Raw genomic sequence first — 57,671 nt, 5'->3', positions numbered from 1 at the left:
GTTGCATCTTCTTCATCTTGAGGCTCGGTTTCGCCAGCTTTATCTTCAACTTTAACGATATCTTTTAAAACTTGGTCTGCTTGCCCCATAAACTGAGCTAATTGCTCTCCTTTATATACATCCCAAAACTCTAATTGCGCTGTACTTTGTAACAACCCCGTAGCACGCTCAATATCCTTTACTCCTGGTAATTCTACCAATATACGACCAGAATTCCCTAAACGCTGAATGTTTGGTTGTGTTACACCAAATTGGTCGATACGTTTACGTAACACTTCAAAGGCAGAAACGATGGACTCATCTATTTTTGTTTCAATAATGTCCTTTACCTCATCATCCGTCATACTTCCATCTATCTCTCCATCTAGAGCCTTAGTGTAAAAAATATCTGGGGATGCTAATTTTTTATCGCCTTTAATAGCATCAAAAGCGATAAAGAAATCTTCCAAGTAGGTATTCTGACTATCCTTTTGAAGTTCTGTAGCATTTTCTAAGGCTGTATTAAAAACTGGATCTTTTGTATTGTTTGCCAATCCTTTTAAAATGTCTTTTACAGATACCTGAAGTATTACGTTTAAACCACCTTTAAGGTCTAAACCAAGATTCATGGCTTTTTGTTTTACTTCGCTATAGGTGTATTCTGCAACCAAAATATCATAAACTGTATCGTTTGCCTTGGCATCTAAATAGTTTACTTCTTCTATACTTCGTTTTGCACGATAATCGTCATCTGTTTCTGGTATCTTGTTTATGGCTAGCTCTTCTGCCTCTTTTTCTATTTGATTTGCCTTAAATGTGAATGATAACTGGTAAATACTTACCAAACCAAACAAAATGGCAAATAATTTTACTATTCCTTTGTTTTGCATTTTTAAATTTTTGTGAGTCTAATGTATAGGAATGCATAAAAACGTATTCCTATATTTTTTTGACAATTTTATATGATTTAATGTGATTTAGTATACTTTACTAAAGTTTACTGTTTTAGGCTTATATTTAAGTAAATTGCCTGTAGAGATTTTTGGGAATATTAATTTTTTTCCCTTTTAGCATCTAGGTCCTGCCCTAACTTCGGGTATTTGCTTTAAAGCATTGTTTAATGCATGAAGCGTGTTTTTATGAAGATTGAACGCCACTTTAAATATGGCATTCTCTTTTTCTGAATATTCGCCTAATGTTGAGGGTAAGGTTTTGGGTTTAAAAAACCTATCAGATTTAGGTTTTAACTCTAAAACTTCAACACCATTAAGCCCTGTGTCAGTTTCATTTCCATTCTGGATTTCATAAACCTCTAGGTTATAAGCAATATCGTTTTTTTCAAACGGTAGGCTAAACGGTTTTTCGTGATCTTCTAAATCATCTAATTCAGACCTTATATTCTTGAGTAAAATACGCTTAACGGCAGAAACATCAGCATCACTGTAATAGGTTATTTTTAATTTGCCACTGTTGTTTTCAATAACCTTAAAATCTTCAACTCCAAGTTTTTTTAGTTCCCGTTCAAGTATTACTATCGCAACTTTGTCATCTGAGTTTAGATGATTTGCGTCGGTAAATTGAAGTACAATTTCTTGGTTATGCACATCAACCTGACGTTGATTTACAATACCAATTACAGTAAGAATAATAATTATTACGCCTATGTACTTCTTTAAATTCATGCGGCAAATATAAAAAAATAAAGACTGTATCTCTACAGTCTTTATATAATATGTATTTTAAACTGTTTTTGTTTTATAATTCTAACAGTCCATTAGTTTTAGAAACGCCTTCTGCACTCGCTTTCATATGGGCTTTTTCAGCATCGCTTAAAGGCACGTCAACAATTTTTTCTATACCATTTCGCCCTAAAATAACTGGCACACCAATACAAATATCGCTTAACCCGTATTCACCTTCTAATAAAGTAGAACACGGAAACATTTTCTTTTGGTCGCAAGCAATAGCTTGAACTAAACCACTTACAGCAGCTCCAGGTGCATACCACGCAGAGGTGCCAAGTAATTTTGTTAATGTAGCGCCTCCAACCTTAGTATCGGCAGCTACCTGTTCTAAACGCTCTTCGCTTAAAAACTCCGAAACTTTAATACTGTTTCTTGTAGCATGACTCGTTAATGGCACCATACCAGTATCGCTATGTCCACCAATTACCATACCGTCAATATCGCTAATAGGTGCATCCATAGCTTCTGCCAACCTGTATTTAAAACGCGCTGAATCTAGAGCTCCACCCATACCAATAATTTTATTTTTTGGTAAGTCTGTGGTTTTATGCACTAAATATGTCATGGTATCCATAGGGTTACTCACCACAATAATAATAGTGTTTGGAGAATGCTCAATTAAACTAGAAGATACCGATTTAACAATTCCTGCATTAATACCAATTAGCTCTTCTCTTGTCATTCCTGGCTTTCTAGGAATACCAGATGTAATTACACAAATATCACTACCTGCAGTTTTAGAATAATCGTTAGTTACACCAGTAATTTTAGTATCAAAACCGTTTAAAGATGCGGTTTGCATTAAATCCATGGCTTTACCTTCAGCGTACCCTTCTTTAATGTCTAACAATACTACTTCTGCTGCAAAATCTTTTATTGCGATATATTCGGCACAACTTGCACCTACTGCTCCTGCTCCAACTACGGTAACTTTCATAATTTTATATTTAGGTTGTTTATCAAATAATTTCCAACACTACAAAAAACTTTTATAGCTTATTTTTATATTTTTTGTGATGCAAAATTACTTAAATAATATGCTATTACCAATTGATTGTAAAAGAAAAAGTGTAACACTAAATGCTACACTTTTTAACTAAATTCAATTGAAAAACTAACTAAAAAAACTAAATAATTAATAAACTATGATAAATTCTATTTATCTAAAACCAAAGTTTATACCTATTGCATAGGTATTAAATTCAGATATATGATATTCAGCATTAAGCCTAAAAAAGCCTAATTTTAATTTTGTTCCTAAAGTTCCCCTTACTGTGGCGACATCGCTTGAAACCGAAAACGGATCTACAATTGGCTCTGAAGTTACAATACCATTAGATATTCTGTATGTTCCCAACAAATCAGATTCTGAAGTCCCTTTTAAATAGCCCAAACCGCCGTAAAAATTAATTACAGGAAGTTTTGTTGAAGCTATTAGCTGAAATAACCAAGTGTTGGTAACGTTCTCTATACGCTGGTTTTCGCCTAGTATTCCAGACGAGTCGGTTAAATCGTATTCACCATCTAGATGTGTATAGGCCACTAAGCCTGAAATAGCTATAGGCCAAAGTTTATCTGCTGGCAGCCAATTGGTAAACTCTACTTGTAAACCTGCACCGTACATACCTACAGACACCTCATCGGTATCATATTTTGGTAAAAAACGAGCTTTTAACTCTATGCCTTTGCTTAAACCTAAGGCACCTTGAATATAAGCTGTAGGGAGTAAGTTAGCAGTTCCATCTCCAATACCATTTGGCAATTCTAACGTTTGACTTTGGTTACCAAAAATTGGGTCTTCATATTGTATTTGAACAAATATTGGGGGTTCATTTTCGCCTAAAACACTAGCTACAGATTGTGAAGCAGAACCTTGGCTAAATGAAATATTATTATAGTCTGAAGTATTAAGGTTAAATATTTTATTTTCGTTTTGAATTTGAGAAGCATTAACTACAACAGAAATCTCAAAGCCTCCAAGTGGTTTTGCTTTACCAGAATTAAACCAGTTAGCATTCATACTGTGCATTAAACCATTTGTTCCAGGTGCTAAATAATCATTAGCAAAACGTTGGGCATCTTCTACACCAGCAGCTAATAGTGCATCGATATCGTTTTGAGCTTTTGAAACTGTTGTTGCTAGTGCAAACAACAGTAATATAAGTAGCTTTTTCATATGTCTGTAAAATTTGGGTAAAACAAATGTATGAAAAAAAACATACAAAACAACATTTTATCGTAAAAAATTGCTTTTTATCGATTATTTTATCAAAAAAATAACCCTGACTTTTTCAAATCAGGGTTATATAATTACGTATTTATTTAAGTTTCTATCTATACATCTATATTCGCATAAATAGCATTCTTTTCTATAAACTCTCTACGTGGCGGCACCTCATCTCCCATTAACATAGAAAATATTCTGTCGGCTTCTGTACCATTATCTATTTGTACTTGGCGCATGGTTCTAAACTCTGGATCCATAGTGGTATCCCACAATTGTTCCGCATTCATTTCTCCAAGACCCTTGTAGCGTTGTATTTTAGAGTTTTCTCCAAACTCTGCCATAATAGCATCACGCTCCTTGTCACTCCAAGCATATTGTTTCTTAGCGCCTTTTTTAACTAAATATAACGGAGGTGTTGCAATGTAAACGTGTCCGCCTTCAACCAACTCGCGCATATACCTAAAGAAAAACGTTAAAATTAAGGTTGCAATATGGCTACCATCAATATCGGCATCACACATAATTACAATTTTATGATAACGAAGTTTAGAAAGGTTTAAAGCTCGTGGATCATCTTCAGTACCAATAGTTACACCAAGTGCTGTGAAAATATTTTTAATTTCTTCGTTTTCAAACACTTTATGCTGCATCGCTTTTTCAACATTAAGTATCTTACCTCTTAATGGTAAGATAGCTTGAAAATTCCTGTCTCTACCAGCTTTTGCTGTACCACCTGCTGAATCTCCCTCTACAAGGTACAACTCACACTTTTCTGGGTCTTGCTCAGAGCAGTCACTTAATTTCCCCGGTAAGCCACCAATACTCATTACGGTTTTACGTTGCACCATTTCGCGTGCTTTTTGAGCTGCATGTCTCGCCTGTGCTGCTAAAATTACTTTTTGCACTATGGTTTTGGCATCATCTGGATGTTCTTCTAGATAATCTGTTAACATCTCAGACACGGCTTGACTTACAGACGCTGAAACTTCACGGTTTCCTAATTTCGTTTTAGTCTGTCCTTCAAATTGAGGCTCTTGTACTTTTACCGATATAATTGCAGTTAAGCCTTCACGAAAATCATCGCCAGCAATATCAAATTTCAACTTATCTGTTAAACCAGAAGAATCGGCATATTTTTTAAGTGTATGTGTTAATCCTCTTCTAAAACCAGATAAATGTGTTCCACCTTCATGGGTGTTTATATTGTTTACATACGAATGTAAATTTTCGGCATAAGAGGTATTATAAATCATAGCAACCTCAACAGGAATACCGTTTTTTTCGCCTTCAAAAGCAATAACATCTTTCATTAAAGGCTCTCTAGTAGCATCTAAATACTGAATAAATTCCTTTAAACCTTCTTCAGAATGAAATGTTTCTCCCTCAAAAGAACCATCTTCTTTTTTAGAGCGTTTATCTACAATATGTATGGTAATACCTTTATTTAAATAAGCTAACTCGCGTAATCTACTTGCAAGCGTATCGTAGCTATATTCTAAGGTTTGTGTAAAAATTGTAGGATCTGGCTTAAAAGTTACAATAGTTCCTCTTTTATCAGTATCTCCAACTTTTTTAACTGGATATAACGCTTTACCTCTTTCGTATTCTTGCTCCCAAACTTCTCCGTTTCTGTATACCGTAGCCTTTAAATGCTCAGACAGTGCGTTTACACAACTTACACCAACACCGTGCAAACCACCTGAAACCTTATAAGAATCTTTATCGAATTTACCACCAGCACCAATTTTGGTCATTACTACCTCTAGCGCAGAAACACCTTCTTTTTTGTGTAAATCTACAGGAATACCACGGCCATCATCCTCGGTGGTAATAGAGTTGTCTTCGTTTATAGTAACGGTTATGTTATTACAATGTCCTGCAAGTGCTTCATCAATAGAGTTATCTACAACCTCGTACACCAAATGATGCAAACCTCTTGTACCAACATCGCCTATATACATAGAAGGGCGCATACGCACATGCTCCATACCTTCTAAAGCTTGAATACTATCTGCCGAATAATTATGCTTGTTAAATTCTTCTTTACCTTCGCTCATATTATTAGTTATTGTTTAATTCAAATTCTAAACACCTCAAAATTTATTTGGGCGTTACCACACCTATGGCGTGGTCGGGCTTTCCGTTACAAGTCCTCGCTCGTGCCTCGCTGTGGGCTTTCTACTGCAATCCCTAACGCAACTGTCTGCCAAAAAACAAGGCTTAAACCATGCATACGTTTTATTTGCTTTAGCTTACACTAATTCTTGTAAAACAAGAAATTTTGACAAAAAAAAAAGACGCCTTTAAGCATCCTTCTGAATACAAACAAATATACGAAATTCTTGAGCTTTTAAAAACTATTTTACCGAGTACTTAATATAATTATCAACAATTGTTAATTACCTAAAAGTGTCTTAAATCGTCTAAAAAGTGCCTTAAAATTGATTTTAACAATTTTTAAGCCCTCTGCAAAAACGCTAAAAACAATAATTGCGTCTAAGGCGCTATATTAAATTTAAACTTGGTTACATATTGACTCCAAAAACGCAAACGTTATAGTGAAAAAAGTATACAAAACATGATGCATGTCACTTTTTGAGGGAGTAATTGATGATACTTTTGTCTAAAATTTTTAGAACTAATTTAAAAAATGAAAAACGTAAAGAATAAGATAGCAAAACTAGTGTGTATTGCTTTCTTAATTGTACCAACCCTTTTAACAGCTCAAGATAAAGAAGAGGCGTTTAAACCAACAATTAACTGGAATGTTAGAGCTCAAATTTGGCTTAGGTACTCTGATTTAAACGAAGGATCCCTAATCAACAACGAGCCTGTATCAAATGCTACCGATATTACAATAAGACGATTGCGTATCCCTATTACAGCGCAAGTAACACCAAAAATTTATTTCTACTCAATCCTAGGGGGAAACAATTATAGTTTTAAAACCAAAACCTTTCCGTTAGAAGTATTAGATCTGTATGTAGAATACACCTTTAACAAAGCTTTTGAGGCTGGTTTAGGTAAATCTGGCTGGCAAGGACTAAATAGATGGAATATTCGTTCTAATAAAACCTTAATGGGCTTAGACTCGCCTCTATTTACTTTAAATACAGTTGAAAAAAATGATGATATTGGCCGACTTATGGGAATTTGGTTTAAAGGACAAGTTGGTAAAATAGATTATAGGCTAGCATTTAATAGACCTTTAATAGTTAGAAATGTGCCAACAGGAGAGGTGAATTTTGCCAACAACAGGCCAAGAATAAAAACTTCTACTTATGTAAAATATCAATTCTTTGAACATGAGTCTAATAAATCTGCATACCAAGCAGGAACTTACCTGCAAACAAAAAAAGTCTTTAATATTGGCGCTGGTTTTCAACACCAAGAAAAAGCTATGAGCGATGGCGATGCGCAACTGGCAAGCACCAATTTTTATGATATGACACACTTTGCCGCAGATTCGTTTTTAAACTTACCGCTTATAAATGGCGATGCCATAACCGCCTATTTAGGGTATTATGATTACGATTTTGGTAAAGACTACATTAGAAACGTTGGGGCAAACAACCCTACAGATGGTGGCGGTATAGATTTTAACGGCACAGGTGTTGCGTTTCCAATGATTGGTACCGGCACCACTTGGTACACACAATTTGGGTATGCATTTAAGCAAACCAAAGTGCTAAACCAACCTATGATTATACAACCAAATTTTGCAATACAACGTTCCAACTGGGATGCTTTAGAGGACACTATGACGGTTTACGATTTTACAGTTAACTTTTTACTAAACGGTTCGCAAAGCAATAAAATAAGTATAGGCTACCAGCACAGGCCCATTTTTGATGCGGCTACCTTACAACAAAAAGATTACAAAGGAATGGCCGTTTTACAATATCAAATCGCTATGAAATAATAGCAATTAAACCTTAAGATATACTCAAAAAGTTACAGAAACAACATTTCTGTAACTTTTTTGTTTTTTAAAAGGCTTTCAATATTATCATTTTACTATTGTTTTTATGTAAAATTGATAATAAAATCATGCTTATTTTAAATATTTCAAAGCAATAAAAATAGCAATGCAACTTTACCTTATTAAACCCCTATTCTACATAAAAACTTTTGTAATTTTACCTGCTATAATTTTTAAGAATAAGACATGAGTAAAATTATGACAGTCGACGTATTGTCGAGCATTAAAGGAGCACAGCCATCAGAGACTGTGAACAAGTTATTTGAGGTAATAAAAAATGCCAATGCATCAAATAATAATTCTTTTAATGGCAATCATAATAATTGCGTGTCCCTAGATGATTTAAGAGACGATGTGGTGGTTTATAGTCCTGCTACAGAAAAGCAAATCATCATTGAAAACTTTCCGAAGGAAAAAAACGGCTATTTAGTAGTTTCTAAAGTAATTGAAGAATAGATATGGATTCTCAAATACGAAAAATTCACCAGCAATTGATGAACAAGGATATGACGTGTACACAACTGGTACAAGAAAAACTGGAAGCCTTAAAACAGAACACGCATAACACGGTTAACGCGTTATTAAACGATACAGCTTTAGCTTTAGCCGCCAAAGTTGATGCTAAAATTGCTAATGGAAAACCTATTGGTTTGCTAGAAGGTATTCCTTTTGGTATTAAGGATGTGTACATGGTACAAGGCACGTATACAACGGCGAGTTCTAACTTGTTAAAACACTATAAATCTGCTTATACTGCAACAGCAATTCAAAAATTATTAGATGCTGGCGCTATCCCTTTAGTTAAAGAAAACTGCGATAGTTTTGGTCATGGCTCATCTAGCGAAAACACCATTTTTGGTGCTGTAAAAAATGCCAAAAACCCTGAACTTGTAGGTGGTGGTTCTAGTGGTGGTTCTGCAGTAAATGTTGCTAAAGATTACACGGTTTTCTCTATTGGTGGCGATACAGGAGGTTCTATTCGTCAACCAGCAGGATATAACGGCGTTTATGGCTTAAAACCTACTTACGGTCGTGTTTCGCGCTACGGTTTAATGGCTTACGCATCTTCTACAGATTGTGTGGGGCCCATAGCAAAATCTATAGAAGACGTTCGCATTGTGTTAAACGTAATAAGCGGTAAAGACATAAAAGACCAAACGACGTATACTTCAGAAGCTATTTCAGAAGATAGTATTTTAAATTCTGATGGTATAACAACCGTAGGATACTTTAAAAATTTTATTGAAAACGATGCCATTGATGCAGAAATAAAAGCCGATTTTTTAAACACTATTGAAAAAATAAAAGCGAAAGGTATTGAAGTTAAAGCGTTGGATTTCTTTGATTCGAATACTTTAGTTTCTACATATTACACGTTGGCTATGGCCGAAACAGCATCAAACCTTTCTCGTTTAGATGGCACCAACTACGGCAACCGTATAGAAGCCGAAAACTTAAAAGAAACTTATGCTGTAACACGTTCTGAAAACTTTTCAGAAGAAACTAAGCGCAGAATTGTTGGTGGAAACCAAGTATTATCTCAAGGGTTTTCAGATGAAATATACTTAAAAGGTTTAAATCTTAGAGATGAAATTGCTGCAAATTTCGAGCACGATTTTAATGAGGTTGATGTGGTAATATCTCCTGTAACTCCAAATACGCCGCCTAAAATTGGCGACAGTTTAAAAGACCCTTTGGCCATGTATTTATCTGATGCATATACAGTTGGTTTCAGTTTAGGACAATTACCAACCATAACCATACCCCAAGGTACAGCTACAGGGCTACAAATTACAGCTGCAAAAAATAATGACGAACTCGTTTTGAAGTTTGCTAACTTCTTAAAAGACACGATATAATGGAACTGGAGCAATTAAACGAGCAACTTAAAAAGCACGAACTAGAACTGGTTATAGGGTTAGAAACCCACGTGCGTTTAAATACCAAAACAAAATTATTCTGTTCTTGCCCAAATCGAGAAATAGAAACCCCAAACCAAAATATTTGTTCGGTATGTACAGGGCAAATGGGTGTTTTACCCGCCATAAATAAAGAAGCCATTAAAAAAGCTATTTACTTTGGAAAAGCGGTAAAATCTACCTTTGAAAACGAAATAATTTCTTGGGACAGAAAACATTACGAATACCCAGACAACCCGAAAAACATACAAATTACGCAGTTTCATCACCCTATTATTCCTGACGGACAAGTATCGTGCTTTAGAAATGACGGCTCTCAGTTTACAGTTAATTTAACACAGGTTCATATAGAAGAAGACGCTGCAAAATTAATGCACGAGAAAAAAGTATCTCTTGTAGATTTTAACAAAGCTGGCGTACCTCTTATCGAAATTGTTACAGAGCCATGTATTCGCCATATAGAAGATGCTTCCATTTATGCACAATACATTCAGCGTATTGTGCAAAACCTTGGTATTTCAGAAGCAAACTTAGAGAAAGGTGAATTTAAATCGGATGTATCGGTGTCTCTACGTAAAAGAAGGAGTTATAAGTTAAATCCGCGTACCGAAATAAAAAACCTCAACTCCTTTAAATTTATGGTTGAGGCCTTAAAAGAAGAAGTTGAAAAGCAACTTAACTACTTTTTAGAACATAAAGAATTTAGACCAGACCAAACCACCGTATTGTTTGATGCCGATTTAAAGCAAACAAAAACAATGCGTAAAAAGGAGTTTGAAGCAGACTACCGTTTTATTTCTGAACCAGACTTACCTTTTGTAAATATAAAGGATGTTGTAGATAACATTAGTGTTGATATTAGCTCCCTTCCGTTTGCCGTAGAATCTATTTTAATTAAAGGCGGCGTGTTACCACAAGACGCTAAGTTTTTCACTGCAGATGCCGTTCGATCTAAAACCTTTGTGGCTATAAATGATGTTATAAAAGACCCATCGTTTGTAGCAAAAACTTTGGTAAACAATATAGGTGCAGAAGAGTATGGAAATATTCATAGAATAGAGCATCTTATTGAAATTTTCCAGATGTTTAAAGCCGAAAAAATCACTTCGGTTTTGGTACAAAATGCTATTACAGCCTATTTGAAGGATAGAACTTTTGACTACAACAAGTATTTTGAAGACAACACCATTTCGCAATCGCAAATAGATGAAGCTATTGCTAAAGTAATTTCAGAAAACGAGGCTATTGCAAACGATATTAAGTCTGGAAACCAAGGAAAGGCAGGTATTCTAGTTGGAAAAGTAATTGGTATTATAGGCAAAGGAGCTCCTGGAAAGGTTATTAGAGAAAGTATTTTAGCACAACTTGCCGCTGATAGTTTAGCTACAACACATGCTGAAACCGCGAGTAAACAAAGTGCAAAATCTAGTGCTGAAAAACAGGCTGCAGAAGAAGAAACGCTTCCGCAAATTCCAATTGTAATAAAAGAACAATACCGCAGCCATAAAGCTTCGGAATTAAGCGAAGCTTCAATTTCACAAAAAGTAACCTTAGCAGGATGGGTATCGAGTGTGAGAGATCACGGTGAATTAATCTTCATCGATTTACGCGATTCTAGTCACGAGATTTTTCAGGTGCGATTAAGTAGAGAATCGTTTCCTAATTTAGACGAACTCGTAAAGCTTAAACCAGAGTCGGTAATTACTGTTACAGGTGAAATTGTTCAGCGTAAAGCAGACGATTACAACCCTGCTTTAAGAACAGGAACAATTGAGTTAGAAACTTCGGAATTAGACATTCTAAACCTGTCTAAAACACTTCCTTTTGAAATTAAACGCGCTCATAAATCAAACGAAACAGTACGTTTTAAATACAAATATTTAGACCACAGAAATGATGATGTTCGTCGTGCCATTATAAATCGCCATAAGGTAATTAAACTAATGCGCGATCTTTTAGACGAGCAAGAATTTCTAGAAGTAGAAACGCCTATTTTAACTGCCGGAACCGATGAAGGTGCACGCGAGTTTATTGTGCCAACACGTAAAAAGGCGGGATCGTTTTACACCCTACCACAAGCACCACAACAGTTTAAGCAAATATTAATGGTAAGTGGTTACGAAAAATATTTTCAAATAGCGCGTTGTTTTAGAGACGAAGATTCTCGAGGCGACAGACAGCCCGAATTTACACAGCTAGATATTGAAATGGCATATGCTAGCATGCAAGATATTATTGATTTAAACACAAAAATGTTTAATGAAATAGTAACTAGGATTTATGGTAAAAAATGGATTTTACACCCGTTTGAAGTGTTAACCTATAAAGAGGCCATGGATTATTATGGTTGCGACAGGCCAGATTTACGTTTTGGACTAAAACTTCAAGATATTACCAATATAGTAAAAGATACCACCTTCCAAGTATTTAGTAAACCTATTGATGAAGGCGGAATAGTAAAATGCATTCGTGTTTCAGCCGAAGAACAAGGTAAAAAACGCTTATCTAAAGGACAAATAGAAAAATTAACTGGTATTGCCCAAGAGCATGGTTTAGGTGGTTTAGCCTACATTATTGTAAATGAAAACGATTTACAATCGCCAATAATAAAATTCTTAGGAGAAGACATTGCGAAAAACATAATTAAAACAACTAATGCACAGATTGGTGACATTGTATTCTTTTCTGCTGCCGACTACGAAACAGCCAATAAGGCCCTAGACGCTGTTAGGCAAGAATTAGGAAGCATGTTAAAACTAATTAACCCTAAAGAATTAAGACCTGCGTGGGTTGTAGATTTCCCAATGTTTGAAAAAACAGAAGAAGGCAACTGGACCTTTACGCACAACCCTTTTTCTATGCCAGCAGTGAAAGATATAGAAAAACACATTAATGGTAAAGAAGAAGAAATTGGTAGCATTATTGCACAACAGTACGATTTAATATTGAATGGTTTTGAAATTGGCGGCGGTTCTGTGCGTGCGCACAAACCTGAAATATTAGAAGCTACCTACAAGAATATGGGTTATAACAAAGAAGACATGATGAAGAGCGTTGGCACCATGTACAACGCATTTCATTATGGAGCGCCACCACATGGCGGTATTGCTTGGGGTGTAGACAGATTGATGATGATTTTAGAGAAAAAAGCTTCTATTCGCGAAGTTATGGCATTCCCAAAAACAGGAACGAGTGAAGATTTATTATTTGGTTCGCCTTCGCCGCTATCCGACAAGAAAGTTGAGGAAATGAATGTGAAGGTAATACGAAACTAATTACTTATAAACGCATAGCTAAAGCTTCAGATTCTTCTGGAGCTTTTCTTATTTCTGGTATTTTAAAAAGGCACTAACAAAAAAAGTATAGACTTCACAAAATAGAGAAACTAAACTTGCCAATGAAAAATCGATTTATTTTCAAAAAAAACTTTAAATCATCAATCCAAAATATTAGTGTATCTTTGCCGCTTGAAACAAAAAAAGTAGGTAGAGCTCTAAAACAAATTCGGAGTTAGTTATACCAATAAATTTTAGTACGCTTTACAAGCATTTAAAATTTAAGTTTCATTAAATTCCTCAGGGTGAGGATGTGTTGCTAGAAGTTTAGGTTAAGTATGTCGATTCGCTTCTTATGCAACACCGCATAAAAAAATCGCATACATAAACAAGAATGAGTACATTCCAAGATTTAGGTCTTAACAACGACCTATTACAAGCTATTACAGATTTAGGGTTTACTAAACCTAGCGAAGTTCAAGACAAAGCAATTCCTATTTTATTAAATTCTGAAACCGATTTGGTGGCTTTGGCACAAACAGGTACAGGTAAAACTGCTGCTTTTGGTTTTCCAATGCTACAAAAAATTGATGTAGACAGTCGTACCACACAAGGTTTAATTTTATCGCCTACACGAGAACTATGCTTGCAAATTACCAACGAGATGAAATTGTATGGTAAATACTGTAAAGGCCTTAATGTAGTTGCCGTTTACGGTGGCGCCAGTATTACCGATCAAGCTCGTGAGATTAAACGTGGCGCACAAATTATTGTGGCAACGCCTGGACGTATGAAGGATATGATTAGTAGGCGCTTAGTAGATATTTCTAAAATTGAGTATGCTGTTTTAGATGAAGCCGATGAGATGCTAAATATGGGCTTTAAAGAAGATATTACAGATATTTTATCGCACACGCCCAAAGATAAAAGCACATGGTTATTTTCGGCTACAATGCCTAAGGAGGTAGCATCTATTGCTAAAAACTTTATGTACAAACCCGAAGAAATTACGGTTGGTAATAAAAATGAAAGTACAAGCCAAGTATCGCACGAGTACTATCTGGTTAACGCAAGAGATCGGTACCAAGCCTTAAAACGTTTAGCTGATGCAAACCCTGATATTTTTTCGGTGATTTTCTGTAGAACAAAACGTGACACCCAAAAAGTGGCAGAACGTTTAATTGAAGACGGTTATAGTGCTGGCGCATTGCACGGAGATTTAAGTCAAAATCAGCGTGATTTGGTAATGAAATCGTTTAGAAACAAACAGATACAAATGCTTGTAGCTACCGATGTTGCCGCACGTGGTATTGATGTAGATGATATAACACATGTTATAAACTATCAATTACCCGACGAAATAGAAACCTACACACATCGTTCTGGTAGAACAGGTCGTGCTGGTAAAACTGGAGTTTCTATGGTAATTGTTTCTAAAAGTGAAGTGCGTAAAATTAAAAGTATTGAACGCATTATTAAAAAGCAGTTTGAGAAAAAGGATATTCCTAATGGTATGCAAATTTGCGAAGTTCAACTGATGTCCTTAGCTAAAAAAGTACATCATACCGAAGTGAATCATGATATCGACACCTATTTAGGCGATATTAATGCCTTATTTGAAGATACCAGTAAGGATGAATTGATTAAGAAATTCTTTTCGGTAGAATTCTCAAGATTTTACAATTACTATCAAAAGGCATTAGATTTAAATATATCTGTTTCTAACGACGATCATAAAGATTCCGGAAACTCTGTACGCTACTTTATAAATGTTGGAAAAAAGGATGGATTTGATTGGATGAGCTTAAAAGACTTCTTAAAGGAAGTATTGGAACTTGGACAAGATGATGTTTTTAAAGTTGAAGCAAAAGACACCTTTTCTTTCTTTAATACAGAAAAAGAACTACAAGAGAAAGTACTAGGATTTTTTACCGATTTTAAACATAACGGACGATTTGTAAATGTAGAAGTTTCTGAAAACCGTAGCCGTGGTGGTAGAAGAGATAGCCGAAAAGGAGGAAGACGGCGCGATGACAGAAAAAGTGGATCTAGCTTTACTTCTGGTAAAAAAGGAGGCCGTAGAAGCGACCAAAAATCTAAATCTAAGCGTTCTAAATCAGGTGATTTTGCAAGTTCTAGACCAAGACGTTCTAGACGCTAATTTTAAGGAACTTATTTAACAAAAGGCATTTTATCTATTAATTTAGGTATGCTTTTTGTTAATTTTAAGTCAAATTAAAACAGGAACCACAACATGTTATGGTTTTGTTTAGTATTTTTATCAACTAATAATTATTACAAACGTAGTCATGAAACGCTTTTTTAGCATCGTATTTTTTCTTTTTGCCGCATCTTTTGCTATGGGGCAAGATGTTACTAAGGCTATTGGTACGGTTGTAAATGCTGCTGATGATAAACCTTTGGAAAGCGTTAACATTGTTAACTTAAACCAAGTAAAAGGTACCACCACCAATAGCAAAGGTGAGTTTGCTATTACTGCTAAAGTTAACGATACCCTACACTTCTCGTACATTGGTTTTAAATCTATAAAAGTTAGGGTTACAAACGACTGGTTAAAATTTGGTAGTTCTAAAATTGAATTGACCGAACTAGCGCTAGCGCTTGAAGAAGTTGTTGTAAACCAGTTGAAACTTACGGGGTATTTAGAAGTAGACATTAAACAAGTACCGCAAATTAACGACAATTACCGCTACCAAATTGCGGGTTTATCTAAAGGCTATGAAGCTGGAAAAACATCTGGTCTAACCAAAGTTATTGGCTCTATTTTTAATCCTGCCGACTTTTTACACCGAATGTTTGGTAAAAAGCCTAATGAATTGCGTAAGTTAAAACAAATGAAAAAGGATGATGAAATTAGAAATCTCCTAGCATCGCGTTTTGATCGTGAAATGCTTACTGCCCTATTAAAAGTAGATCGTGTAGACTTAGATGAAATTGTAAGCCAATGCAACTACTCCAAAGGGTTTATTCAAACCGCAAACGATTTACAAATACTAGATGCCATAAGCGAGTGCTACGAAGAGTACAAGCTTTTAAGCAACAGGCGTAAAGACCGCATTTAGCAAATTACACTAGAAGTTTAAACTTTATTGTTGTAAAATCGCTCCACAATCTCATCGTAACTTTTAATGGTTTTTTGGCACCATTCCAAACGCTTTTTTAATTGTTCTGCTTCCGAGAGTTGCCAATCTATAGCTGTTCGTTTTAATTTACTAGTTACATGCTGTAAAATAATGGCCGCTGATACCGAAATATTTAAACTCTCCGTAAAGCCTACCATAGGGATTTTTAAATAACAATCCGCTGCATTTAAAACCTCTTCCGATAATCCTTCTGTTTCTCTTCCAAAGAAAAAACAAGATTTTTTACTAACATCAAAATCCTGTAAATCGCAATTGTTTCCATGGGGCGTTGTGGCTACTATTTGATAGCCTTTCTGTTTTAAATCTTCAATACAGGATTTTATTGAATGATACCTATTTAAATCTACCCATTTTTGTGCGCCCATTGCTATTTCCCTATCTATACGCTTTGTGTTTTGCTCTTCTACAATACTTACTTCTTGTATGCCAAAAACGTCACAACTCCTAATAACTGCACTGGTATTATGTAATTGATATACATCTTCAGTAGCTACGGTAAAATGAGAGGTACGTTGCGCTATAACTTTTGCAAATTTGTCTCGTCGGCTTTTAGTTAAGAAGCATTCTAAATGTTCCAGAAGGTGTTTATCAATCATTTTATAAAAATAAATAAACCCAATAAAATTATTGGGTTTATTAAATCTTTCTTCAAAAAAAAGGTGTTTATTAATTTATACCTATATCGCCCTGCGCTACAATAGTGGCTAGGTCTGCTGCACTTAGGTGCACATTAATATAGCCATCAACCGTAAGCACATCGCTATATCCAAACGGTGTTTCGTCGTCTAACTCAGATACGTTTGTCATACTCATACCTGTATTTCCATCTACTGGATCAAATGTAAATAGAATGTCTCCAGGTGCAGTAGCCACACTACCCATGTGTATGTGTGCTGGATGCATGCCATCAACAGGGGTGTTTGCAATGTCTAATACTGCGAGTGCTTCACCATTAGCACGTTCGTAAAAAGTTGCAGTTCCACTAATGCCTGTTACGTCTAATTCATTCAAACTATAAACTGTAGATGCTCCAGTAAGTACATTTTGCCCAATATCACCTTGCGCCACAATTGTAGTAAGTTCACTATCGCTTAAATGTACGTTAATGTAACCATCAAAAACTAACATATCTTCAAAGGTAACGTTGGTATCGTTATCCAATTCAGAGAATGTAGCTGTACTAAATCCTGTATCACCATTAACAGTACCCAATGTTACAGCAATACCTCCACCTTCAGCAGCTGTATTAAAATGAATATGTGCTGGGTGCATACCGCCAGAGGGGGTTCCTGTTAATTGTAACTCTACTGTAGTTGAGCCATCTTCGTTTTCAATGAATTTTGCAGTACCCGAAATATTTGGATCTGCAACCGAATTTAGCTGAATGGTTTGTGTTGCTCCAATAAATACTACATCATCATCGTTATCGCAACTGCATAAAAATAAAATAGGTAATAATAGAATACTTAAAATTGTCTTTTTCATGTTATTTAAATTTGAGATTTTATCAAATGTATAACACACAAAACGCCATGCTTTGCTTATTTGAATGAATTATTGGTTCATATACATTTATACTATTTACTTAAGTTTTAATTAAACAATATAATTTTATTACTTTGTTAAAAAATAAAATGCAGCATATAGTAGTACTTACAGGCGCTGGCATGAGTGCCGAAAGCGGAGTTAAAACCTTTAGGGACGCCAATGGCCTATGGGAAGGACACGATGTTATGGAAGTTGCCACACCAGAGGGTTTTGCTAAAAATCCAGAATTAGTTTTAGATTTTTACAACCAACGTAGAAAGCAATTATTTGAGGTTGAGCCAAACCAAGCCCATAAAGATTTAGCTAAACTAGAAGAGCACTTTAAAGTTACCGTAGTTACCCAAAATATAGACGATTTGCATGAACGTGCAGGAAGCACTAATGTGATACATTTACACGGAGAATTATTAAAAGTACGAAGTACGTTTGACACAAATGATATTTTAGATTGGAAAACCGACTTAGTTTTAGGAGATGTTTGTAAAAAAGGGTATCAATTACGACCACATGTGGTTTGGTTTGGTGAAGATGTACCTATGATAACCAAAGCTATGGAAATTTGCGAAACCGCAGATATTTTGTTAATTATTGGCACTTCTATGCAAGTATATCCTGCGGCTGGACTTATGCATTATACACCTGCTAATACTCCAACTTATTTTATTGACCCAAAGCCAAATATTGAAAGTAAAGCAAACTTAACCGTTATAGCTGAAACCGCTACTGTTGGCATGAAACAACTAATTGAAAAATTAATAATTTAAGTCTACCGAATTAAACTAAAATGCCCTCTAAAAGTTCTTAAATCCCCCTCGCCATCTACAAGGTTTACAACATACCAATAATCGTTAGCGCTTAGTAATTGTCCATTAAAAATACCATTCCACCCTTTAGAATTTGGTTTAAATTGTTTGATGAGCTTACCATATCTATCATAGATAAAAACGGTTGAATTTTGTGAATAATCTGTACTTAAACCTTTAACATTCCATGTATCATTTATACCATCGCCATTAGGTGTAAAAAACTTGGGAAAGCCCATTACAAAAACATCAATAGCTACTGTACCGCAGCCATTAATATCTCTTACATAAACCGTGTGTGCTCCAGCAAATACATTTCTGAATATTGGAGTACTTTGGAATGGGCCAAATTCGTTATCTAAAGCAAATTCATAAATACCTATTCCAATATTAGAATCATCGATAGTAATGGTATTATTATCTGATAAATCCTCAATTGTTATATCATCTTCAGTAATAGTAGAAACCCCTGATGCCTTAACTTCAAAACTTACAGGAAAAGATTTACACCCTTTACTGGATGTTGCTACCACAGTATATATATCTTCAGCAGATACAGTTGCAAACTCAGAAGTACTAATGGTAATATTATTAGAATTGGTCCATTCGTAACTATATGCCCCATTTGGGTTAAAAGTATTTAAAGTAACCGAACCCCCATTTAAACAAAAGGTTTCAGATTGGTCTACCTCAAATTCTGGTCGAGGGAGAACCGTTAGTACCAAATTTGGACCTATACCAAAACAATCGCCATTATCTTCACTTTCTACCCGCACGTAAAGTGTTTCAGAAAACGGGTTTTCATTAATATAATTTGTTGTATTAACAATTTCATTTTCTTCTAAACGTGCGTCTGATAAACTCTTAAAATAATGTACTGTTAAATTCTGACCAGCGGGAAACTGATTCACAAAATTATTGGAAACTGTAGTTAAGTCAAATTCATAAAATCCATCTGGATCTGCATCATTATCACATAGTTCTATTTCTTGAACGAACATAGGAGACAAAGCCGTAGTAGATACTTCTAAAGTAATGGTAGATACACTAAAACATCCTGTGACATTATTTGTTACTCGCCCGTAAATTACACTAGCATCTCGATTATTATACGGTAGCGGCTGTAATGAATTTATGCCCAAATCTGCGTCGTTTTGAGTGCTATGGTAAGTAATTGAAACATCGCTTAAGTTTTCAGTAGTAATAATGTTATTTAATTCGTTCAAGTTAAACTCTGTAAATCCATCTGGAATTCCATCTTCATCGCAATTTTTAAAAACTATAGATGACTGAACTTCAGGCAATGCATTTACACGTATAGTGAATTCTGTATCGGTATAACAGTTTACATTTAAAATATTTTCTAGTCTAACATAAATAGTTTGCGCGTTAGGTATTGTGTTTTGATAACTCTCAGGTGTTGCTATAGAGTTTGTTCTTGTAGGATCGTTATAGTAAATAAGATTAAAATCAGCAGCATTACTTCCGTTTAATAAAGTGGTTTGCATCAATGTTAAATCAAATTCTGAAACTCCATTAGTATTATCGCCATCTGCCATGGAATCGCAAGTTTCTAGCGGAGCTATTTCATTAGGTAATAATATTGCGACTGTGTCGTAAACTAAAACTGCTACTGATAGCCTGTTAGTACTTTCACATTCTGATATGGTTTGCGTAGCATAATAAGTGGTATTATTCACCAATGGTGTAGAAATATCAAGAGCATTGCCTCCCAAACTACTATCGTACCAAGTAATGTTTGTTCCGGCAACCACAATATCAGCCAATGTAGGCTCATCTACATCACAAAACTCTTGCACCGCATTTCCAGTTGGAGGTGGTGTATTTATAACTGTTACGGTTACGGGTGTTCTTACTGAAGTTACGCATCCGTTATTTGTGGCCTCTACAAAATAAGTAGTTGTATTATTTAACACAGGCGTAGTAAAAGATGAACCTGTTGCTAAAGGAACGCCACCAATGGGAACATTATACCAATTTATAGAACCAATAGATGCTGTAGCGCTTATGGTAGCTGCACTATTGCTACAAATTGTACTTTCTGCAATACTTTCTATAATAGGAATAGTATTAACCGTGGCGGTTACTTGTAAACGTTCGCCAGTATAACAACCGTTTACCGAAGCCATAGCGTAATACGTTGTGGTTGTATTTAGCACAGGTGTATTAAACATATCTCCTACAAAAACAGGTGTTGTAGCTGTGGGGCTATCAAACCAAGCCACATCGCCACTAGAGGCTGTGGCCTGAAGTAATACACTTCCTGAACCACAAATAGCAGCGGGAGTAATTATACTGGTGATTTCTGATATATATATTCTTGTGCTTGCAGAAATGTCTACTACAGGGTCGCCAGGTGTGCCGCCATATTCTACAATATAACCTTTAGGTTGATATGGTCCACTGGAATCTCCTGTATTTGATAAATCGTTCCATGATCCATTTATACCAATGCCAGGAGCGGTTATATGTGCATAATCTTCATTACCAAACTGATTGGGTTCACCTGTATTCCAATTAGCAAAATTAGGTGTTGTACCATTTGCCAAACCATTCCAAAAAACAGTGCCAGCCTCTGGCCCAGTCATCCATCTCCAAACACCCTCGGTTTGTTCGTCGCTACCTCCTATCCAACCTGCTCCTGCTGCTTGCTCGCCAGAAAGCTGTGCTTCTTCAACCGAGGTAATTGTTGCCAAATACCCCTTTAATCCAAAATATGTTCTGGCATCGGCAGCTGCTCTTGCGTTTGTCCAAGTAATTCCTAAATCTGGAACATACTCATAATAATGCCCCGTTGAAGGTAAATAGTTGGCACTTCCTATAGTGAAAGAAAATAATTTTTCACCTGAATTTGTATTCAAAGTACCTTGAAAAACCACATCGTTTACAGCAGCTATCAAATCTACATAATTCATTGGTGTGCCGCCAACCCCTCTTAAGCTTAACTTACCTTGAGTTACATTCCAATTAGATGTGATATTTGGATGCGTGCCCGTTAGCAATAACACATCTTCTCCCGAAGTATATCCTGTAGATATTTGAATAAAAAATGCATCAATTTGCGTATCATCGGGGTCTATGATAGTAAAACTTGTAACGATATTTATTTGAGTGCCTGGGCAATAACTTTGATCGCCTGTGGCAACCAAGTTTGGAGGTATATTTTGGGACCAACCTCCCAAGGCACCAAAAACAAGAAATATGACTAAAAACTTATTCAAAGCATTCACTACATAACAGGTTAAGTAATCAGTTAATAAAGTTAAGGATAAATACGCTAACAACTTATTAAATTAGCTATTTATCCTATTTGTTAGATGACTAACTTTAGAAGTTATTTAACTATAATTACAGCTTCATTTAACATAACACCTAATTGCTTAGTTCTCTTTCCTTAAAAGGTAGCGCTATTAGTTACTTTTACATTACCTGTATATAGCATTTTGTTTATGTAATTACTATCTCTTTTGAAATGGAGTCGCAAATGCCCCAGAAAGCATAAAAACATCACTCACTGGTTTTCTAAAACAACAAGCATGCTTTACATTTTTAATAACCCAATTTTAAAAAATAAATAAACTTATTGTAAATCAACTATTTTTCTCTTCAATCCACTTACTCAAATACTTTGTACTTTGAAGCGAATGATGCATCAGCATTTGTCCAACAAAATTGTTTTGCCTTTTTTCGTTGAGGTGATTTAGCGTGTTCTGAATTGCTTCAACCAAAACCTTACGGTATTTATTTTTATTAAAAAATTGATTTAAAACAGGAAATGTGCCTGCTGACTTTTCGTCCCAGAGCAACTTATTCTTATAGATATTAACTGCTTTTCCTGTAAAATCCTCTGGCGTATCAGCAATACATCCACAGGTTTTAATTAATTCTTCCATTCCTTCAGCCCCAATTGAAGTGGTAACTACAGGTGTACCATTTTGCATAGCATCGACTAATTTACCTTTTAGTCCAGCGCCAAATCTAATAGGTGCCAAACATACTTTTGCCTTTTGCATAACTTCGTTAACATCATCAGCAAACCCTTTTATTAAAAAACCTTGTTTTACATTATGCAGTTGGTTTACTTTTTCCGAAACGTAGGCTCCATACACATGCAATTCTGCTTTGGGTAATTGTTTTCTTATTAAAGGCCAAATGGTTTCCTTTAAATATAAAACTGCATTATAATTTGGCTCATGTAGAAAATTACCAATAGTTACAAAATGGTTACGCTCTTTAAACTTTGGGAACTTAGCAAAATCTATTTCCAATATGTCATCAATCATAAAAGGTAAATACAATAATAACGATTTATCTACTTTAAAAGTATTCGCTAAAATTTCCATTTCTGCTTTAGAAATTATCAAACTTAAATCGCATCTATAAATACTCGCAATTTCACGTTTTGCTATATCACTAAACAAATGGGTTTTGTTAAAAGATTTACCAACCTTAAAAGCCTGTTGTCTGCCTTTACGTAAAAAATGTAAATCTTCAGTGTCTAAAATTCGTACCGCTTTTGGGCATTGTTCTGCAACGCGCCACCCAAATTGCTCTTCCATCATAAAACGATCAAATATCACAACACTTGGATTTAAGGTTTTTATAAAAGCATCAAAACTCGAATTATTAAGTGCAATAGTTTGTTGAGAAACACCAATTGTGTTTAAATGGAAAGCATTATCAGTTTTTGCACAAGGGCTAGCGAAAGTAACATCGTAATTTTCAGAAAGAAAAACATCAATTAGCTGCAACATTCGACTTCCAGCAGCAGAACTTTTTGGTTCTGGCCACACATAACCTATAACTAAAAGTTTTTTGTTTGCCACGAATTCATGCATGTAACGGTACAATCATTTTTTAAAGCATTTCACGAATTTAACGCATCACAGCATTTTTACGTTCGCTTTCCCTTTGGGAAGTATAGGTTGAGGCTTATTCTATTCAGGTTTAGGCTGTAAACCGTATTTAAGACGTACATTTTTTGCCCAATTTACAACAGCATCAATTTGCGCTTGGGTTAATTTGGCATCACCATGCGTCCAAGTATAAGAATTTAATGGCATTTCGCCTTCTTCAACTTCTTCTATTAATTCTTCAAACTTATGGTCTTTACGTTTTATAGAATTGCCTTCCCATTTAGATACATTAAAATGTTTTTTTCCATCTTTTATATGGCTTGCCAACCAATAATTTACTGGCGTAATTTTATCGTACCATGGGTAACGTGTAACATCGCTATGGCAGTCGTAGCATGTTGTTTCTAAAATAGCTTTTACATCTTCTGGCGGATTAGTCTCAGCTTCAAAGGCAGCAACCGAAGCTATATCGCCTAAGTTTTTTTCAGGTCCAAAAAATTGTGCAATTACAAATACAACAAGAAGGGCTAAACCTATTTTTTTTACTATTTTCATACAAGTAATTTTAAGAATTTAAAAATAAGAAAACCTTTTTGACTACAGCAGAACTTTATAAAGAATTAAATTTTGTAAACCACTCGCGCGAAAAACGCTTGTATTATGCCAATTTAGTAATAGACAATCCTGAATTGATTTCTAAATTGATGGCTATTCTCTTTATGGTTAATGATAAAATTTCGCCTAGAGCTGCTTGGGTTTTGGAATTTATGTGCAGTAAAAACATAACATTAATACTTCCGTATTTAGATGAATTTACCGAAAAAATGAATTCGGTCCATTTAGATTCCGCAGTAAGACCTGTTGCTAAAATTTGCGAACTTTTAACTATCGCGTACACTTCAAAAGATAGGAATAACGTAAAACAAGAACTCAAACCTATTTATAAGGAACGTATTATTGAAACGTGTTTCGATTATATGATAAACGATGAAAAAGTAGCTCCTAAAGCTTATGCGATGAACACCTTATACTTATTTGGAAAAGAGTACGATTGGATACACCCAGAACTAGCTTTAATTTTAGAACGCGATTTCCATTTACAGAGCGCTGCTTTTAAAGCAAGGGCTAGACATATTTTAAAAAAGATTAAAAAGGCTTAGAAAAACCTTTAAATTCTAAAAATTCGTAAATCGAATATCGCAAATCGCAAATCAAAAACGTATCTTTGGCTCTTTTAAAAAATCAAACAAAAATGTCATTATCTCCACTCAACGCCATTTCACCAATTGATGGTCGCTACAGAAATAAAATTGACGCATTAGGCGCCTATTTTTCAGAAGAAGCCTTAATAAAATATCGTGTTTTAGTTGAAATAGAATATTTTATTGCACTTTGTGAAATTCCGTTACCACAACTAGAACATGTAGACCACTCTGTTTTTGATGATTTAAAAGATATATACAAGTCGTTTTCTTCTAATGATGCCAAGGCCATAAAAGATATTGAAAGTGTTACCAATCATGATGTGAAAGCTGTAGAATACTTTATAAAAGAAAAGTTTGACGCTTTAGGATTATCAGAATTTAAAGAATTTATCCATTTTGGATTAACATCGCAAGACATCAACAATACAGCAATTCCTTTAAGCATTAAGGAAGCCATGAACGATGTTTACGTTCCTGAATATTTTAATGTTTTAAATAAACTGAAAGCGCTTGTAAAAGACTGGGCCGATGTTTCTATGTTGGCAAGAACACACGGGCAACCTGCATCTCCTACACGTTTAGGAAAAGAAATTAATGTATTTGTTGTGCGATTAGAAGAGCAATTCAACTTATTAAACGATATACCAAGTGCCGCTAAGTTTGGTGGTGCCACAGGGAATTTTAATGCACACCATGTAGCTTACCCAAATATAGACTGGAAAGCTTTTGGCGACACATTTGTACAAGACAAATTGGGGCTACAACATTCGTTCCCAACAACGCAAATAGAGCATTACGACCATATGGCGGCGTTGTTTGATGCCCTAAAACGCATTAATACAATTCTTATTGATTTGGATAGAGATGTTTGGACTTATGTTTCGATGGATTATTTTAAACAAAAGATTAAAAAAGGTGAAGTTGGTAGTTCTGCAATGCCACATAAGGTAAACCCAATAGATTTTGAAAATTCTGAAGGAAATTTAGGTATTGCCAATGCTATTTTCGAGCATCTTTCAGCAAAATTACCCATCTCTAGATTGCAACGCGATTTAACCGATAGTACTGTTTTAAGAAATGTTGGTGTACCATTTGGGCATACTTTAATAGGTTTTAAATCTACTTTAAAAGGGTTGAACAAATTATTATTAAATACCCCCAAATTTGCCGAAGATTTAGAAAACAATTGGGCTGTTGTGGCTGAAGCCATTCAAACAATATTAAGAAGAGAAGGTTATCCCAATCCATATGAAGCGTTAAAGGGGCTAACGAGAACTAACGAAAAAATAAATCAGAATTCTATTTCGAATTTTATTGATACTTTAGAGGTTTCAAACAAAATTAAAGACGAATTAAAACAAATTACACCAGCTAACTATACTGGTATTTAATTTATAAACATGTTAAGCAGCAAACAATCTTTAGCACTAACTGGTTTTATAACAGCAGGTATTTTTATATTCGGTATATTGGATATATTAGATAACTTTATTGTACTAACCGTGTTAACTCTTATGTTTTTTGCTGTAGTATTAAATCTACTTTATACAAATTACAAACATAAACAAGATTAAACATTAAGATAACCGCTAAAGCTTAAACATAAACATAACAAAAAACTCCGACACAGAATGTATCGGAGTTTTTATTTGTAATCCTATTTTAGTGTTCACTATTTAAAAAAATTCAACATATCTTGCATTTGAGATTCGTCTAAATTGGCATTATTAAGCGCTTGGGCCAAGGCCACCATTTTTTCAGGACTCATATCGTCTCCCAAAATTCTAACTACTGCAAACCCCATATCGTTGGCACTCCCAAACACCACTACTTCATCGGCTTCGTCATCATCTCCAATATACTTTACCAAAATTTTTCTGCCTTTATCACTAAACTCCATTAAATCTTGGTACTTACCTTGTTTTAAAATAGTTTTTACCTTCTCTAATTCAACAGTATAAATAGCTGTATTAGTTTCATTTATATTAAATCCTAAAAAATTTAGTCTTCTTACAGAATTAAAAGCCTCATGCTGCGCTTCAGTAAAATTTGTTTTATCTAGTTTCACCATAGATACGGGTATATCTTGCGATATAAAATTGGGCATTTCCTGATGATCTACAAAATACCGCTGCAAACTTGGTTCGCTATTACAACTTACCAAAATTAAACTTAAAAAAGCAGTGATACCTAAAATTTTAACTGTTCGCTTCATGATTGATGATGAATTGATTGATGAATTTTAATAATACTTATGATTTCTTTTTCTCCAAATGATCTCCACCAGGAATATTCATTCTTTGTGTTAATTTAGAGATTTCGTTTAAGTCTATATCGCCTGTCATAGACACTACAACAGTTTCAATCTTACGTTCCTTACCATTAATCTCTACTTTCTCATCCATTTTCTTATCTATACCCGTTACAAAAATTAGTAACTCTTTTACGTGGTCTGCATCTTTACCTTCCATTACATAAAATTTTACTTCGGTACCATCATCTTTTACTTCCATAAGCTCCTCTAATTTACTAGAGCGCGATTTTACCCATTTAGCAATATCTGCCGAAATAGCTAAATTATCTGTAACTAAGGTTCTAAAACTGGTAATGCTTTTTACCATATCCATATAGGCTTTAGCTTCAGGATCGTCAACATCAATACCTATTTTAGAAATCATCTGAAACATTTTAGGTTTAATGTTTACATAGGTTACGTTAGGGTCGTCGCTGTATTTATCAAATACGCTTTTTTGTGCCATTCCTGTTAAAGGCAACAACATAATTGCCATTATAACTACTATTAATTTATGCTTCATCTTACTTGTTTTTAAGGTGTTTATTCTTTTTTTAATATTCATTTGTTTTAAAAATTATGCCTGTTGAATTTTCAATCTCATTCAAATAATTTAGGGTTGCCGTACCTTTATTTACCTCGTTTAGGTAATTTACGGTAGATGTACCTTTATTAAAATGATTTGAAATCATGGCTAATTGTTTTGATACTTCGTTAAAAGCTTCTTCTGGTTCACAAAACGTACCCACTACATTCTCTTTACATGTATTAGTATCTGTAATTGGCGTAAAGTAAACTCCCAACATGATAACTGCAACTGCTGCAACCGATAACCACTTGTAATTAAACGTTCTTTTAGTTTTTAATGGTAGGTCTTTAGTAAACTGTTCCTGTTGGTTTCCCAAAAAATACGTAAACATAGGTTTGTAGTGTTCAAGGTGAGGTGCAACGTTGTCCTTAGTAAAATAGTGTTTTAACACTTGCTCTTCCTTTAGGCTTGTCTCTCCGTTTTCGTACTTTTCAAGTAATTTTTCTATATTATTTAATACCATAATTATGTGTATTAGTTAATCGTTCTCTTATTGTTTTTCTTGCTCTCGATAAGGCTACTCTTACTGCCGTATTATTCATGCTCAGCATCTTAGAAATCTCATCGAAATCATATTCTTCTATATCTCTTAGTTGAATTATCATGCGTTGTTGTTCTGGCAACTCTTGTATTATGCGCTCAACCCAACTTACGCTATCGTTTAACTCAACCTGTTTTTGTAGCGGTGTATTTTTCTCTTCATAATTACTATGTACAATTTTTAAGTTTTGTGCCTGTTTCGATTTTAGCTTATCGAAACAAAAATTCTTAGTCATCGTCATAGAAAAAGCCTCAACATTTTTATATTCACCAATTTTACCTTTGTTCCGCCAAAGCTTCAGTAACACTTCTTGCGTGGCATCTTCAGCTTCTTCGGTAGATACAAGCAATCGTTTTGCTAAACGAAACACTTTATCCTTAAAAGGCATTACAATATTTAAAAACTCGTTTTGAGTCATTTTGGTTTTGGTTAATGTTTGGTTAAAATAACATAGTTTGTGCTATTTGTAATTACGACGACCCACTATTTATTTTGTTACATCAAAAAATCAAAAATTTTAAAATTAGGGCGTTACCCCGCTATTGGCGGGGTCGGGCTATCCGTTATATCTTTTTATCGTACCTCAAAAAAGGATGCCACTTCTATCCCTAACGCGGTCCAATCTGCCAAATTAACTCTTAAACTGCCAGCAAATGTCTCTTCGTGCTTCATGCTTCATGCTTAATGCTTCCAACCCACAATTCATCGATTAATTTTTTATTATACAATAATGTAAGTAAATTTAGGGTTTAATAGACTACTTATATAAAATTGCGGAAAATGAAAAGAATAAAAGCCCTAGTAGTACTTCTTGCTGCCCTAGTTTTAACAAGCTGTTTTGAAGATAGAGACGATAATCTGGTACAATCCAGCAGTATCAATGATTTTGTATGGAAAGCTATGAATCTGGTTTATCTCTACAAAAGCGAAATACCTAATTTAGCAGACGACAGATTTGGAAGTAATGCTGAATATTCAGAATATTTGAATGGCTTTTCTTCGCCAGAGGCATTATTTGAAAGTTTAATATACCAAAGAGAAACTGTTGATAGGTTTAGCATAATAGTTGACGATTACATTACACTAGAACAACGGTTGCAAGGTATTTTTAAAACTAATGGTATGGAATTCGCACTATATGCAGCACCTAATAGTGATACTGAGCTTGTTGGAGTTGTTAGATTAGTGCTTAATGGTAGTGAAGCAGACATTAAAGGTGTAAAGAGAGGCAATTTATTTACCCAAGTTGATGGCACAACAATAACTAGAACTAATGCAGGAAGCCTTTTAAATCAAGATGTTTACACCATTAATCTAGGAACTTATAATGATAAGGGTACAACTGAAACTTCAGACGATAGTATTGAGCCCAACGGTACAAACATAGTGTTAGAAAAGTTTCAATTTACTGAAAACCCTATTCACATCAGCGAGACATTTCAAGTAGGAGGAGAAAATGTAGGCTATGTAATGTACAACGGATTCACAGCAGGTTCAGAAAACAGTTTAAATAATGTGTTTGCCAATTTTAAATCAAGTAATGTTCAACATTTAGTTCTTGATTTAAGATATAATCCGGGAGGTTCTGTTACCACAACTACGTTTCTTGCTAGTATGATTACAGGCCAATTTACCGGACAAGTATTTGAAAAGTTGGTGTACAATGAAAATTTACAAGAACTAAATTTCGATTATCTATTTACAAGCAATATTAATGGTAGTGCAATTAATAGCTTAAACTTAAGTAAAATATATGTGTTGACAACTGATAGGTCTGCTTCTGCAAGTGAAGGTCTTATTAATGGCCTTAAACCTTACATAGAGGTTGTGCAAATAGGCATTAATACCACAGGAAAAACACAAGCCTCAAGAGTATTTTATGATTCTGCAGACTTTGGCAGACAAGGTGCCAATCCTGCACATACATATGCTATACAACCTTTAATAGCTAATGGTATTAATAAGAATTTAGAGGCAGTACCTGGAACAGGATTACCGCCATCAATTGGTTTTGAATACGAAGAAAGACCTCTAAATCTTGGTGTTTTAGGCGATGAAAACGAACCTATGCTGGCTCTTGCATTGGCGGATATAGAAAACTCCACAACTAAAAGAAATATTGTTAAAGAACAGCCGCAATTAATCACCAACAAAACTATGGATAGTTTCGATTTCCTTCCATTTGAAAAAGGCGGTATGATTGCAGATTAAAACAACTTTGAAAAAAAACAAAACCTATTTTAACTGGAGCTCTGGGAAAGATTCTGCTTTAGCATTGTATCATCTATTAAAAGATGAGCACTTTTCTGTAGATGAATTAATTACAACTGTAAATTCGCATTACAATCGTGTGTCCATGCATGGTTTAAGGAAGGAATTATTGCTTGCACAAACCAATGCAATCGATATTCCTGCAAGTTTAATTGAGCTTCCGGAAATGCCAAGTATGGAAGTATATGAGCAAAAAATGAATGAAACGGTTTCAAGATTAAAAAATGACGGTTTCACACATTCAGCATTTGGCGATATTTTTTTGGAAGATTTACGAGATTACAGAGACAAACAGTTAGCAGAAGTAAATGTAACTTCGGTTTATCCATTGTGGAAAAGAAACACAAAGGAATTATTGAATGAGTTTCTCGATTTAGGTTTTAAAACCATAATTGTTTGCGCCAATTCAAAATATTTTAACGACCATTTTGTGGGAACTATTATCGATAAGGACTTTATAAACAATTTACCTAAAAATGTAGATCCTTGCGGGGAACATGGTGAATTTCATACCTTTTGTTTTGATGGCCCCATTTTTAAAAACCCGATTGATTTTACTATTGGAGAAAAAGTATATCGGGAGTACGATACTCCAAAAACTGATGATTCTGTTTGTGCCCCTGATAGATATGGCGTTTGGTATTGCGATTTACTTCCCAAATAAAAAACCTGTCTAGGTTTTAAAAACGTAGACAGGTTTGATAAAATATGTAAGTTGTCGTATCGAGCGCAGTCCAAATACCGCAATAGTTCCCGATTGTGCTAGAACAAACAGTAATTAATTTATAAATTTAAATTCAACCCTAAACTCACATTTCTACCTCTAGTAGTGTAACCCAAAATTTCAAAATAATCTTCATTAAACACATTGGTAACATCAACAAAAAGCTTCAGTTTGTTTTTAATGAGTTTATGGCTAAAATACAAATCGACTAAAGAAAAAGCTTTTAAATCTTCATTTGTAAATGTTGAAAAATTAGTATCTGTTCTACTCCCTACAAATTGATAATTTAATGATGCAAAAGTGTTTTTACAAATATTGTAACCCAAACTAGCATTGGCCTTGTGCTTGGGTATTCTTAAGCGTTCGCCATCTTTAACTTCGGTAAATGTATAATTAGCAGCTATTGATAGGTTTTTTATCACATCAATTTGTGCTTCAATTTCAAAACCATGCACAGTAGCATCAGTTGTTGCGTTTTCATAAGCTGTAGTATAAATAATGGTGTTTTCCTCATTTCTATTAAAATACACGCCATTTATTCTAAATCCGTTTTTTGTATTATACTCAAGTCCTCCCTCAACAGTTACGTTTTCCTCTGGCTCTAAATCTGGATTGGCTCCAAAAAAACCAAACAATTGAGATAAATTTGGTGCAATAAAAGATGTGGCGTAAGAGCCAAAAACTTTGGTGTAACCTTCACCAACAGAAATAGTATAAGACGGGTTTAAACTGTATACAAAATGAGACCCGTATTCGCTATGGTTATTTAACCTACCGCCCGCATTAAGGTTTAAACCAAAATCTGAAACATAAACCACATTCAAGTAAGGATCGGTATTTGTAAAACTTTCATCCTGGGCAAATACACTGTTATAATCACCGTAATTTAAACCAACAATGGTATAAAATTCATCATTAAAATTATATTTATTAAAAGCATCAACCACATAACTATCGGCTTCGTTTGTAGCACCAAATGCAGAAATAGTTTCCCTATTAATTTTAGTATAAGCAGCGTTTACTTGCAAACTTCCGTTCCTATAAATATATTTTGGAGAAATACCTACACGTTTTTGCTGTGAAATGTATGCATCATCAGTATCAGCAAAAGCGAATGTTGGTGGTGGAAATCCATCAATATCTGTTTTAAATTTATCTAAACTAGCATAGGCAGTGATCTCAAAATTATTTGAAAACTCATATCCTAACTTCAAATTGGTATTATATCTAGACAAAGGGTCGTTTTCGGCATTTTCTGCTTTTGCAGCAGATAAACCATCTACAAATCTATTCCCAAAACTAGCTAAATATGTAAACTTGTTTAAAGTACCATTTATTGAAACATTATTAGTAAAACTTGCACCATTATAGTTTAAATCGTCTTGGGTTTGATTTGTACCCACCACAGTTAAAAAACTCCCTGAAATTTCATCTCTGGAGGCTTTTTTTGTTGTAATGTTTATAACAGCCGTAGCAGCTGCATTTCCATAAAGCGTACTTGCAGCTCCTTTTACAATTTCTATAGATGCTATAGTGTTTAAATCCATTAATCGTAAGTCAAACTCGTTATTTACTAGGGACGGATCGTTAATTTGTACACCATCTACAAGTACTAAAACTTGCCTGTTGTTACCACCGCGCACAAAACTAGATATGTTTTGTCCTGCAACACTTCTGCTGCCATTAACTTCAATACCACTTTTGGTATTAATTACATCTGTAAGCGTTCTACCTTGGTTTCGCTCAATTTCCTGTTGTGAAATTTTAATCACTGTTTTACCAGAATTTTCACGTTTTAATTCGAATCGTGAATCTGAAATTACAACTTCATCAAGTTGCTGTACTTTTGTTGAATCTGCTTGTTTTTCTTGTGCAAAACCAACCATTGATAATCCTAAATATAGGACACCAAAAACATGTGTTTTTTTCATTTAAATGAATAATTACTCGAGAACCGCATGGATTAGCATACGCAAACTTTTATCCCGAAAGTTTAACTTATTTGTTTTGAAAATGGCAGGTCTCCTGACTTGCGTCTTCATGTTGGTCTTCCCATCTAAATGACAGTGACATTGAAGTTAACATGAAGCTTTATAGCTTACAGTTGCGGGAACAGTTCTGGTTTCTCACCAGATTCCCTTTTAATTCCGCCGCAGCGGAAACCAAATTTCGTTGCAAATGTAATTTTTTAAAAGACTATAAGCCTTTAAAAACTACTTTTTCTTATTTAGTTTGTAAATAAGATAAATAAACCCAACAAGAAAATGAGCTATTATAACTCCAGCTACTATATATATTGTTAAATTTGAACCGTCTCGCATGGTTTTATTTTTTTCAAAAATAAACATCATAAGTCAATTTAAAACTGATAAATATCAGGTTGTTTTTATGAAGTATACATTTCTTTTTTTTGCATTTTTAATGTGTCTGTTTTCTTGTAAGGAAAAAAAAGACCCAAAAAACATTATACCTGTTAATGCTAAAAAAATTGATTTGAAGCACGCTAAAGGTTTTGAAATTTTTACTCTAAATAATTATAAAATTCTAGAAATAAAAACACCTTGGCCTGAAGCAAAGCAAAGCTATAAATACGTACTAATTGATAAAAAACACGCAGCAAAAACTACTTTTTTAAAAGATGCTTACGATGGCATTATTGTTACTCCCATTAAAAAAATTGTGGTAACATCCACAACACATATTCCAGCTTTAGAACTTTTAAATGTTGAAACAACCTTGGTGGGCTTTCCTGGTACCAATTACATTTCATCTAAATCTGTTAGAGCACAAATTAACAATGGAAGCATTAGGGATTTAGGCAAGAATGAAGTATTGAACACCGAAGTTTTGCTTGAATTAAATCCAGATGTAGTGGTTGGTTTTGGAATTGATGGTGGCAACCGCTCTCTAGAAACCATAAAAAAGTCTGGAATACCCGTTGTATTTAATGGTGATTGGGTAGAAAGCTCGCCCTTGGCAAAAGCAGAATGGATAAAACTTTTTGGCCATTTGTACAATAAGGCAGATAAAGCAGATTCTATTTTTAGCCATATTGAAAAAAATTATACTGAAGCCAAAAAACTGGCTCGAAACACAACCCAAAAACCAACAGTTTTAAGTGGAGCAATGCATAACGACATTTGGTACTTACCAAATGGCACCAGTACAGAAGCGCAACTTTTAAAAGATGCCAACGTTAATTATCTTTGGAGTGAAACTGAGGGTTCTGGGAGTTTAAAATTAAATTTTGAATCGGTTTTTATAAAGGCTAAAAATGCTGATATTTGGTTAAACCCATCAAACTACTCAAGTTATGCAACTCTTAAAAATGCAAACGAAAACCATACAATGTTTAATGCTTTTAAGCATAAAAATATTTATACCATAAGCAACACAAAAGGCGCCTCTGGTGGTGTACTGTACTTTGAACTTGGCATGACAAGACCAGATTTGGCACTAAAGGATATTATAAAAATTTGTCACCCCGAATTACTAAAGAATTATACACCCTACTTTTTTAAACCTTTACCATAATTGCCTAATACAAACACATATCGTATATCATTCACCATCCTTATTGGTATTTTATTAGTGTGCTTTTTTGTAAACATTAGTTTAGGATCTGTACCTATTCCTCTAAAAGACATACTAAACAGCCTTATTGGTAGCACAACCGAACACGATACCTGGCAACATATCATTCAAAATTACCGCCTACCAAAAGCCTTAACCGCTATTATTGTGGGGTCTGGTTTGGGCATCTCTGGATTACTGATGCAAACCTTATTTAGAAACCCGCTAGCGGGCCCTTTTGTTTTGGGCATTAGCTCGGGCGCCAGTTTGGGTGTTGCTTTGGTTATTTTAGGATCGGGTATTTTTAGTGGTGTTTTAGCATCGCTTTTTATTTCAAAATGGGGCGTAGTAGTTGCTGCCAGTTTAGGTAGTTTTTTTGTACTGCTGGCGGTTTTAGCTGTGTCGTTAAAAGTAAGGGATACTATGGCTATTTTAATTATTGGATTAATGTTTGCTAGTATTACAGCTGCCATAGTAAGTGTATTGTCTTATTTTGGATCTGCTGAACAATTACAACAATATATTTTCTGGGGCTTTGGAAGTTTAGGCAATTTAAACTGGAAAGACCTTACCATATTGTTAATTATTTATTTAGTTGGTATTTTACTAGCTACATGCTCAATAAAATCTTTAAACACTTTACTTTTAGGTGAAAACTACGCAAAGAGTTTAGGCCTAAACATTAAAAAAAGTCGCTTTGTAATTATTATTGCAACGAGTTTATTGGCAGGCGCCATAACTGCTTTTACAGGGCCAATTGCATTTATAGGTTTAGCAATTCCACACATTACAAGGCAAGTGTTCAATACATCTAACCATAAAGTATTATTACCCGCAGTTTTTTTATTTGGTGCTATTGTTATGTTAATTTGCGACAGCATTTCGCAATTACCAAATAGTGATTATACGCTACCAATTAACGCCATAACATCGTTAGTTGGTGCTCCCGTAGTAATTTGGTTATTGGTTAGAAAAAGAAAAATGGTATTTTAATATGAGCGTAAATTTCAAAATAACCAAAACAAAATCACAGAATCTACACCTTACAAATTTAGTTGATGGTTTTAAATTTAGTAAATGGAATTTCAGTTTTTATAGAACTCACCTTAACTTTTTATGTTTAACCGAAAATGAGATGAGTGCGTAAATAAAATTTAATGACAGAAGATAAAAAACATATCATTTTAAAAACCGAAAACCTTTCTATAGGATACAATTCTAAAACTGAAAAAACGCTTGTTGCTTCAAACATTAATATAGAATTAAACAAAGGCAAACTTATAGGGTTAATTGGCGCTAATGGCATAGGTAAGTCTACACTTTTAAGAACCCTAACTAAAGTTCAAAATCCGCTTAAGGGTGAGATTTTTATTAATGATACAGCACTTAAAAAATACTCCGCTTTAGACTTGGCAAAAGTGATGAGTTTAGTACTCACTGAACCCATAACATCCAAAAATTTATCGGTTTTTGAACTTGTTGCTCTGGGCAGGCAGCCTTATACCAATTGGATTGGAAATCTTTCAAAAGAAGATATCGAGATTACAAATCGTGCAATTTCCCAAGTGAATATTAATCATTTAAAAGACAAAAAATGTTTTGAATTAAGTGATGGCCAATTACAAAACGTAATGATTGCCCGCGCCTTGGCTCAGGATACAGATTTAATTATTTTAGACGAACCCACTACACATCTAGATATGTACCATAAGGCCTATATTTTAAAACTATTGCAAAAATTGGTGAAAGAAACGAATAAAACCATCCTATTTTCTTCACATGAAATAAATCTGGCCATTCAATTGTGCGATAATTTAATTGTGATGACCGATACAGATGTGGTATCAGATGCGCCCTGTAACCTTATAACAAAGGGTACTTTCGAAAACTTATTTCCAAAAGATTTAATTGCTTTTGATGAGCAAACAGGAAGTTTTAGGGTGAAGAAATAGTTATCACACAGAGCCTCTCAGAGATTGCACAGAGTTACTTAGAACAATAGTCAACAGCTCACTACTATGTGAATCTCTTCGGTACGCTGTGTACCTCCATGAAATAATACTTTTTAGCAAATGTTGATACTTTGCGTCTTTACGACTTTGCGCGAGGTAATAAATCATTTATATTTGATTAAACTTCTTTTCTATAAAATGAACGACAATTTAATTATAATTCTTGCAGCTATTATTTTTGCGGTAATTGGTTTCTTCTTAGGCAATTATTTTTCAAAATTGAAGAATAAAAGCGAGCAAAGTACTCTGGAGGAACGTCAAAATCAAATGCAATTAACTATTGATGAGTTAAAGCAAAACCTTAGTAAAATTGAAGCTGAACGTGAAGAAATTCGTCGTGAAAAAGAATTTTTAAGTACCGAGTTGGCCAGAAAAAATTCAGAATTTGAAAATCTACAAGAACAAAACCTAAAACGCGATAAGGAACTTGAAGAACGCCAAGAACAATTGCGCAAGGACTTTGAACTTCTCGCCAATAAAATTCTAGAAGAAAAGTCTACCAAATTCACAGAGCAGAACAAGGAAAACATCAAAAATATTTTAAGTCCGCTTCAAGAAAAAATTCAAGGCTTTGAGAAAAAAGTAGAAGCATCTCAAAAAGAAAGTATAAGTATGCATTCTGCCTTAAAAGAGCAGCTATTAGGTTTAAAAGACCTTAATCAGCAAATGACAAAAGAAGCTACTAATTTAACTAGAGCCTTAAAGGGTGATAGTAAAATGCAAGGAAATTGGGGCGAATTGGTACTAGAACGCGTATTAGAAAAATCGGGGTTAGAGAAAGACCGCGAATATTTTGTGCAACAAAGTTTTACGCGCAACGATAACTCTCGTGTAATGCCCGATGTGGTTTTACACTTACCAGACGGAAAAAAGATGATTATCGACAGCAAAGTGTCGTTAACCGATTACGAGCGCTTGGTAAACGCAGATGACGATGATAAACCGCAATTTTTGAAAGCCCACGTTAATTCCATAAGAAAACATGTAGATCAACTTTCCTCAAAGAATTATCAAGATTTATATGATATAGAATCGCCCGATTTTGTATTAATGTTTATACCTATTGAACCCGCTTTTGCTATTGTAGTTAATGAAGACAATTCTATATACAACAAAGCCTTTGAAAAAAATATTGTAATTGTAACACCATCTACCCTACTTGCTACATTGCGCACTATTGATACCATGTGGAATAACGAAAAACAACAACGCAATGCCATAGAAATTGCACGACAAGCTGGAGCTCTTTATGATAAGTTTGAAGGATTGGTAAGCGATTTAACAGGTGTAGGTAAAAAAATAGATTCGGCCAAAAGCGATTACTCAGCTGCCATGAATAAACTAGTTCATGGTAGAGGAAACCTTATTACCAGTGTTGAAAAACTCAAAAAAATGGGTGCTAAAGCTAAAAAGTCTTTGCCTGAAGCTATAATAAAACGTGCTGAGGAAGACGAGTAGTTTTACCATAACCCGCACTAAATATCTTCTTACAAAAAAGAGAATATATTTGTTTATCATATAAAAACGTAATACATTTAAACATTCCCTAAATAAGGAATATTTTAATTTATGCCTTAATTAAGGAATATTTTAATTTATACCTTTAAAAAAGAATAGTAATGATAACTAGCATAGTAACGGGAGATATTATAAAATCTAGAAGTTTAAAAAACCCAGAACTTTGGATGCATACTTTAAAATCTGCATTATCAACACTTAATGCCGACACATCGAAATGGGAAATTTACCGTGGAGATAGTTTTCAGATAGAAATACCTGATATTTCTAAAAGTTTTATTAATGCTATTTACTTAAAAGCGTGTATTAAAATGGTAAACGGCTTAGATGTTAGGCTAGCCATAGGTATTGGCAAAAAAACCTATGAAGGCAATAAAGTAAGTGAGTCTAACGGTGAAGCCTTTATTTTTTCTGGAGAAACCTTAGAATCTCTAAAAAAAAATAAGGTTAACTTAAGTATAAAAACAGCTAACGAAACATTAAATAAAGAACTAAACCTTTATCTAAAATTAGCCTTAACGTTTATGGATAGTTGGACAGTTAGTTCTGCAGAAATTGTTAAATTAAGCATAGAACAGCCCGATGCACTACAACAAGAACTAGCAGACATAATAGGCACCAAACAAGATGCTATTAGCAAACGCCAAAAACGCGCTGAACTAGACCTTATTTGGGAATTAAATAGTATGTTCCAACAAAAAATAACTACTTTATTATGATTTTAGTTAAATTATTACTGGCACATCTTATTGGTGATTTTTTTCTTCAACCCCAAAAATGGGTAAAAGAAAAAGAGAAGAAAAAACTAAAATCCCCCAAACTTTATTTTCATGTTTTAATTCATATTGCCATTACAGCTTTGCTTTTATGGGATTTGTCGCTTTGGCCTATTATTTTAATTATTGGATTTTCTCATTTTATTATTGATGGCGCTAAACTTTTACTTCAAAAGAAGAAAACAAAACGACGATTATTTTTTGTTGATCAGCTGCTTCATATTCTTGTAATTTTTGGATGCTATTTTTTTGTATTAAATACAGTTAATGCTATTAATTTTAAGGTTACCGAAAACCAACTTGTACTAATAACCTGCTTGTTGTTTTTAACAATCCCCGTTTCTATTATAATGAAAACCATTTTTTTAAAGTGGAATATTTCAGAACTTACTAAAAACAGCCAGTCGCTTAAGGATGCTGGAAAATATATTGGTATTTTAGAACGTATTTTAGTGTTTATTTTTATTATTGTAGACCACTGGGAAGCTGTTGGTTTTTTAATTACGGCGAAGTCGGTTTTTAGATTTGGCGATTTAAAGGAATCGAAAAGCAGGCAGCTTACAGAATACATTTTAATAGGTACTTTAATTAGTTTTGGAATTGCAATATTAACAGGTATAACATACACTCTATTAACATAAAACATGTTTAAACATCCTAAAGATTCTCAAGTAACAATAACACAATTAATGCTGCCATCACACTCCAATTTTAGCGGAAAAATACATGGTGGCCATATTCTAAACTTAATGGACCAAATAGCATTTGCCTGTGCCTCAAAACATTCGCAACATTACTGCGTAACCGCTTCTGTTAACCGTGTAGATTTTTTAAACCCTATAGAAGTTGGCGAGTTAGTAACCTTAAAGGCTTCTATTAATTACACAGGAAGAACCTCTATGGTTGTTGGTTTGCGTGTAGAATCTGAAAACATACAAACTGGAAAAATTAAGCACTGCAACTCTTCTTACTTCACTATGGTAGCCAAAGATGAAAACGGCAATAATGTAAGCGTTCCTGGAATTATTCTAGATTCTGAACAGGCCGTGAGGCGTTTTGCTAGAAGCATTGTTAGGCAAGAACAAGCAAGACACAGGTCTACAAGATTTAATGCTTCAGAATTTAAGATTGAGGAGCATTTAGAAGTTATAAAACAACAAAATGCAAAATTAGAATTATAAAAAATGCCCCAAATTTGGGGCATTTTAAATTACACATATTTTATTTACTCAGATACATTTTACGTCTTGAATATAAATCGTAAAAGGCATCATCCTTTAAACTGTCTATAAATAATATACTTTCGCCCGTACTTTTCATTTCTGGCCCTAATGTTTTATCTACATTTGGAAATTTATTAAACGAAAACACTGGTTGTTTAATTGCATAACCTTCTAGTTGTGGGTTAAAGTTAAAATCTTTAACTTTCTTTTCCCCTAACATTAACTTAGTAGCATAGTTTACATAAGGTTCGCCGTAGGCTTTTGCTATAAATGGTACTGTTCTAGATGCTCTTGGGTTTGCTTCTATAATATAAACCACATCATCTTTTACAGCAAATTGAATATTTATTAACCCAACAGTATTTAGAGCTAAGGCAATCTTTTTGGTGTGGTCTTTAATTTGTTGTAAAACAAACTCACCTAGGTTAAACGGAGGTAAGGTAGAGTTACTATCGCCCGAGTGAATTCCACATGGCTCTATATGTTCCATAATACCTATAATATACACCTCTTCCCCATCGCAAATAGCATCTGCTTCAGCTTCTATGGCGCCTTCTAAATAGTGGTCTAGCAATAGTTTATTATTTGGAATACTGTGTAATAAACTTACAACGTGTTCTTCCAGCTCCTTTTCATTAATTACAATTTTCATCCCTTGGCCTCCTAGTACATAAGATGGCCTTACCAAAATTGGAAAATCTAATTCTTTAGCCACGGCTAATGCCTCATCAGCTGTTTCGGCGGTGTCAAATTGTGGATAAGGAATATTATTTTCTTTTAACAGCTTTGAAAAGCTACCTCTGTCTTCGGCTAAATCTAAGGATTCAAAGCTAGTTCCTATAATTTTAACACCGTAGCGAGACAGTTTTTCGGCAAGCTTTAAGGCTGTTTGTCCTCCTAACTGTACTATAACGCCCTCGGGTTTTTCATGCTTTATAATGTCGTAAATATGTTCCCAAAAAACGGGTTCGAAATATAATTTATCTGCAGTATCAAAATCTGTTGACACTGTTTCAGGGTTACAGTTAATCATAATAGTTTCGTACCCGCACTCTTTAGCGGCATAAACACCGTGAACACAACAATAATCGAACTCGATACCTTGACCAATTCTATTTGGACCTGAACCTAAAACTATAACTTTCTTTTTATCTGTAACTATGCTTTCGTTATCGGCATAACGTTTGCCATCGGCAGTTTCCATATCGCTTTCAAACGTAGAATAGTAATACGGTGTTTTAGCTTCAAACTCTGCAGCACAGGTATCTACCAGTTTATAAACACGGTTAATACCCAATTCTTCACGCTTGCTGTAAACCTCGCTTTCTAAGCATCCTAACATGTGGGCTATTTGCCTATCGCCGTAGCCTTTTTGTTTTGCTTCTAGCAATAATTCTTTATCAATAGTATCAATTTTAAAAGTTGAAATCTCTTTTTCCAAGAAGTACAACTCTTCGTATTGCTTTAAGAACCACATATCAATTTTAGTGATTTCGTGGATTCTACTTAAAGGAATACCCATTTTTATAGCATCATAAATAATAAATACACGATCCCAAGAGGCAAATCTTAATTTTTCAATAATCTGATCATAATTTTTGTTTTCCTTACCATCTGCACCTAAACCATTACGCTTAATTTCAAGAGATTGTGTTGCTTTATGCAATGCTTCTTGGAAAGAACGGCCAATACCCATTACCTCTCCAACTGCTTTCATTTGTAGTCCTAAAGTTCTATCAGATCCTTCAAATTTATCGAAATTCCAACGTGGTATTTTTACAATTACATAATCTAGCGTTGGCTCAAATAACGCCGATGTAGATTTAGTAATTTGGTTATTTAATTCATCTAAATGATAGCCTAAAGCTAATTTAGCCGCTATTTTTGCAATAGGATATCCTGTTGCTTTACTAGCTAAAGCAGACGAACGTGATACTCGTGGATTAATTTCAATGGCAATAATGTCTTCCTTCTCATCTGGACTCACTGCAAATTGCACGTTGCATCCTCCAGCAAAATCTCCAATACTTCGCATCATATGTATAGCCATATCGCGCATTTTTTGGTAGGTTCTATCGCTTAATGTCATTGCTGGCGCAACCGTTATTGAGTCTCCTGTATGAATACCCATTGGATCCATATTTTCAATAGAACAGATAATTACTACATTATCATTGGCATCTCTAAGTAACTCTAGCTCAAACTCTTTCCAACCTAAAAGCGCCTTATCTATCATAACTTCATGAATAGGAGAAACCTCTAACCCATGGCGTAACAGTTTATCAAAATCTTTTTCGTCGTAAACAATAGCTGCACCCGCGCCACCTAATGTAAAAGAAGAGCGAATACATAACGGAAATCCAAATTCTTGTGCTATTTCTTTACCCTTTAAAAACGATGTGGCTGTAGCTTGAGGCGCCATAGGCACTCCAATTTTACCCATTAACTCTCTAAATTGCTCTCTATCTTCGGTAATATTTATAGCGTCTATATCTACACCTATAAGTTCTACTCCAAAATCTTTCCAAATCCCTTTTTCGTCAGCTTCAATAGCTAAATTCAATGCCGTTTGTCCTCCCATTGTAGGTAAAACGGCATCTATTTGTGGATGCTCTTTTAAAATCTTCACGATAGATTTTGTGTTAAGCGGTAACAAATACACATGATCTGCCATAGAAGGATCTGTCATGATAGTTGCAGGATTCGAATTAATTAAAATAGTCTCAATTCCATCTTCTCTTAAAGACCTAAGTGCTTGTGATCCTGAATAATCAAATTCACATGCTTGCCCAATTATTATGGGACCTGAACCAATAATTAAGATAGATTTTAATTTAGGATTTTTCGGCATTTTTTTTAGTATTCTAGTTTAATTTATTTTGTGTGTAAAATTAGTAATTACGAAACATAAAAAAAGGCGTTACACTTAAGTAACACCTTTAAAATATCAACAATTGTTAATCATTATTTCTTATGTCTAGTTTCAGATGATACAGACAATCTTTTTCTTCCTTTTGCTCTTCTTCTTGCAAGCACTTTTCTGCCATTAGCAGAAGCCATTCTTTCTCTAAAACCGTGCTTGTTTCTTCTTTTTCTTTTAGAAGGCTGAAACGTTCTTTTACTCATCGTCTTATATCTTTAAAATCTGAATTGTACTTTTTCTAAAATTGGGTTTTGACCCTCCGCCAAAACTGAGCGCAAATATACAAAGCTTTTTTATTTCTCAAACCTATTTTAAACTTTTTTTTAACGAAGCTATTTAAACTTTACACATTCTTTAAATTTCAGGGCTTTAAGCACTTTTTTTTGAGTCAATTTTTCATTTATTTTATAATGCAAACCCTAAAAAAGCACCAAGACTAGGTAAAAACATGTAATTTTTATTTAAAGGCAAAAGATATAAACAAGTTAAGAGAAAAATTTAGTTTCTTTGCATTTTGGAACGGAAAAACAGTAAAACGTGTTATTTTTTGGCAAAACATAATGTATTTATTACGTTCTGCTTTATGGTCTAAAAATTGATTTTTTTTATTTTTGCCACCCAATAATTACAAAACAACAATTGTTACCTCAAAAAAAGTAGAGGTACAGTTGTTAACCCCGAAGCCTACTTCGGAAAACTTAAAAACTAATATTTAGATGTTTAATAAAATTATAAAGCTGATTTTAGCTGCAGGAATAATAGCATATGCAGTATACCAATTTACAGAAGGAAATATTGGCAATGGTATTTCACTAATTTTACTTGCTGGTGTTTTTGTATTCCTTTATTTTAAAAACGAATTTATTCTTTTAGCTTTTTTAAGACTTCGTAAACAGGATTTTGATGGTGCTAAAAAATGGTTAGATAAAATTAAAAACCCTGAAGCGGCACTCGTTAAAAAACAACAAGGATACTACAGTTACTTACATGGTATTATGACTATGCAAGATAACATGAATGAATCTGAAAAGCATTTTAAAAAAGCCATATCGCTAGGGCTGTCTATGAAACACGATTTGGCTATGGCAAAGTTAAACCTAGCAGGAATAGCCTTTTCTAAACGTAGAAAACGCGAAGCGCAACAGTTATTGACCGAAGCCCAAAAGCTAGATAAACACGGTATGCTTACCGAGCAAATTAAAATGATGAAGCAAAATATGAAGCAAGCTGTTGGCCCAAACCAACATTTTGGTGCTGGTGGTTCTTTAAGGTCTCAAAAGCGCAGAGGAAGATAATTTATATTAAAGGCGACCACAACCTACAATAAGACTCCTTAAGTTTTTCTATTTTGGGACGATTTGTCCAACGTTCTGGTTCTACTATTTCAGCACATTCTAAATCTTCTAAAAAATAGTTTTTTAAAATCTTACTAGTTTTAGTATCATAGATAAAAGCATTTACTTCAAAATTGATGTTAAAGCTTCTATAGTCCATATTTGAAGTACCTACTGTTGAAAAAATATCATCTACAACCATGGTTTTGGCATGTACAAAACCTTTTGTATAACGATATACTTTAATGTTGGCATCCATTAAACGTTCTAAATACGAATTAGTAGCATGTTTTACTACCCAGGAATCTGATTGTTTGGGAATTAATATTCTTACATCTACCCCACTCTTTGCCGCTACTTGAAGCGCTGTAATCATTTGGTCGTTTGGCACTAAATATGGTGTGGTGATATAAACATAATTTTCGGCCGTGGTTATGGCCATAAACATGGCTTCCATTATGTTAGGGGCATCTGTATCTGGGCCACTTGCCGCTATTTGAACTGCAACTTCGTTTTTGCAGGTAACCTCTGGAAAATAACGTTCATCTATATTAATCTTTTGGTTTGAAACGAATTCCCAAGTGGTAAAAAAATCGATTTGTAATGATTTTACCGCCTCACCAACAAGCCGTAAATGAGTATCTCTCCAGTACACATGGTTATCATCATAGTTAACATAGGTGTCTGAAATATTAATTCCTCCTACATAGGCTATTTCGCCATCTATAACAGCTATTTTTCTGTGGTTTCTATAGTTCATTTTACCCGTTAAACTAGAAAATAAAACGGGCATAAAGGGATAATGTTCTACACCACTACTGTTTAACTTTTGTTTCATTTTAGACGATAAATCGCTCCCAACATCATCGTATGCTAACCTTACCTTAAGCCCTTGTGTTGCTTTTTTACAGAGGGCATCTAAAACCTTAGAACCTATTTTATCGTCTTTAATAATGTAATATTCTAAATGAATATGGTTTTTAGCATTATTTAAATCTCTTAAAAGCGCTTCAAACTTTGTTTTACCATTTTTTAAAATATCAACTTCGTTGCATAGTGTAAGCGGGGAGTTTTTGTTACTATACAGCAACTTAACAAGTTTTAATTTATGATCTAAAAAATCATCAATCTTTCGTATTTGGTTCTTATTAAATTCTAACTCTTGGTTAATAGATTTAATGATAGATTGATTTAAAACATGTTTACGGCTAAAAATTTTGTTTTTCCTATATTCTTGACCAAACAAGTAATACACTAACAAACCAAAAAAAGGAAAAAAAACCAAAACAATGATGTAAGACAATGTTTTGGTTGGGTTTATGTTTTTAAGCACTACCGTTATAACCGCAGATATGGCTATAACATAATTTAAAATTAGTAAAATAATCCAGTAGTTATCTTTAAGATACTCTAACATGGAGTTTAATTGTAATATCCTTCTTTAGGAATTTCTATATAGTATTGCTTTCTAGATTTATTATTTAAGTGCGGCTCTCGTAGCCAAGGGTTGTGAAGTTTTAATATTTTGTAATTAATACCAAATTGTTCAGCAAATTTTGTAAAATCTGTTACTGCGGTATCTACTTCTACCTTAAATGTTGGTACGTTAGAGTACAAATCTTTTTCTCTAAAATTAAAGCCATATTTATCAGGGTTTGATAGTATTTCTTTAAGCGCTACAATTCTAAACAAGTAGCGCCCTGTTTCTTCACCAAGTAATAAATCGTAATAATCTGTAACGTTTTGCTCTCTTAAACGTCTTGAAACACCTGCATTTCCCGCATTATAGGCAGCAGCGGCCAACGTCCAAGACCCTAATTGTTCTTTGGCTTTTAACAAATAATTACATGCTACCTCTGTAGCTTTTTCTAAATGATACCGTTCATCTACATTATCATTAACTTCCAAACCATTTTCGCGTCCTGTAGCCTTCATAATCTGCCAAACACCTCTTGCCCCTGCAGGAGACACAGCATTGGTTAAACCACTTTCTATAACGGCTAAATATTTAAAGTCGTCTGGTACACCATTTTTCTTTAAAATAGGTTCTATAATTGGAAAATATTTTTGAGCGCGTTTAAACATTAACAAACCGTTAGATTGCCAATAGGTATTTACCAAAAGTTCCCTATCCATACGCTCTAATATATCTGGGTTTTCTAGTGGTACGCGCTCTCCAGCAAAAGATAAATTTTCTGGAACCTGCAACGCATAAACATTGTAATCGTTAATAAGTTGTTTTTCGAAATTTTCGTCTGTAGGGGCGTCTTGGAGGGCATAAATAAATAGCAAGCATAAACTTAATAATCCCACAAGCGCCAAAAATCGTTGTATCGTCTTCATCATTAAAAAGTTTTTCTAAAAATAGAAAAATATAGTGTATTAATCTAAGATTATCTTAGGTAAATTTTCGTTGAACCATTTATACTTATTAATGATGGCAATGTGTGTACCGCCTTTTATTATAGTACAGTCGGTAATATATTTAATAGGAAATACAGGGTCTTTATCGCCATGTATATGCACAATACCCTTAGGCGGGTTTTGCTGTTCCCAGCACAACACTTCTTTTATTGCCCAACTTAAATATTTACTATCGTTAACAGATAAGTATTTTTTATAAAGCTCTAAACGTTTAGCCATAGTTTTACCAAAAGCGTACTTCTCAAATACTTCAATTTTACTTGCCAATTGTGTTGGTACTAATTTGTATGCTCCGGTAGATTTTGCTAGTTGCATTTTTAACGGTAATTCTTGTTTAGACTTTACACTAGAAACAATTATTAACTTACTTACATCCAAATACTTACACATTTCCTGAACCAATATACCACCAAAAGATACGCCTAATAACACAGGATTACTGTGCTCTATTTTTTTAGACATCCTAAACGCATAATCGCTTAACAATTCGTTTTCTTTTGGTAACATCCATTCTAAATAGTGTATTTTAAATTGAGGTTTTGGCAATTTTATGTTCTCAAAAATTAAAGGACTGGCAGCCATTCCTGGCATTAAATACACATGTATTATCTCTTGACTCATAAGGTTTTAACAGTCAAATTGATTAATTCTATCATTTTTTTTCGTACTTTTGCAAAGTTATCTAAAATAGTCTGCACTATTTTTAACATTACTCCTTAAATTAAATAATAATTATACTATGGTTGAAGCTGCTGAATTAATTGACAACGATTTTTTACGTCAATTTGAACTAAAAATTGATGGCCAATTGGCAAAAATTGAATACTCGCTCCAAGAACGAAAAATATTCTTAACCAAGTTAATCATTCCAGAAGGTATTAATAACGAAGATTTTAAAAAAGATTTTATTGCTTCAGTTTTCGAACTTATTCAAGAACGCAACTTAAGCGTAATGCCTACGTGTCCTGCTATTGCGAAATTTGTGAGAAGTAATAGAAAGTACAAACGTATGTTGCCTGTTGGCGTAAGGATATAATCGGTTACTGGTTATTAGTTGCTGGTTATTAAAAACATAAAGGAATCCGAACTAAAATTTAGCTTCGGATTTTTTTTATAACACAAAAGATGTTTATGTAACTCTCGTCAACTTAAATGAGTTCTGAGATTCGCGAATTTTCTCAGCTGTATGTGATAAAAAATCAAACCTTACTAAACCATCATCATCAATTTTTGTTAACTCTACTTTGTGCAAGGTATTTACCAAGTCTGGGTTCCAAGGTGCTTTTACCTTTACGTAATTATCGGTAAACCCATGTATGTAGCCCTCTTTATTTTCACCTTCAAACAATACAGTTCTTTTTGCTCCAATTTGGCTCTCGTAAAACGCACGACGCTTTTTAACCGATAATCCACGTAACATTTTACTGCGCTTACTTCTTACGTTTTTAGCAACAATACCATCCATTTTGGCTGCTTCTGTATTGTCTCTTTCCGAATATGTAAATACGTGTAAATACGAAATATCCAATGAATTCAAAAAGTTATAAGTCTCTAGAAAATGAGCATCGGTTTCACCGGGAAAGCCAACAATAACATCTACACCAATGCATGCATGTGGCATTACTTCTTTTATCTTAGAAACCCTATCAACATACAACTCGCGCATGTAGCGCCGTTTCATTTTTTTAAGAATAGTATTGCTTCCAGATTGTAATGGCACATGAAAATGTGGTACAAATGCTCGAGATTTAGAAACAAGCTCTATGGTTTCGTTCTTTAGCAAGTTAGGCTCTATTGAAGAAATTCTTAATCGCTCTATGCCCTTAACTTTATCTAACGATTTAACTAAATCTAAAAACGTGTGTTCGTGCTTTTTGTTACCAAATTCGCCCTTACCGTAGTCGCCTATATTTACCCCTGTTAGAACAATTTCTTTTATATTTTGTTTCGAAATTTGTTGGGCATTTTTTAAAACATTAGCCATAGTATCGCTTCTAGAAATACCTCGGGCTAGCGGAATAGTACAATAGGTACATTTGTAATCGCAACCATCTTGCACCTTTAAAAAAGCACGAGTTCTATCGCCAATGGAATAAGACCCAACGTAAAAATCTGCTTCCTCTATTTCGCAAGAGTGTACTTCTCCAAAATCGTTTTTAGATAAATCATTTAAGTAATCGGTAATCTTAAACTTTTCAGTAGCACCTAAAACCAAATCAACACCATTTACATCTGCCAGTTCTTGTGGTTTCAATTGCGCATAGCACCCTACCGCTGCGACAAAAGCATCAGGATTAGATTTTTGCGCCTGTTTTACTATAGTTTTAAAACGTTTATCTGCATTTTCGGTTACAGAGCAGGTATTAACAACATAAATATCTGCTTTTTCAGAAAAATCTACGCGAGTAAAACCTTCATTTACAAAACTCCTAGCAATTGTAGAACTTTCAGAAAAATTTAACTTGCAACCTAATGTATAAAATGCGACTTTTTTATTCATTTATTGTTTTGTTATTCTGTGCTTGTTTCAGAATTTTTTAAAATTTACCTTTACATTTAAAAGACTGCAAATTTACAACTAATAACTTATATGATAAAACGCATCTGGCATCAAACAATTACTTATATATCAGTTAGTTGTGTTATTTTTTGTTTTTTTTCCTGTGGAAAAAACACCAACTCAAATAAAGATCATTTGATTTTTCGCTACAACGAATTTGCGAATATTAACACTTTAGACCCTGCATTTTCAAGAACGTTGCAAGATAACTCGGTTTGCAATCAACTCTTTAATGGCTTAGTACAACTGGATGATAAACTTAATATTTTACCATGTATTGCAAAAGACTGGAAAATTTCTAACAACGGCTTAACTTACACATTCAACCTAAGAAACGATGTTTATTTTCACAAGCATAAGTTATTTGGAAAAGACTCTACCAGAACTGTTATTGCTAGCGATTTTACATATAGCTTAAATAGATTAAAAGATGAAAAACTTGCAGCACCGGGAAGCTGGGTACTAAATAAAGTTGAAAATTATAAAGCACTAAACGATACCATTTTTCAAATTAATTTAAAGCAGCCCTTTCCTGCGTTCATCGGGTTGCTTACCATGAAATATTGCTCTGTGGTTCCTAAGGAAATTGTGTCGCATTATGGTACAGAATTTCGCTCTCACCCTATTGGCACTGGGCCTTTTAAGTTTAAGCGTTGGGAAGAAAATATAAAACTAGTTTTTAGGAAAAACGAACAGTATTTTGAAAAAGACCAAAACGGCAATACTTTACCCTATTTAGAAGCTGTAGCGCTTACTTTTTTACCCGATAAACAAAGTGAATTTTTACAATTTGCACAAGGTAATATAGATTATCTTTCTGGGTTAGACGCTTCTTATAAAGATGAGCTATTAACTGCAGATGGCCGTCTAAGGGATACTTACAAGTCTGAAGTTGATATGAAAAAAGGCCCTTATTTGAACTCTGAATATTTAGGATTTTATTTGGAATCTGAAACACCAGAAATACAATCTATACATATAAGAAAAGCCATTAACTATGGATTTAACCGAAAAAAAATGATGATATATTTAAGAAACGGTATTGGCAATCCTGCTACTGGCGGCTTTATACCTATTGGACTTCCTGGATACAGCAAATCTATTGGTTTTTCTTACCAACCTGAAAAAGCAAAAGAGCTCATTAATACATTTAAAAAAGAAAGTGGCATAACCAATCCTGAAATAACTTTAGTAACCTCTAGCAATTACCTTAGTTTTTGCGAATTTATTCAACGGGAGCTAGAAAAAGCTGGCTTAAAGATTAATGTAGATGTAATGCCCGAAGCCACATTAAGATCATCGCGATCTGATGGTAAAGTAGATATGTTTAGAAGTTCTTGGGTGGCAGATTATATGGATGCCGAAAACTATTTATCTATTTTTTACAGTAAAAATTTCACCCCAAAAGGCTCTAATTATTTTCATTTTAAAAACAAAACTGTAGATAGTTTATACAACAAAGCTTTTAGTATTTCTAATATTGAAGAACGAAAACATTTATATACCACCATAGACTCTATTGCTATGGAAAATGCCATTATGGTACCGCTATTTTACGACGAAGTTGTACGATTTACCAGAAAAAACGTAAAAGGATTAGGCATTAACCCTATTAATTTATTGGATTTAAGGCGTGTAACCAAATCGGTAGATTAAATTATTTTATTATGGTAAAATAATATATATCATCGTCGCCTTTCCCTCCCTTGCGTTTAGATACCATAAATCCAGAGTTGCCATTTGGTAGCATTACTAGAGACAAATCGTCTTGAGAACTATTAATGGGTTTTGGTAATTTTTCAGCTTTATTAAAAGTACCATCGGCATTCATTTTACTTTTGTACAAATCGAAACCACCGTAACCGTTTGATTTATTTGACGCAAAATAGAGCACATTCTCTTTAGAAATCGTAGGAAACATTTCCTTACTATAAGAATTTACTCTTGCACCTAAATTTTTTATTTTTCCGAAGGTATTGTTTTGTAAAACATCAACTTTAAAAATATCAGAAGCGCCTTTTGTTGTTTCCCTGCCTCCTTTTACGTTAGCCGTAAAATATAAAGTTTTACCATCTAAACTAAATACAGGATGTGCATAAGAATACTTGGGATTACAAAATGGTAAAACCTTAAAATTTGTATAGCCAATTCCAGCTTTATACTCACCCACTTCTATGTGAAAATTGACCTTATTAAAATTACCCTTTGGCTTACTTTTATTGGTGTAGGTAGTTGTAATGTATAATTGTTGCTCATCTAAAGATAACGTAGCGCTAGTTATACTTTCAATATTAGCCTTAGGATCAATAGTAACTTCTTCTATATTTTTTATGTTGCCATCGCTATCAACACTGCCTTTGTAAATGGTTAAAATGCCTTGGCCATCAAACATTTTCTTTACTTTTCCTTTTTTATTAAGCTGATATGATGTGAAAAGCACCTTATTGTCTCCACACAAATTCACTCCAAAATGCGGATACTTTGTATTAAGTTTTAAATTTTTTACATGGTATTTTGTGACTTGGGAAAAACTTTGAGCACAAAGTAAAAAGAGCACTAATATTGGTAACTTTCTATACATAAAAAACGCTTGTAGATTACACAAATATACAAATGTTTAATTTTTAGCACCTTACAACATAATTACTGGCGTCGGTATTTTTTAGTTTCTTCAAAAACGTGTTCTAGAATAGCTTTATCGTCTTCAGAGAATTCTATACCTCGCCTTTGCATTACTACCTTAGCTACTTCAAAAGCTTTCTTGGTTAAATAAGTAGTAAACCCGCTATTACCGCCCCAACTAAAACTGGGTATAAAATTTCTAGGAAAACCACTACCAAAAATATTAGCACTAACGCCTACCACCGTTCCTGTATTAAACATAGTGTTTATGCCACATTTGCTATGGTCGCCCATCATAAGGCCACAAAACTGTAAGCCAGTTTTTGCAAAACCTTCGGTTTGGTAATTCCACAAACGCACTTCGGCATAGTTGTTCTTTAAATTTGAATTATTTGTATCTGCTCCTAAATTACACCATTCTCCAAGAACAGAATTACCTAAATATCCTTCGTGCCCTTTACTTGAGTAGCCAAAAATTACTGAATTATTTACTTCGCCTCCTATTTTACTATAAGGCCCAAGGGTAGTAGCGCCATAAATTTTTGCACCCATTTTAACAATAGAGCTATCACACAAAGCTATGGGACCTCGCAGTAAAGAACCTTCCATAATTTCTACGTGCTTACCAATGTAAATAGGTCCTTTAGAAGCATTAAGGGTTGCAAACTCTAGTTTTGCACCTTCTTCTAAAAAAATATTTTCTGGTGCTATAATGTTGTTACTAGCAGGAATAGGCTGCGATGTTTTCCCTTTGGTTAAAAGTGTAAAATCTTCTTGAATTGCTTCTTCATTTTTTGAGAAAATATCCCAAGTATTTTCTACTTTTAAACAATCTCCACTATATTCTATCGCATCACATGTGTCAAAATCAATATTTTCTTCTCCTTCTTTTGCAAAAAAGGCAATAACATCTTCATCTTTAAAAATAGCTTGATTTTGCTTTAAATCCTTAATCATTTCCACTAATTGCAAATTAGGCAGGTATGATGCATTTATCATTACATTCTCGTCCATTTCAACCATAGGATACTTTTCAGATAAATAATCTTCGGTAACAGTTGTGGTTGTGGTATCTAAAAACGATTCCCATTTTTCTCTAATAGTTAAAATTCCAATACGAATATCGGCAACTGGCCTTGTGAATGTGAATGGAAGTAAGTTGTTTCTCGAAGGACCGTCAAAAAGAATATAGTTCATCTCAAAATTAGAAGTTAGAAGTTAGAAGTTAGAAGTGTTTCACTTTAACTTTAATTAGTTACAACATCAAAAGTAGTTTAAAAACCAACAATAAAAAAAGCCCTTCAAAAAAAATTGAAAGGCTTTACTGTATAGTAATAGCGTTGAGTTATTTTTTAAACTTAGCGTACTTGTTTTTAAATTTATCAATTCTACCAGCAGTATCTACAAGTTTAGATTTACCAGTGTAGTATGGGTGCGATGTTCTAGAAATCTCCATTTTTACAAGTGGGTATTCAACACCGTCAACATCAATCGTTTCATTTGTTGTTGCAGTAGATTTTGTTAAAAACACGTCATCGTTAGACATATCTTTAAATGCTACTATTCTATAATTTTCTGGATGTATACCTTTTTTCATCGCTTTTACGCTTTAAATCTTAATTTTTTAGAGGTGCAAATTTAAGTAATTTTTATAAATTAACAATACTTTTTAATATTTTTTATTTTAGTTTGTAAATGTAACGTTTTACTATCTTTATATACTTATTAGCAAACTAAATAATCAAAATAAAAAAAACATGAAAACATCTTTTAAGTCTAGTGCCGTTAACTATGGACTTTATCTAGGAATTACATTAATATTACTTACAGGAATAGGCTACGCAGTAAGTTTAGATTTATTTACAGAGATTTGGTTTGGGCTATTGTTTTTATTTGTAGTTGTTATAATAGGCATTATATCAATTGCTAAATCTAAAAAACTACTTGGGGGCTTTATCAGCTTTAAAGATGCTTTTTCCTCTTATTTTTTAACATTGCTTGTAGGGGTACTAATTAGTGCCGCTTTTAGTATTATTCTTTTTAACTTCATAGACCCAGAGGCTTCGGTAGAATTACAAGAAAAAATTATTAATTCGCAAGTTGAAAGATTAGAGAGCTACAACGTGCCTTCTGAGGTAATTAATGAAACCGTTGAACAGATGGAAGCTAAAGGAAACATGTATTCTGTTAGTAATGTATTACAATCTATAGTTTGGCAACTAGCTGGTTTTAGTATTGTTGGATTAATAGTTGCCGCAATCATGAAAAAAAGAAATCCAGACGCAGAATAAATTCGTTATTTTTGAATTTTATTAGGCGAAACTATTTCCATGAACATATCCGTAGTAATACCACTACTTAACGAAGAAGAATCTTTAACCGAATTACATGATTGGATTGCACGTGTTATGCAGTCCAATCGTTTTTCTTACGAAATTATTTTTATTGATGATGGCAGTACTGATGGCTCCTGGAAAATAATTTCGGAACTTTCTTTAAAAGACCACAATGTAAAAGGCATTCGTTTTTTAAGAAACTTTGGTAAATCCCAAGCCCTTCATGCTGGTTTTGAAAAAGCACAGGGCGATGTGGTAATAACCATGGATGCCGATTTGCAGGACAATCCTGATGAAATCCCCGAACTTTACAAAATGATAACTTCGGATGGGTTCGACTTGGTTTCTGGTTGGAAAAAGAAACGCTACGATGCTATTATTAAAAAAAATCTACCATCTAAGCTATTTAATTGGGCCGCGAGAAAAACATCTGGTGTTAAATTACACGACTTTAATTGCGGACTAAAATCTTACCGGAAAGCTGTTGTTAAACATATTGATGTTAATGGTGAAATGCACCGTTATATTCCTGTTTTAGCTAAAAATGCTGGCTTTAGTAACATTGGCGAAAAGGTAGTAAAACACCAAGCTAGAAAATACGGAGAAACAAAATTTGGTATAGATAGGTTTATTCATGGTTTTTTAGACCTCATTACCATTTGGTTTTTATCGCGCTTTGGCAAACGCCCTATGCACTTATTTGGCGCACTTGGTGTAATTATGCTTTTTATTGGTTTTGGGTTCGCACTCTATCTTGGTGTAGACAAACTGTTTATTCATACCAAAGGAAGACTAATAACACAACGACCAGAATTTTACATCGCTTTAATTACAATGGTTATTGGTACACAATTTTTTGTTGCAGGGTTTTTAGGTGAATTAATTTTACGTAACAGACCCGATAAGCGTCGTTACTTAATTAAAAACGAGCTTAATTTCTCATAGTACTCACCCTGTTATGTAACTATTTACTTAAAAAGGCTGACTTTTAAATATATACTTTTGCTGCAAATGTGTATTTTTGTCAATACCTTTTAACAATATTATGATACACATAGATCCAAAAATTTTAGAGAGAATAAATACCTGGTTAACTCCAGCCTTTGATACCGAAACGCAACAAACCATTAAAAACGATATTGCTAATAATCCAAAAGACATTCAAGAGAGCTTTTACAAAGATTTAGAATTTGGTACCGGTGGTATGCGCGGTATTATGGGGGTTGGCACAAACCGCATTAATAAATATACACTAGGCAAAAGTACTCAAGGCTTAAGTAATTATTTACACCAACAATTTCCAAATGAAACACCTAAAGCTGTTATTGCCTACGATTGCAGGCATAATAGCCAAACTTTAGCTAAAATTGTTGCTGATGTATTTTCAGCAAATGGTATTCAAGTATTTTTATTCGAGGATTTACGTGCCACACCAGAGTTATCTTTTGCTGTAAAGCATTTAAACTGCCACTGTGGCATTGTACTAACAGCTTCTCATAACCCACCAGAATACAATGGCTACAAAGTATATTGGCAAGATGGTGGACAAATGGTACCGCCGCACGACGCTGCTGTAATTAAGATGATAAATGATATTAATTATGCAGATGTTAAGTTTGAAGCCAATAAGGACTTGATTAATTATATAGGAGAAGATGTAGACGACGTATTTATTAACGCCTCTGTTGAAAACGGAACCGTTGGTGCCACACAAGCCGCTAAAGACGATTTAAAAATTGTTTTTACCTCACTGCACGGAACCTCAATTACAGCAGTTCCCGAAACCTTAAAACGTGCTGGTTATAAACATGTGCACATAGTTGAAGAACAACGCAAACCAGATGGTGGATTCCCTACAGTAAAATCGCCAAACCCTGAAGAACCTGCCGCCTTAAAAATGGCTTTAGAGTTAGCCGATAAAGTTGGTGCAGATATTGTAATAGGAACAGACCCTGATTGCGATAGATTAGGTGTTGCCGTTCGTAATTCTGATAATGAATTACAGCTACTAAATGGAAATCAAACTATGGTTATGATGGTAGATTTTCTATTGAAAAAATGGAAATCTGAAGGCAAAATAAACGGAAAAGAATTTATTGCTACCACAATAGTTTCCACACCTATGTTGAACAAACTTGCCGATGCTTATGGCGTTGAAAACAAAATTGTACTAACAGGCTTTAAGTGGATTGCTAAATTAATTAAAGACCACCCAGAATTAGATTTTATAGGTGGTGGCGAAGAAAGTTTTGGTTTTATGGTAGGCGATTTTGTTCGTGATAAAGATGCCGTAACCTCAACGCTTTTAGCTTGCGAAATTGCTGCAATTACAAAAGCTAACGGTAGCTCTTTCTTCGAAGAATTAATTAAACTTTATGTAGCGCATGGTTTTTACAAAGAAAAATTAATCTCATTAACAAAAAAAGGAATTGAAGGTGCTGAAGAAATAAAACAAATGATGGTTGATGCACGCCAAAACCCACTTAAAGTTGTAAATGGTTCTAAAGTTGTTAAAATTGAAGATTATGAATCTGCTACATCTAAAAACTTAGCAACGGGGGAAACCACATCTATTGATATCCCCAAATCTAATGTTATAATTTATTATACAGAAGATGGCAGCCAAATAGCTTTAAGACCAAGCGGTACAGAACCTAAAATTAAGTTTTACGTAAGTGTAAATTCTAAATTAAATAGTACTGAAAACTTTAAAGCTATAGAAAGCCAATTGGACACTAAGGCCGAAACTATTCTTAAGGACATGAACCTTATTTAATGAGCCATTTTACAAATATTTTAAAATACGCAAAACCTTATAAGCGTTATGCCGCAGGACACATTATTTCTAATGTGTTTTTTGCGTTATTTGGCACACTATCATTTATAGCTTTAAAACCGATGTTGGACGTTATTTTCGATAAAGAAAAAACTGTACCAACTCAAAAACCAGAATATACAAGTTTAGAAAAACTCGCCGATTTTGCAGGAGACTACCTTAATTATCAAATGCATCAATTTACGGGCGGAGATAAATCTAAAGCTTTAATGTTCACCATTGGCTTAATAGTGGTTATGTTTCTACTAAAAAACCTATTTGGCTATCTTGCTAACTACTTTTTGGTATTTTTAAGAAATGGCGTTATTCGGGACATTAGAAACAAGGTGTATAAAAAAACAATAGAATTACCACTATCGTATTTATCAGACCAAAGAAAAGGGGATATTTTA

The 57,671-nt window shown here is 34.1% G+C and carries 49 protein-coding genes and 1 riboswitch (2 of these 50 running past the window's edge); of the genes, 25 read left to right on the top strand and 24 right to left on the bottom strand.

Annotated elements, in window-relative coordinates:
• From secDF to gyrB, 5 genes are all read right to left on the bottom strand, one after another.
• Positions 1 to 869, bottom strand: the start of a protein-coding gene (gene secDF / locus CLV33_RS12610) for a protein translocase subunit SecDF (protein WP_105474217.1). Its footprint begins 2,125 nt before the window's first position; only the first 869 of its 2,994 coding nucleotides appear in the window; the start codon lies at positions 867 to 869; the stop codon falls past the left edge of the window.
• Between the two features lie 177 nt (positions 870 to 1,046).
• On the bottom strand, positions 1,047 to 1,661 hold the full coding sequence (locus tag CLV33_RS12605) for a hypothetical protein (protein ID WP_105474216.1): 615 nt from the start codon (positions 1,659 to 1,661) through the stop codon (positions 1,047 to 1,049).
• Between the two features lie 73 nt (positions 1,662 to 1,734).
• On the bottom strand, positions 1,735 to 2,661 hold the full coding sequence (locus tag CLV33_RS12600; RefSeq protein ID WP_105474215.1) for a malate dehydrogenase: 927 nt from the start codon (positions 2,659 to 2,661) through the stop codon (positions 1,735 to 1,737).
• 222 nt (positions 2,662 to 2,883) lie between these two features.
• Complete coding sequence (locus tag CLV33_RS12595) at positions 2,884 to 3,900, bottom strand: DUF6588 family protein (protein WP_105474214.1); 1,017 nt, start codon at positions 3,898 to 3,900, stop codon at positions 2,884 to 2,886.
• 158 nt (positions 3,901 to 4,058) lie between these two features.
• Complete coding sequence (gene gyrB, locus CLV33_RS12590; protein ID WP_042244030.1) at positions 4,059 to 6,008, bottom strand: DNA topoisomerase (ATP-hydrolyzing) subunit B; 1,950 nt, start codon at positions 6,006 to 6,008, stop codon at positions 4,059 to 4,061.
• Positions 6,009 to 6,601: 593 nt separating this feature from the next.
• Between gyrB and CLV33_RS12585 the strand changes: the two genes are divergently transcribed.
• The 6 genes from CLV33_RS12585 to CLV33_RS12560 all read left to right on the top strand — a co-directional run bounded on the left by CLV33_RS12585 (position 6,602) and on the right by CLV33_RS12560 (position 16,210).
• Positions 6,602 to 7,873 (top strand): porin, encoded by a 1,272-nt coding sequence (locus tag CLV33_RS12585; RefSeq protein ID WP_105474213.1) that lies wholly within the window; start codon positions 6,602 to 6,604, stop codon positions 7,871 to 7,873.
• Positions 7,874 to 8,119: 246 nt separating this feature from the next.
• A complete protein-coding gene (locus CLV33_RS12580; protein ID WP_211297565.1) occupies positions 8,120 to 8,389 on the top strand; it encodes an Asp-tRNA(Asn)/Glu-tRNA(Gln) amidotransferase subunit GatC in 270 nt (89 codons plus the stop codon).
• Between the two features lie 2 nt (positions 8,390 to 8,391).
• Positions 8,392 to 9,792, top strand: coding sequence for an amidase family protein (locus CLV33_RS12575; RefSeq protein ID WP_105474212.1), 1,401 nt, complete (start codon positions 8,392 to 8,394; stop codon positions 9,790 to 9,792).
• A complete protein-coding gene (gatB/aspS, locus tag CLV33_RS12570; protein WP_105474211.1) occupies positions 9,792 to 13,127 on the top strand; it encodes a bifunctional amidotransferase subunit GatB/aspartate--tRNA ligase AspS in 3,336 nt (1,111 codons plus the stop codon). Before CLV33_RS12575 ends, gatB/aspS begins: the two co-directional genes overlap by 1 nt.
• A gap of 394 nt (positions 13,128 to 13,521) precedes the next feature.
• Positions 13,522 to 15,288, top strand: a complete 1,767-nt coding sequence (locus CLV33_RS12565; RefSeq protein WP_045371456.1) for a DEAD/DEAH box helicase — start codon at positions 13,522 to 13,524, stop codon at positions 15,286 to 15,288.
• A gap of 148 nt (positions 15,289 to 15,436) precedes the next feature.
• A complete protein-coding gene (locus tag CLV33_RS12560) occupies positions 15,437 to 16,210 on the top strand; it encodes a carboxypeptidase-like regulatory domain-containing protein (RefSeq protein WP_042244018.1) in 774 nt (257 codons plus the stop codon).
• A 17-nt stretch (positions 16,211 to 16,227) separates the two neighbouring features.
• Here CLV33_RS12560 and CLV33_RS12555 read toward each other — a convergent pair whose 3' ends face one another.
• Positions 16,228 to 16,887: a TrmH family RNA methyltransferase gene (locus tag CLV33_RS12555; RefSeq protein WP_105474210.1), complete on the bottom strand. Its 660-nt coding sequence runs from the start codon at positions 16,885 to 16,887 to the stop codon at positions 16,228 to 16,230.
• Between the two features lie 70 nt (positions 16,888 to 16,957).
• Positions 16,958 to 17,776: a CHRD domain-containing protein gene (locus CLV33_RS12550; protein ID WP_105474209.1), complete on the bottom strand. Its 819-nt coding sequence runs from the start codon at positions 17,774 to 17,776 to the stop codon at positions 16,958 to 16,960.
• Positions 17,777 to 17,925: 149 nt separating this feature from the next.
• On the opposite strand from CLV33_RS12550, the gene CLV33_RS12545 reads away from it, so the two are divergent.
• Complete coding sequence (locus CLV33_RS12545; protein WP_105474208.1) at positions 17,926 to 18,603, top strand: SIR2 family NAD-dependent protein deacylase; 678 nt, start codon at positions 17,926 to 17,928, stop codon at positions 18,601 to 18,603.
• A gap of 2 nt (positions 18,604 to 18,605) precedes the next feature.
• On the opposite strand, the gene CLV33_RS12540 is transcribed toward CLV33_RS12545, so the two are convergent.
• The 3 genes from CLV33_RS12540 to CLV33_RS12530 all read right to left on the bottom strand — a co-directional run bounded on the left by CLV33_RS12540 (position 18,606) and on the right by CLV33_RS12530 (position 24,074).
• Complete coding sequence (locus tag CLV33_RS12540) at positions 18,606 to 21,893, bottom strand: Ig-like domain-containing protein (RefSeq protein WP_105474207.1); 3,288 nt, start codon at positions 21,891 to 21,893, stop codon at positions 18,606 to 18,608.
• Positions 21,894 to 22,253: 360 nt separating this feature from the next.
• On the bottom strand, positions 22,254 to 23,489 hold the full coding sequence (locus CLV33_RS12535; protein WP_317045177.1) for a glycosyltransferase: 1,236 nt from the start codon (positions 23,487 to 23,489) through the stop codon (positions 22,254 to 22,256).
• 111 nt (positions 23,490 to 23,600) lie between these two features.
• Positions 23,601 to 24,074, bottom strand: coding sequence for a heme-binding domain-containing protein (locus CLV33_RS12530; protein WP_042244011.1), 474 nt, complete (start codon positions 24,072 to 24,074; stop codon positions 23,601 to 23,603).
• Positions 24,075 to 24,112: 38 nt separating this feature from the next.
• Between CLV33_RS12530 and CLV33_RS12525 the strand changes: the two genes are divergently transcribed.
• Together CLV33_RS12525 and purB are read left to right on the top strand one after the other, a co-directional pair.
• On the top strand, positions 24,113 to 24,679 hold the full coding sequence (locus CLV33_RS12525) for an adenylosuccinate lyase (protein WP_105474205.1): 567 nt from the start codon (positions 24,113 to 24,115) through the stop codon (positions 24,677 to 24,679).
• A 92-nt stretch (positions 24,680 to 24,771) separates the two neighbouring features.
• Positions 24,772 to 26,115 (top strand): adenylosuccinate lyase, encoded by a 1,344-nt coding sequence (gene purB / locus CLV33_RS12520; RefSeq protein WP_105474204.1) that lies wholly within the window; start codon positions 24,772 to 24,774, stop codon positions 26,113 to 26,115.
• 281 nt (positions 26,116 to 26,396) lie between these two features.
• Here the strand turns inward: purB and CLV33_RS12515 are convergent, their stop codons facing one another.
• Genes CLV33_RS12515 through CLV33_RS12500 form a run of 4 tightly spaced genes read right to left on the bottom strand, consistent with a single transcriptional unit; the run spans position 26,397 to position 28,565 of the window.
• Complete coding sequence (locus CLV33_RS12515; RefSeq protein WP_105474203.1) at positions 26,397 to 26,939, bottom strand: DUF4252 domain-containing protein; 543 nt, start codon at positions 26,937 to 26,939, stop codon at positions 26,397 to 26,399.
• A 37-nt stretch (positions 26,940 to 26,976) separates the two neighbouring features.
• Positions 26,977 to 27,540, bottom strand: a complete 564-nt coding sequence (locus tag CLV33_RS12510; RefSeq protein ID WP_042244281.1) for a DUF4252 domain-containing protein — start codon at positions 27,538 to 27,540, stop codon at positions 26,977 to 26,979.
• Positions 27,541 to 27,571: 31 nt separating this feature from the next.
• Positions 27,572 to 28,069, bottom strand: coding sequence for a hypothetical protein (locus CLV33_RS12505; protein ID WP_105474202.1), 498 nt, complete (start codon positions 28,067 to 28,069; stop codon positions 27,572 to 27,574).
• On the bottom strand, positions 28,056 to 28,565 hold the full coding sequence (locus CLV33_RS12500; protein WP_105474201.1) for an RNA polymerase sigma factor: 510 nt from the start codon (positions 28,563 to 28,565) through the stop codon (positions 28,056 to 28,058). Before CLV33_RS12500 ends, CLV33_RS12505 begins: the two co-directional genes overlap by 14 nt.
• A 362-nt stretch (positions 28,566 to 28,927) precedes the next feature.
• Between CLV33_RS12500 and CLV33_RS12495 the strand changes: the two genes are divergently transcribed.
• On the top strand, positions 28,928 to 30,358 hold the full coding sequence (locus tag CLV33_RS12495) for a S41 family peptidase (protein ID WP_105474200.1): 1,431 nt from the start codon (positions 28,928 to 28,930) through the stop codon (positions 30,356 to 30,358).
• Positions 30,359 to 30,365: 7 nt separating this feature from the next.
• Positions 30,366 to 31,082: a Dph6-related ATP pyrophosphatase gene (locus CLV33_RS12490; RefSeq protein ID WP_105474290.1), complete on the top strand. Its 717-nt coding sequence runs from the start codon at positions 30,366 to 30,368 to the stop codon at positions 31,080 to 31,082.
• Between the two features lie 119 nt (positions 31,083 to 31,201).
• Here CLV33_RS12490 and CLV33_RS12485 read toward each other — a convergent pair whose 3' ends face one another.
• Positions 31,202 to 33,073: a TonB-dependent receptor plug domain-containing protein gene (locus tag CLV33_RS12485; protein WP_105474199.1), complete on the bottom strand. Its 1,872-nt coding sequence runs from the start codon at positions 33,071 to 33,073 to the stop codon at positions 31,202 to 31,204.
• A 67-nt stretch (positions 33,074 to 33,140) separates the two neighbouring features.
• A riboswitch (cobalamin riboswitch) is annotated at positions 33,141 to 33,324 on the bottom strand.
• A gap of 311 nt (positions 33,325 to 33,635) precedes the next feature.
• On the opposite strand from CLV33_RS12485, the gene CLV33_RS12480 reads away from it, so the two are divergent.
• The 7 genes from CLV33_RS12480 (at position 33,636) to CLV33_RS12450 (ending at position 40,202) form a co-directional block, all read left to right on the top strand.
• Positions 33,636 to 34,676 carry an ABC transporter substrate-binding protein gene (locus tag CLV33_RS12480; RefSeq protein WP_317045175.1) on the top strand — a complete coding sequence of 347 codons (1,041 nt, stop codon included), beginning with the start codon at positions 33,636 to 33,638 and terminating at the stop codon, positions 34,674 to 34,676.
• The gene (locus CLV33_RS12475) at positions 34,677 to 35,708 is read left to right on the top strand and encodes a FecCD family ABC transporter permease (RefSeq protein WP_105474198.1); all 1,032 of its coding nucleotides are present in this window, start codon (positions 34,677 to 34,679) and stop codon (positions 35,706 to 35,708) included.
• A 164-nt stretch (positions 35,709 to 35,872) separates the two neighbouring features.
• Positions 35,873 to 36,667, top strand: coding sequence for an ABC transporter ATP-binding protein (locus tag CLV33_RS12470; RefSeq protein WP_042244178.1), 795 nt, complete (start codon positions 35,873 to 35,875; stop codon positions 36,665 to 36,667).
• A 198-nt stretch (positions 36,668 to 36,865) separates the two neighbouring features.
• On the top strand, positions 36,866 to 38,185 hold the full coding sequence (rmuC, locus tag CLV33_RS12465) for a DNA recombination protein RmuC (protein ID WP_105474197.1): 1,320 nt from the start codon (positions 36,866 to 36,868) through the stop codon (positions 38,183 to 38,185).
• A 161-nt stretch (positions 38,186 to 38,346) separates the two neighbouring features.
• Positions 38,347 to 38,964: a SatD family protein gene (locus CLV33_RS12460; protein WP_244906432.1), complete on the top strand. Its 618-nt coding sequence runs from the start codon at positions 38,347 to 38,349 to the stop codon at positions 38,962 to 38,964.
• Entirely contained in the window at positions 38,961 to 39,662 is a 702-nt protein-coding gene (locus CLV33_RS12455) for a DUF3307 domain-containing protein (protein WP_105474196.1), read from the top strand. The genes CLV33_RS12460 and CLV33_RS12455 overlap by 4 nt, the downstream gene beginning before the upstream one ends.
• 3 nt (positions 39,663 to 39,665) lie before the next feature.
• Complete coding sequence (locus tag CLV33_RS12450; RefSeq protein WP_042244181.1) at positions 39,666 to 40,202, top strand: acyl-CoA thioesterase; 537 nt, start codon at positions 39,666 to 39,668, stop codon at positions 40,200 to 40,202.
• Between the two features lie 40 nt (positions 40,203 to 40,242).
• Here CLV33_RS12450 and carB read toward each other — a convergent pair whose 3' ends face one another.
• Both carB and rpmH read right to left on the bottom strand, forming a co-directional pair.
• Positions 40,243 to 43,095 carry a carbamoyl-phosphate synthase large subunit gene (gene carB, locus CLV33_RS12445; protein ID WP_105474195.1) on the bottom strand — a complete coding sequence of 951 codons (2,853 nt, stop codon included), beginning with the start codon at positions 43,093 to 43,095 and terminating at the stop codon, positions 40,243 to 40,245.
• A 113-nt stretch (positions 43,096 to 43,208) separates the two neighbouring features.
• Complete coding sequence (rpmH, locus tag CLV33_RS12440) at positions 43,209 to 43,370, bottom strand: 50S ribosomal protein L34 (RefSeq protein ID WP_042244185.1); 162 nt, start codon at positions 43,368 to 43,370, stop codon at positions 43,209 to 43,211.
• A 513-nt stretch (positions 43,371 to 43,883) separates the two neighbouring features.
• Here rpmH and CLV33_RS12435 point away from each other — a divergent pair.
• Complete coding sequence (locus CLV33_RS12435) at positions 43,884 to 44,462, top strand: M48 family metalloprotease (protein WP_105474194.1); 579 nt, start codon at positions 43,884 to 43,886, stop codon at positions 44,460 to 44,462.
• A 1-nt stretch (position 44,463) separates the two neighbouring features.
• Here the strand turns inward: CLV33_RS12435 and cls are convergent, their stop codons facing one another.
• The 3 genes from cls to CLV33_RS12420 are packed head-to-tail and all read right to left on the bottom strand — an operon-like array spanning position 44,464 to position 47,546.
• Positions 44,464 to 45,918, bottom strand: a complete 1,455-nt coding sequence (cls, locus tag CLV33_RS12430) for a cardiolipin synthase (protein ID WP_105474193.1) — start codon at positions 45,916 to 45,918, stop codon at positions 44,464 to 44,466.
• A gap of 5 nt (positions 45,919 to 45,923) precedes the next feature.
• The gene (locus CLV33_RS12425; protein ID WP_042244187.1) at positions 45,924 to 46,844 is read right to left on the bottom strand and encodes a lytic transglycosylase domain-containing protein; all 921 of its coding nucleotides are present in this window, start codon (positions 46,842 to 46,844) and stop codon (positions 45,924 to 45,926) included.
• A 39-nt stretch (positions 46,845 to 46,883) separates the two neighbouring features.
• On the bottom strand, positions 46,884 to 47,546 hold the full coding sequence (locus CLV33_RS12420; RefSeq protein ID WP_105474192.1) for an alpha/beta hydrolase: 663 nt from the start codon (positions 47,544 to 47,546) through the stop codon (positions 46,884 to 46,886).
• A gap of 118 nt (positions 47,547 to 47,664) precedes the next feature.
• On the opposite strand from CLV33_RS12420, the gene CLV33_RS12415 reads away from it, so the two are divergent.
• On the top strand, positions 47,665 to 47,961 hold the full coding sequence (locus tag CLV33_RS12415) for a GNAT family N-acetyltransferase (RefSeq protein ID WP_042244190.1): 297 nt from the start codon (positions 47,665 to 47,667) through the stop codon (positions 47,959 to 47,961).
• Positions 47,962 to 48,054: 93 nt separating this feature from the next.
• Here CLV33_RS12415 and mtaB read toward each other — a convergent pair whose 3' ends face one another.
• Positions 48,055 to 49,425 carry a tRNA (N(6)-L-threonylcarbamoyladenosine(37)-C(2))-methylthiotransferase MtaB gene (gene mtaB, locus CLV33_RS12410; protein ID WP_105474191.1) on the bottom strand — a complete coding sequence of 457 codons (1,371 nt, stop codon included), beginning with the start codon at positions 49,423 to 49,425 and terminating at the stop codon, positions 48,055 to 48,057.
• Between the two features lie 90 nt (positions 49,426 to 49,515).
• On the opposite strand from mtaB, the gene CLV33_RS12405 reads away from it, so the two are divergent.
• Positions 49,516 to 51,141: an ABC transporter substrate-binding protein gene (locus CLV33_RS12405; RefSeq protein WP_042248545.1), complete on the top strand. Its 1,626-nt coding sequence runs from the start codon at positions 49,516 to 49,518 to the stop codon at positions 51,139 to 51,141.
• A 1-nt stretch (position 51,142) separates the two neighbouring features.
• On the opposite strand, the gene CLV33_RS12400 is transcribed toward CLV33_RS12405, so the two are convergent.
• The 3 genes from CLV33_RS12400 to CLV33_RS12390 all read right to left on the bottom strand — a co-directional run bounded on the left by CLV33_RS12400 (position 51,143) and on the right by CLV33_RS12390 (position 53,704).
• Positions 51,143 to 52,066 (bottom strand): TolB family protein, encoded by a 924-nt coding sequence (locus tag CLV33_RS12400; RefSeq protein ID WP_105474190.1) that lies wholly within the window; start codon positions 52,064 to 52,066, stop codon positions 51,143 to 51,145.
• A 62-nt stretch (positions 52,067 to 52,128) separates the two neighbouring features.
• Positions 52,129 to 53,304 carry a GlmU family protein gene (locus CLV33_RS12395; RefSeq protein WP_105474189.1) on the bottom strand — a complete coding sequence of 392 codons (1,176 nt, stop codon included), beginning with the start codon at positions 53,302 to 53,304 and terminating at the stop codon, positions 52,129 to 52,131.
• 148 nt (positions 53,305 to 53,452) lie between these two features.
• Positions 53,453 to 53,704 (bottom strand): type B 50S ribosomal protein L31, encoded by a 252-nt coding sequence (locus tag CLV33_RS12390; protein WP_042244196.1) that lies wholly within the window; start codon positions 53,702 to 53,704, stop codon positions 53,453 to 53,455.
• A gap of 160 nt (positions 53,705 to 53,864) precedes the next feature.
• Between CLV33_RS12390 and CLV33_RS12385 the strand changes: the two genes are divergently transcribed.
• From CLV33_RS12385 to CLV33_RS12370, 4 genes are all read left to right on the top strand, one after another.
• Positions 53,865 to 54,398, top strand: coding sequence for a DUF4199 domain-containing protein (locus CLV33_RS12385; protein WP_042244198.1), 534 nt, complete (start codon positions 53,865 to 53,867; stop codon positions 54,396 to 54,398).
• A 39-nt stretch (positions 54,399 to 54,437) separates the two neighbouring features.
• Positions 54,438 to 55,388: a glycosyltransferase family 2 protein gene (locus CLV33_RS12380; protein WP_105474188.1), complete on the top strand. Its 951-nt coding sequence runs from the start codon at positions 54,438 to 54,440 to the stop codon at positions 55,386 to 55,388.
• A gap of 100 nt (positions 55,389 to 55,488) precedes the next feature.
• Complete coding sequence (locus tag CLV33_RS12375; protein WP_105474187.1) at positions 55,489 to 57,219, top strand: phospho-sugar mutase; 1,731 nt, start codon at positions 55,489 to 55,491, stop codon at positions 57,217 to 57,219.
• Positions 57,219 to 57,671 carry the 5' portion of an ABC transporter ATP-binding protein gene (locus tag CLV33_RS12370; RefSeq protein WP_105474186.1) on the top strand. 1,383 nt of this gene lie beyond the right edge of the window, so the window shows 453 of its 1,836 coding nt (coding positions 1–453); its start codon is at positions 57,219 to 57,221; the stop codon falls past the right edge of the window. Before CLV33_RS12375 ends, CLV33_RS12370 begins: the two co-directional genes overlap by 1 nt.

It is taken from the genome of Jejuia pallidilutea, from assembly GCF_002973595.1.
Classification (GTDB): domain Bacteria; phylum Bacteroidota; class Bacteroidia; order Flavobacteriales; family Flavobacteriaceae; genus Jejuia; species Jejuia pallidilutea.
The sequence above is the reverse complement of the archived record's forward strand: the minus strand, read 5'-3'. Positions and strand labels throughout refer to the sequence as shown.

Excerpts from the sequence above, each read along its gene's own strand:
- CLV33_RS12470 (WP_042244178.1), top strand. The coding sequence starts at position 35,873 with ATGACAGAAGATAAAAAACATATCATTTTAAAAACCGAAAACCTTTCT.
- CLV33_RS12550 (WP_105474209.1), bottom strand. The coding sequence starts at position 17,776 with ATGAAAAAGACAATTTTAAGTATTCTATTATTACCTATTTTATTTTTA.
- CLV33_RS12425 (WP_042244187.1), bottom strand. The coding sequence starts at position 46,844 with ATGAAGACGATACAACGATTTTTGGCGCTTGTGGGATTATTAAGTTTA.
- CLV33_RS12455 (WP_105474196.1), top strand. The coding sequence starts at position 38,961 with ATGATTTTAGTTAAATTATTACTGGCACATCTTATTGGTGATTTTTTT.
- CLV33_RS12405 (WP_042248545.1), top strand. The coding sequence starts at position 49,516 with ATGATAAAACGCATCTGGCATCAAACAATTACTTATATATCAGTTAGT.
- CLV33_RS12450 (WP_042244181.1), top strand. The coding sequence starts at position 39,666 with ATGTTTAAACATCCTAAAGATTCTCAAGTAACAATAACACAATTAATG.
- CLV33_RS12485 (WP_105474199.1), bottom strand. The coding sequence starts at position 33,073 with ATGAAAAAAACACATGTTTTTGGTGTCCTATATTTAGGATTATCAATG.
- cls (WP_105474193.1), bottom strand. The coding sequence starts at position 45,918 with ATGTTAGAGTATCTTAAAGATAACTACTGGATTATTTTACTAATTTTA.
- CLV33_RS12530 (WP_042244011.1), bottom strand. The coding sequence starts at position 24,074 with ATGAAAATAGTAAAAAAAATAGGTTTAGCCCTTCTTGTTGTATTTGTA.
- CLV33_RS12460 (WP_244906432.1), top strand. The coding sequence starts at position 38,347 with ATGATAACTAGCATAGTAACGGGAGATATTATAAAATCTAGAAGTTTA.
- CLV33_RS12575 (WP_105474212.1), top strand. The coding sequence starts at position 8,392 with ATGGATTCTCAAATACGAAAAATTCACCAGCAATTGATGAACAAGGAT.
- CLV33_RS12515 (WP_105474203.1), bottom strand. The coding sequence starts at position 26,939 with ATGAAGCGAACAGTTAAAATTTTAGGTATCACTGCTTTTTTAAGTTTA.
- CLV33_RS12560 (WP_042244018.1), top strand. The coding sequence starts at position 15,437 with ATGAAACGCTTTTTTAGCATCGTATTTTTTCTTTTTGCCGCATCTTTT.
- CLV33_RS12600 (WP_105474215.1), bottom strand. The coding sequence starts at position 2,661 with ATGAAAGTTACCGTAGTTGGAGCAGGAGCAGTAGGTGCAAGTTGTGCC.
- CLV33_RS12435 (WP_105474194.1), top strand. The coding sequence starts at position 43,884 with ATGTTTAATAAAATTATAAAGCTGATTTTAGCTGCAGGAATAATAGCA.
- CLV33_RS12505 (WP_105474202.1), bottom strand. The coding sequence starts at position 28,069 with ATGGTATTAAATAATATAGAAAAATTACTTGAAAAGTACGAAAACGGA.
- CLV33_RS12375 (WP_105474187.1), top strand. The coding sequence starts at position 55,489 with ATGATACACATAGATCCAAAAATTTTAGAGAGAATAAATACCTGGTTA.
- CLV33_RS12510 (WP_042244281.1), bottom strand. The coding sequence starts at position 27,540 with ATGAAGCATAAATTAATAGTAGTTATAATGGCAATTATGTTGTTGCCT.
- CLV33_RS12595 (WP_105474214.1), bottom strand. The coding sequence starts at position 3,900 with ATGAAAAAGCTACTTATATTACTGTTGTTTGCACTAGCAACAACAGTT.
- CLV33_RS12420 (WP_105474192.1), bottom strand. The coding sequence starts at position 47,546 with ATGAGTCAAGAGATAATACATGTGTATTTAATGCCAGGAATGGCTGCC.
- CLV33_RS12580 (WP_211297565.1), top strand. The coding sequence starts at position 8,120 with ATGAGTAAAATTATGACAGTCGACGTATTGTCGAGCATTAAAGGAGCA.
- CLV33_RS12500 (WP_105474201.1), bottom strand. The coding sequence starts at position 28,565 with ATGACTCAAAACGAGTTTTTAAATATTGTAATGCCTTTTAAGGATAAA.
- CLV33_RS12400 (WP_105474190.1), bottom strand. The coding sequence starts at position 52,066 with ATGTATAGAAAGTTACCAATATTAGTGCTCTTTTTACTTTGTGCTCAA.
- rpmH (WP_042244185.1), bottom strand. The coding sequence starts at position 43,370 with ATGAGTAAAAGAACGTTTCAGCCTTCTAAAAGAAAAAGAAGAAACAAG.
- CLV33_RS12585 (WP_105474213.1), top strand. The coding sequence starts at position 6,602 with ATGAAAAACGTAAAGAATAAGATAGCAAAACTAGTGTGTATTGCTTTC.
- CLV33_RS12555 (WP_105474210.1), bottom strand. The coding sequence starts at position 16,887 with ATGATTGATAAACACCTTCTGGAACATTTAGAATGCTTCTTAACTAAA.
- CLV33_RS12415 (WP_042244190.1), top strand. The coding sequence starts at position 47,665 with ATGGTTGAAGCTGCTGAATTAATTGACAACGATTTTTTACGTCAATTT.
- CLV33_RS12395 (WP_105474189.1), bottom strand. The coding sequence starts at position 53,304 with ATGAACTATATTCTTTTTGACGGTCCTTCGAGAAACAACTTACTTCCA.
- CLV33_RS12605 (WP_105474216.1), bottom strand. The coding sequence starts at position 1,661 with ATGAATTTAAAGAAGTACATAGGCGTAATAATTATTATTCTTACTGTA.
- purB (WP_105474204.1), top strand. The coding sequence starts at position 24,772 with ATGTCATTATCTCCACTCAACGCCATTTCACCAATTGATGGTCGCTAC.
- CLV33_RS12495 (WP_105474200.1), top strand. The coding sequence starts at position 28,928 with ATGAAAAGAATAAAAGCCCTAGTAGTACTTCTTGCTGCCCTAGTTTTA.
- carB (WP_105474195.1), bottom strand. The coding sequence starts at position 43,095 with ATGCCGAAAAATCCTAAATTAAAATCTATCTTAATTATTGGTTCAGGT.
- CLV33_RS12545 (WP_105474208.1), top strand. The coding sequence starts at position 17,926 with ATGCAGCATATAGTAGTACTTACAGGCGCTGGCATGAGTGCCGAAAGC.
- CLV33_RS12565 (WP_045371456.1), top strand. The coding sequence starts at position 13,522 with ATGAGTACATTCCAAGATTTAGGTCTTAACAACGACCTATTACAAGCT.
- mtaB (WP_105474191.1), bottom strand. The coding sequence starts at position 49,425 with ATGAATAAAAAAGTCGCATTTTATACATTAGGTTGCAAGTTAAATTTT.
- CLV33_RS12390 (WP_042244196.1), bottom strand. The coding sequence starts at position 53,704 with ATGAAAAAAGGTATACATCCAGAAAATTATAGAATAGTAGCATTTAAA.
- CLV33_RS12385 (WP_042244198.1), top strand. The coding sequence starts at position 53,865 with ATGAAAACATCTTTTAAGTCTAGTGCCGTTAACTATGGACTTTATCTA.
- CLV33_RS12380 (WP_105474188.1), top strand. The coding sequence starts at position 54,438 with ATGAACATATCCGTAGTAATACCACTACTTAACGAAGAAGAATCTTTA.
- rmuC (WP_105474197.1), top strand. The coding sequence starts at position 36,866 with ATGAACGACAATTTAATTATAATTCTTGCAGCTATTATTTTTGCGGTA.
- gyrB (WP_042244030.1), bottom strand. The coding sequence starts at position 6,008 with ATGAGCGAAGGTAAAGAAGAATTTAACAAGCATAATTATTCGGCAGAT.
- gatB/aspS (WP_105474211.1), top strand. The coding sequence starts at position 9,792 with ATGGAACTGGAGCAATTAAACGAGCAACTTAAAAAGCACGAACTAGAA.